Annotated in this window: 58 protein-coding genes; 38 read left to right on the top strand and 20 right to left on the bottom strand. The window is 39.9% G+C overall.

Annotated features, from left to right (window positions below):
- Positions 1-527 (top strand): transposase (locus BA70_RS14870; protein ID WP_034323823.1); only part of this gene is annotated, 527 nt, incomplete at its 5' end.
- A 344-nt stretch (positions 528-871) separates the two neighbouring features.
- Complete coding sequence (locus BA70_RS14865) at positions 872-1,984, top strand: response regulator aspartate phosphatase (RefSeq protein ID WP_034323811.1); 1,113 nt, start codon at positions 872-874, stop codon at positions 1,982-1,984.
- 715 nt (positions 1,985-2,699) lie between these two features.
- Here BA70_RS14865 and BA70_RS14855 read toward each other — a convergent pair.
- Positions 2,700-3,395 carry a YoaK family protein gene (locus tag BA70_RS14855; protein WP_034323805.1) on the bottom strand — a complete coding sequence of 232 codons (696 nt, stop codon included), beginning with the start codon at positions 3,393-3,395 and terminating at the stop codon, positions 2,700-2,702.
- A 34-nt stretch (positions 3,396-3,429) separates the two neighbouring features.
- On the bottom strand, positions 3,430-5,295 hold the full coding sequence (locus BA70_RS14850) for a DNA ligase D (RefSeq protein ID WP_034323803.1): 1,866 nt from the start codon (positions 5,293-5,295) through the stop codon (positions 3,430-3,432).
- Between the two features lie 115 nt (positions 5,296-5,410).
- Here BA70_RS14850 and ku point away from each other — a divergent pair, with 115 nt between their 5' ends.
- Positions 5,411-6,259, top strand: a complete 849-nt coding sequence (gene ku / locus BA70_RS14845; RefSeq protein ID WP_034323800.1) for a non-homologous end joining protein Ku — start codon at positions 5,411-5,413, stop codon at positions 6,257-6,259.
- A 22-nt stretch (positions 6,260-6,281) separates the two neighbouring features.
- On the opposite strand, the gene BA70_RS14840 is transcribed toward ku, so the two are convergent.
- Positions 6,282-6,725, bottom strand: a complete 444-nt coding sequence (locus tag BA70_RS14840; RefSeq protein ID WP_034323797.1) for a DUF2188 domain-containing protein — start codon at positions 6,723-6,725, stop codon at positions 6,282-6,284.
- Between the two features lie 159 nt (positions 6,726-6,884).
- Here BA70_RS14840 and BA70_RS14835 point away from each other — a divergent pair, with 159 nt between their 5' ends.
- From BA70_RS14835 to BA70_RS14805, 7 genes are all read left to right on the top strand, one after another.
- Entirely contained in the window at positions 6,885-7,358 is a 474-nt protein-coding gene (locus tag BA70_RS14835; protein WP_051691163.1) for a VOC family protein, read from the top strand.
- A 48-nt stretch (positions 7,359-7,406) separates the two neighbouring features.
- Positions 7,407-7,820 (top strand): Rrf2 family transcriptional regulator, encoded by a 414-nt coding sequence (locus tag BA70_RS14830; protein WP_034323795.1) that lies wholly within the window; start codon positions 7,407-7,409, stop codon positions 7,818-7,820.
- A 139-nt stretch (positions 7,821-7,959) separates the two neighbouring features.
- Positions 7,960-8,811 (top strand): SDR family oxidoreductase, encoded by an 852-nt coding sequence (locus tag BA70_RS14825; RefSeq protein ID WP_034323793.1) that lies wholly within the window; start codon positions 7,960-7,962, stop codon positions 8,809-8,811.
- Positions 8,812-9,000: 189 nt separating this feature from the next.
- Positions 9,001-9,717 carry a (Fe-S)-binding protein gene (locus BA70_RS14820; RefSeq protein ID WP_034323818.1) on the top strand — a complete coding sequence of 239 codons (717 nt, stop codon included), beginning with the start codon at positions 9,001-9,003 and terminating at the stop codon, positions 9,715-9,717.
- Positions 9,718-9,738: 21 nt separating this feature from the next.
- Complete coding sequence (locus BA70_RS14815; RefSeq protein ID WP_034323791.1) at positions 9,739-11,160, top strand: LutB/LldF family L-lactate oxidation iron-sulfur protein; 1,422 nt, start codon at positions 9,739-9,741, stop codon at positions 11,158-11,160.
- Positions 11,160-11,882, top strand: a complete 723-nt coding sequence (locus BA70_RS14810) for a LutC/YkgG family protein (protein WP_034323788.1) — start codon at positions 11,160-11,162, stop codon at positions 11,880-11,882. The genes BA70_RS14815 and BA70_RS14810 overlap by 1 nt, the downstream gene beginning before the upstream one ends.
- 147 nt (positions 11,883-12,029) lie before the next feature.
- Entirely contained in the window at positions 12,030-12,938 is a 909-nt protein-coding gene (locus BA70_RS14805; protein ID WP_034323786.1) for a DMT family transporter, read from the top strand.
- A gap of 12 nt (positions 12,939-12,950) precedes the next feature.
- On the opposite strand, the gene BA70_RS20365 is transcribed toward BA70_RS14805, so the two are convergent.
- On the bottom strand, positions 12,951-13,118 hold the full coding sequence (locus BA70_RS20365; RefSeq protein ID WP_149865372.1) for a hypothetical protein: 168 nt from the start codon (positions 13,116-13,118) through the stop codon (positions 12,951-12,953).
- A gap of 110 nt (positions 13,119-13,228) precedes the next feature.
- Between BA70_RS20365 and BA70_RS14800 the strand changes: the two genes are divergently transcribed.
- From BA70_RS14800 to BA70_RS14770, 7 genes are all read left to right on the top strand, one after another.
- Positions 13,229-15,445, top strand: coding sequence for an RNA ligase (locus BA70_RS14800; protein WP_034323783.1), 2,217 nt, complete (start codon positions 13,229-13,231; stop codon positions 15,443-15,445).
- 63 nt (positions 15,446-15,508) lie between these two features.
- On the top strand, positions 15,509-16,219 hold the full coding sequence (locus BA70_RS14795) for a DUF421 domain-containing protein (RefSeq protein ID WP_034323781.1): 711 nt from the start codon (positions 15,509-15,511) through the stop codon (positions 16,217-16,219).
- Positions 16,220-16,477: 258 nt separating this feature from the next.
- Entirely contained in the window at positions 16,478-17,023 is a 546-nt protein-coding gene (locus tag BA70_RS14790) for a TetR/AcrR family transcriptional regulator (RefSeq protein WP_105926351.1), read from the top strand.
- 20 nt (positions 17,024-17,043) lie between these two features.
- On the top strand, positions 17,044-20,187 hold the full coding sequence (locus BA70_RS14785) for a bifunctional cytochrome P450/NADPH--P450 reductase (protein WP_034323776.1): 3,144 nt from the start codon (positions 17,044-17,046) through the stop codon (positions 20,185-20,187).
- Positions 20,188-20,381: 194 nt separating this feature from the next.
- Entirely contained in the window at positions 20,382-21,290 is a 909-nt protein-coding gene (locus BA70_RS14780) for a trypsin-like serine peptidase (protein ID WP_034323774.1), read from the top strand.
- A 273-nt stretch (positions 21,291-21,563) separates the two neighbouring features.
- On the top strand, positions 21,564-21,944 hold the full coding sequence (locus tag BA70_RS14775; RefSeq protein WP_051691164.1) for a NucA/NucB deoxyribonuclease domain-containing protein: 381 nt from the start codon (positions 21,564-21,566) through the stop codon (positions 21,942-21,944).
- A gap of 133 nt (positions 21,945-22,077) precedes the next feature.
- Entirely contained in the window at positions 22,078-22,926 is an 849-nt protein-coding gene (locus tag BA70_RS14770) for an STAS domain-containing protein (RefSeq protein ID WP_034323769.1), read from the top strand.
- A gap of 32 nt (positions 22,927-22,958) precedes the next feature.
- On the opposite strand, the gene BA70_RS14765 is transcribed toward BA70_RS14770, so the two are convergent.
- Positions 22,959-23,501, bottom strand: a complete 543-nt coding sequence (locus BA70_RS14765) for an IseA DL-endopeptidase inhibitor family protein (protein ID WP_034323767.1) — start codon at positions 23,499-23,501, stop codon at positions 22,959-22,961.
- Between the two features lie 294 nt (positions 23,502-23,795).
- Between BA70_RS14765 and BA70_RS14760 the strand changes: the two genes are divergently transcribed.
- Positions 23,796-24,245 carry a hypothetical protein gene (locus tag BA70_RS14760; RefSeq protein WP_034323765.1) on the top strand — a complete coding sequence of 150 codons (450 nt, stop codon included), beginning with the start codon at positions 23,796-23,798 and terminating at the stop codon, positions 24,243-24,245.
- Positions 24,246-24,293: 48 nt separating this feature from the next.
- On the opposite strand, the gene lexA is transcribed toward BA70_RS14760, so the two are convergent.
- Positions 24,294-24,914, bottom strand: a complete 621-nt coding sequence (gene lexA / locus BA70_RS14755; RefSeq protein WP_034323762.1) for a transcriptional repressor LexA — start codon at positions 24,912-24,914, stop codon at positions 24,294-24,296.
- A gap of 159 nt (positions 24,915-25,073) precedes the next feature.
- On the opposite strand from lexA, the gene yneA reads away from it, so the two are divergent.
- From yneA to BA70_RS14725, 6 genes are all read left to right on the top strand, one after another.
- Positions 25,074-25,385, top strand: coding sequence for a cell division suppressor protein YneA (gene yneA / locus BA70_RS14750; protein ID WP_034323757.1), 312 nt, complete (start codon positions 25,074-25,076; stop codon positions 25,383-25,385).
- Between the two features lie 17 nt (positions 25,386-25,402).
- Entirely contained in the window at positions 25,403-26,050 is a 648-nt protein-coding gene (locus BA70_RS14745; protein WP_034323754.1) for a YneB family resolvase-like protein, read from the top strand.
- A 68-nt stretch (positions 26,051-26,118) separates the two neighbouring features.
- Positions 26,119-26,349: a DUF896 domain-containing protein gene (locus tag BA70_RS14740; protein ID WP_034323751.1), complete on the top strand. Its 231-nt coding sequence runs from the start codon at positions 26,119-26,121 to the stop codon at positions 26,347-26,349.
- A 187-nt stretch (positions 26,350-26,536) separates the two neighbouring features.
- Positions 26,537-28,540 (top strand): transketolase, encoded by a 2,004-nt coding sequence (gene tkt / locus BA70_RS14735; protein WP_034323750.1) that lies wholly within the window; start codon positions 26,537-26,539, stop codon positions 28,538-28,540.
- Between the two features lie 198 nt (positions 28,541-28,738).
- Complete coding sequence (sirA, locus tag BA70_RS14730) at positions 28,739-29,185, top strand: sporulation inhibitor of replication protein SirA (RefSeq protein ID WP_034323749.1); 447 nt, start codon at positions 28,739-28,741, stop codon at positions 29,183-29,185.
- Between the two features lie 84 nt (positions 29,186-29,269).
- Positions 29,270-29,488 carry a YneF family protein gene (locus tag BA70_RS14725; protein ID WP_003212379.1) on the top strand — a complete coding sequence of 73 codons (219 nt, stop codon included), beginning with the start codon at positions 29,270-29,272 and terminating at the stop codon, positions 29,486-29,488.
- A gap of 268 nt (positions 29,489-29,756) precedes the next feature.
- Here the strand turns inward: BA70_RS14725 and BA70_RS14720 are convergent, their stop codons facing one another.
- Entirely contained in the window at positions 29,757-29,930 is a 174-nt protein-coding gene (locus BA70_RS14720) for an aspartyl-phosphate phosphatase Spo0E family protein (protein WP_369810454.1), read from the bottom strand.
- A gap of 209 nt (positions 29,931-30,139) precedes the next feature.
- On the opposite strand from BA70_RS14720, the gene BA70_RS14715 reads away from it, so the two are divergent.
- The gene (locus tag BA70_RS14715) at positions 30,140-30,847 is read left to right on the top strand and encodes a cytochrome c biogenesis CcdA family protein (protein ID WP_034323747.1); all 708 of its coding nucleotides are present in this window, start codon (positions 30,140-30,142) and stop codon (positions 30,845-30,847) included.
- A gap of 94 nt (positions 30,848-30,941) precedes the next feature.
- A complete protein-coding gene (locus BA70_RS14710) occupies positions 30,942-31,424 on the top strand; it encodes a CcdC family protein (protein WP_034323745.1) in 483 nt (160 codons plus the stop codon).
- Between the two features lie 21 nt (positions 31,425-31,445).
- On the opposite strand, the gene BA70_RS14705 is transcribed toward BA70_RS14710, so the two are convergent.
- From BA70_RS14705 to sspO, 4 genes are all read right to left on the bottom strand, one after another.
- The gene (locus BA70_RS14705; RefSeq protein ID WP_034323742.1) at positions 31,446-31,874 is read right to left on the bottom strand and encodes a DUF2621 domain-containing protein; all 429 of its coding nucleotides are present in this window, start codon (positions 31,872-31,874) and stop codon (positions 31,446-31,448) included.
- Between the two features lie 261 nt (positions 31,875-32,135).
- Positions 32,136-32,537 (bottom strand): Hsp20/alpha crystallin family protein, encoded by a 402-nt coding sequence (locus BA70_RS14700; protein ID WP_034323740.1) that lies wholly within the window; start codon positions 32,535-32,537, stop codon positions 32,136-32,138.
- A 102-nt stretch (positions 32,538-32,639) separates the two neighbouring features.
- Entirely contained in the window at positions 32,640-32,786 is a 147-nt protein-coding gene (locus tag BA70_RS14695) for a small acid-soluble spore protein P (RefSeq protein ID WP_003211331.1), read from the bottom strand.
- A gap of 16 nt (positions 32,787-32,802) precedes the next feature.
- Positions 32,803-32,949, bottom strand: a complete 147-nt coding sequence (gene sspO / locus BA70_RS14690) for a small acid-soluble spore protein O (RefSeq protein ID WP_034323737.1) — start codon at positions 32,947-32,949, stop codon at positions 32,803-32,805.
- A gap of 220 nt (positions 32,950-33,169) precedes the next feature.
- Here sspO and acnA point away from each other — a divergent pair, with 220 nt between their 5' ends.
- From acnA to BA70_RS14655, 7 genes are all read left to right on the top strand, one after another.
- Positions 33,170-35,899, top strand: coding sequence for an aconitate hydratase AcnA (gene acnA / locus BA70_RS14685; protein ID WP_034323734.1), 2,730 nt, complete (start codon positions 33,170-33,172; stop codon positions 35,897-35,899).
- 65 nt (positions 35,900-35,964) lie between these two features.
- Positions 35,965-36,468: a TlpA family protein disulfide reductase gene (locus tag BA70_RS14680; protein WP_034323729.1), complete on the top strand. Its 504-nt coding sequence runs from the start codon at positions 35,965-35,967 to the stop codon at positions 36,466-36,468.
- Positions 36,468-36,665: an FbpB family small basic protein gene (locus tag BA70_RS20985; RefSeq protein WP_034323726.1), complete on the top strand. Its 198-nt coding sequence runs from the start codon at positions 36,468-36,470 to the stop codon at positions 36,663-36,665. Before BA70_RS14680 ends, BA70_RS20985 begins: the two co-directional genes overlap by 1 nt.
- A gap of 51 nt (positions 36,666-36,716) precedes the next feature.
- Positions 36,717-36,860 carry an acid-soluble spore protein N gene (locus BA70_RS14670; RefSeq protein ID WP_034323724.1) on the top strand — a complete coding sequence of 48 codons (144 nt, stop codon included), beginning with the start codon at positions 36,717-36,719 and terminating at the stop codon, positions 36,858-36,860.
- A gap of 15 nt (positions 36,861-36,875) precedes the next feature.
- The gene (tlp, locus tag BA70_RS14665) at positions 36,876-37,130 is read left to right on the top strand and encodes a small acid-soluble spore protein Tlp (protein ID WP_078061736.1); all 255 of its coding nucleotides are present in this window, start codon (positions 36,876-36,878) and stop codon (positions 37,128-37,130) included.
- A 351-nt stretch (positions 37,131-37,481) separates the two neighbouring features.
- Positions 37,482-37,904, top strand: coding sequence for an acyl-CoA thioesterase (locus BA70_RS14660; RefSeq protein WP_034323719.1), 423 nt, complete (start codon positions 37,482-37,484; stop codon positions 37,902-37,904).
- A 3-nt stretch (positions 37,905-37,907) separates the two neighbouring features.
- Entirely contained in the window at positions 37,908-38,219 is a 312-nt protein-coding gene (locus BA70_RS14655; RefSeq protein ID WP_034323717.1) for a hypothetical protein, read from the top strand.
- 39 nt (positions 38,220-38,258) lie between these two features.
- On the opposite strand, the gene BA70_RS14650 is transcribed toward BA70_RS14655, so the two are convergent.
- Both BA70_RS14650 and plsY read right to left on the bottom strand, forming a co-directional pair.
- A complete protein-coding gene (locus tag BA70_RS14650; protein ID WP_373465705.1) occupies positions 38,259-38,534 on the bottom strand; it encodes a HesB/YadR/YfhF family protein in 276 nt (91 codons plus the stop codon).
- 110 nt (positions 38,535-38,644) lie between these two features.
- Positions 38,645-39,226 (bottom strand): glycerol-3-phosphate 1-O-acyltransferase PlsY, encoded by a 582-nt coding sequence (gene plsY, locus BA70_RS14645; protein WP_034323712.1) that lies wholly within the window; start codon positions 39,224-39,226, stop codon positions 38,645-38,647.
- Positions 39,227-39,380: 154 nt separating this feature from the next.
- Between plsY and BA70_RS14640 the strand changes: the two genes are divergently transcribed.
- From BA70_RS14640 to parC, 3 genes are all read left to right on the top strand, one after another.
- Positions 39,381-39,794, top strand: a complete 414-nt coding sequence (locus BA70_RS14640) for a CoA-binding protein (protein ID WP_034323709.1) — start codon at positions 39,381-39,383, stop codon at positions 39,792-39,794.
- 416 nt (positions 39,795-40,210) lie between these two features.
- Positions 40,211-42,178, top strand: a complete 1,968-nt coding sequence (gene parE / locus BA70_RS14630) for a DNA topoisomerase IV subunit B (RefSeq protein ID WP_034323703.1) — start codon at positions 40,211-40,213, stop codon at positions 42,176-42,178.
- Positions 42,179-42,180: 2 nt separating this feature from the next.
- The gene (gene parC, locus BA70_RS14625; protein ID WP_034323701.1) at positions 42,181-44,619 is read left to right on the top strand and encodes a DNA topoisomerase IV subunit A; all 2,439 of its coding nucleotides are present in this window, start codon (positions 42,181-42,183) and stop codon (positions 44,617-44,619) included.
- Positions 44,620-44,671: 52 nt separating this feature from the next.
- Here the strand turns inward: parC and BA70_RS20850 are convergent, their stop codons facing one another.
- From BA70_RS20850 to BA70_RS14615, 3 genes are all read right to left on the bottom strand, one after another.
- Positions 44,672-44,797, bottom strand: a complete 126-nt coding sequence (locus BA70_RS20850; protein WP_262982628.1) for a hypothetical protein — start codon at positions 44,795-44,797, stop codon at positions 44,672-44,674.
- Positions 44,798-44,840: 43 nt separating this feature from the next.
- Positions 44,841-45,170 carry a hypothetical protein gene (locus tag BA70_RS14620; RefSeq protein ID WP_034323697.1) on the bottom strand — a complete coding sequence of 110 codons (330 nt, stop codon included), beginning with the start codon at positions 45,168-45,170 and terminating at the stop codon, positions 44,841-44,843.
- Positions 45,171-45,363: 193 nt separating this feature from the next.
- Positions 45,364-46,536, bottom strand: coding sequence for an MFS transporter (locus BA70_RS14615; protein ID WP_034323695.1), 1,173 nt, complete (start codon positions 46,534-46,536; stop codon positions 45,364-45,366).
- A 169-nt stretch (positions 46,537-46,705) separates the two neighbouring features.
- On the opposite strand from BA70_RS14615, the gene BA70_RS14610 reads away from it, so the two are divergent.
- Positions 46,706-47,785 (top strand): isocitrate/isopropylmalate dehydrogenase family protein, encoded by a 1,080-nt coding sequence (locus BA70_RS14610; RefSeq protein ID WP_034323692.1) that lies wholly within the window; start codon positions 46,706-46,708, stop codon positions 47,783-47,785.
- Positions 47,786-47,800: 15 nt separating this feature from the next.
- Positions 47,801-47,998, top strand: a complete 198-nt coding sequence (locus BA70_RS20625) for an LbetaH domain-containing protein (protein WP_051691162.1) — start codon at positions 47,801-47,803, stop codon at positions 47,996-47,998.
- Positions 47,999-48,363: 365 nt separating this feature from the next.
- Here BA70_RS20625 and BA70_RS20425 read toward each other — a convergent pair whose 3' ends face one another.
- The 4 genes from BA70_RS20425 to BA70_RS14585 all read right to left on the bottom strand — a co-directional run bounded on the left by BA70_RS20425 (position 48,364) and on the right by BA70_RS14585 (position 52,596).
- The gene (locus BA70_RS20425) at positions 48,364-48,567 is read right to left on the bottom strand and encodes a hypothetical protein (protein WP_051691161.1); all 204 of its coding nucleotides are present in this window, start codon (positions 48,565-48,567) and stop codon (positions 48,364-48,366) included.
- A gap of 675 nt (positions 48,568-49,242) precedes the next feature.
- Positions 49,243-50,610 (bottom strand): MFS transporter, encoded by a 1,368-nt coding sequence (locus BA70_RS14595; RefSeq protein WP_034323690.1) that lies wholly within the window; start codon positions 50,608-50,610, stop codon positions 49,243-49,245.
- 272 nt (positions 50,611-50,882) lie between these two features.
- Positions 50,883-52,052, bottom strand: a complete 1,170-nt coding sequence (locus tag BA70_RS14590) for an NADH-dependent flavin oxidoreductase (RefSeq protein WP_149865369.1) — start codon at positions 52,050-52,052, stop codon at positions 50,883-50,885.
- A 106-nt stretch (positions 52,053-52,158) separates the two neighbouring features.
- Positions 52,159-52,596: a MarR family winged helix-turn-helix transcriptional regulator gene (locus BA70_RS14585; RefSeq protein ID WP_034323686.1), complete on the bottom strand. Its 438-nt coding sequence runs from the start codon at positions 52,594-52,596 to the stop codon at positions 52,159-52,161.
- Positions 52,597-52,685: the final 89 nt, after the last annotated feature.

Raw genomic sequence — 52,685 nt, 5'->3', positions numbered from 1 at the left:
ATTATTTTGATATGACAACTCGAATCTGTAAAGTTTTATCCGATCGCCGTATTTTTGGTGTCATTGCACATAGACGTTTTCATCCAACAAGAGGACTTTTTGAGAAGTGGAAATTTCAGTATAATTCTGAACATGATTATTACATATGTCCAAGTGGTGAGAAGCTTTTATATACGACAACTGATCGAAAAGGTTATAGGTTCTACAAATCAGATGCTAAAAAATGTGCGTCATGTCCTTTCCTTGAGAGCTGTACAAGATCGAAAAATCATCAAAAAGTCATCTCAAGACACGTATGGGAAGAACATAAAGAAAAGATCAGACAAAATCGTCTATCTATCTCTGGAAAAGAGCTATATAAAAAAAGAAAAGAAAAAATAGAGCGAAGCTTTGCAGATTCAAAACAACTGCATGGGCTTCGCTACTGCCGGTTGAGGGGGAAACAAAATGTGAGTGAGCAAGTGCTTCTCACAGCTGCCTGTCAGAACATGAAGAAGATTGCCACACACCTAGCGAAGCTAGGCTAGGTGTGTGGGAGGCCTTTTTCATTAAATCTCATCCATCATCATTACGATGAAAATAAAGAAGATTGTAGAAAAACATGAGTTTCTCTACAATCTGAAAGCCCAACAAGGGCTTTTTTTCATTTCATAACGAGATGATCCTTTGCCTTTTTGCAGAAAAAAGGGCGGAATTTTCACACAAACAGTATTGAAAAGGAGAAAGAAACGCATTTTCAAAGGAAACGGTTATTGAAGATTCAAGTGATTCATATTAAAATGATGTCAAATGGACTAATTAGCAATTGCTAATAGAAGTTCCATATTTAGTGAAATCATGTCATGTAGCTGAAGGTGATTGGGGGTGTAGAATGAGCAAAGTTCCTGTTGCGGAATTGGCATCACTATTAAATGACTGGAACATGGAAATCAAAAAAGATCATGCAGATGAGGCAGAACGATTATTTGCTAAAGCGAAACAAGCAGTAGAGGAAATTGACGATGCTGATATCCTCATGTATTATTCTCTTCTTGAGAAGAGGCATCACATTCTCATGTACAATTTGAGAGGGCAAAAGGGGAATGTATCAACGAAAAGTATAGAAGGTCATTATGGGAAAAAAGATGATGATCTGTCTCATCGCCTTGCCTATTATTTCGATTTTTATGAGGGTGTGTATGAGCAGCACCAAGGAAATTATGAGGTAGCATTGCAAATGTATCAAAGTGCTGAAAAGCTCTTAGATAAAATTCCAAGTGAGATAGAACGAGCTGATTTTGATTTTAAGGTGGCTTGGCTTTACTATCGTCTTAGTCATATTATGCTCTCATTAAGCTATATTCGCAGAGCCCTCCATGTCTATAAACGTCACAAGCATTATGAAAGAAGAGCGGCACTTTCATACTCTCTCGTTGCAGCAAATCTAACAGAGATCGGCCGGTACGAAGAGGCACTTGAGAATTATCGTCTGGCGGAAGAGGTTTTGACAAGCGAGCAGGATGACTTTATGCTGGCTCAGCATCACCACAATGTGGCTATTTTATATTCATTTTGGAACAAACCGAAAGAATCAATACGTCATCTTGAAAAAGCGCTGTCCCATCAAGAGTATTATGATTCAGATTTCTTTTTCCATTCTACGTATCTGATCAGCCGGGAACTCTGTGTGATTGGTGAAAAGCAGCGTGCAAGCCAATATATAGAGGCTGCATATGCCAAAATAAAAGATGCTTCTCATGAAGTGTTTCAGCTCAAAATAGGCATCGTACATGATCTTTACTTAACGAATGCGCCACAAAGATTTCAGCAAATTGATGAGAAATTAAGAAAGTTAGAAGAGAAGAATGAATATCATGAAGTAAAAGAGCTTTCACATTTTGCGGCAAAATATTGTGAAAAGCAAGCACTTTTTGAGAAGTCTGTTTTTTACTTGAACAAAAGTTTAGAAGCGGATTTACATATGAAAAGAATGGGGTTGATTTAAGATGAAAACAGGATTAAAAGTATTATTCGTTGTGGGTTTAGCTATCGCTGCGTCTGTTCTAACTCAAAACGTTGCGGGTTCATTCGAAGTAGCAGAAAAAATCATTGGTGGTTAATCACTAATCCATATCTCGCCCTTGTTGATGATCATCAGCAAGGGTTTTTTGTTTAAATAGGCTCTTCTTATTAAACGCTGCAAGAGCGTTTAATAAGAAGAATTCGCAACAAAGGGGGTGTGCAAATTTGTTACCTGCCCCATTATTCTAAATAAACATAGGGCAGAGCAACAAGTTAAAAAGGTCACCTTTCTTTGCTTAATTTAATTTTTTGCAGGACTTTTCATTCAAATTTTATCAGATTGGTCTTTTGTACATAGAATTGAAAGAAAAAGTGTGAACACCGCTCCATTTGTCATGCATATGATGAGATGAAGTGTAACTAGAAGGTAGGTGATTGTATGTATCCACGAGTATATGGAGGCTTTCACGGAGGCGGTTTTAGCGGAGGGGCAGTGGGCCCCCATATTGGCTTTGGCGGATATTATGTGAGCCCTGGTGTGTTCTCTGGCTTAGGGGGTTTCCCTGGATATGGTGGATTTGGGACATTTTCTGGATATCCGTATGGCTCCACGTTCATCATGGGGCGTCCTCCTGGTTTTTATGTGAGAGGTTATTAGTGATTCAACACAATGATTGAAATAGCCATCTAGAGATTGGCTATTTCAATTGGTGAAAGTGTTTGAATGTAGCAGTAATCACAATGACCCCAAGGATGCAGATAGGCAGCCAAATGATGATAAACGGATCGTAAGCATCAGTGTATGCAGCTAAAGCGGCACCTAGGCAGTAAAAGACAATAGAACCGATTCGCATCAAGCTCACATGCTGAATAGGGGCTTTTCTTTTTTCGCTGTGTGATAAGCGCTGAGCCAAATCTTCAAACAGGTTAGCGAGTGTGCTCGTTAAAACAGTTGTTGAAATGCCAGCAACATTTAATTTTCGTGCGGCCGTCGTCTGCATGCCCATGGCCATACTTAAAAGAATAATCAGCAGAAAATAAGCACCCTGTGTATAAGGCAAAATGATCATAAGAGCAAATAGAAGCAAGATCATCACTTCAATAATAAAGATACGTGTAACGGCTTTTGGCCAAAACGTTTTTTCATGCTTCCCGCCCATCACAACGGCAAGTAAAACTCCTAGAACGAACCCACTCAGTGCAATGATGGAATGAAGGGCTGTTAACTGCAATGAACTTCCTGCTGCAATGCCAAGCAGCACAATATTACCCGTCATATTTGCTGTAAACACATGTCCTAGGCTCAAATAGCCAATCACATCCACAATTCCTGCGGAAAGACATAAGAAGATCAGTGCTATGTTTCGAAATGAATGTGCGGTCAAAATGGTCATCCCTTTCTTACTCTCTAATAAATAAGTGTAACGCTTAATGACCGCGAAAGTCCATCTTATGAGCTGGTAAAATGTCTTGAAGCTGATGTAAGACTTGTCTAAAAGCATCATCATTCACAAAGTGCCTTATGCGGCGAAACGGATCGCCTTTTTCCTTTAGCCGCTCAATGACAGCCGGCATGGTAAACAGAGAAGGATGAAGTTCGTCGAGATTCAATTCGTCCCATTCAAGCGGTGTCGCAACGAGTCCAAGCTCGTTTCCTCTTGGGGAATATGGGGCGATGATTGTTTTTCCAGCATCATGCTGAAGGTAATCTAAATATAAACGATTGCCGCGATTTTTCTTTAAACGTTCCAGAGTAAAGAGGTCAGGTGCTTGTTCGCATAAAAATCGGCATATAAAAGCTGTGAATTGTCTCGTTTCATCGTATGTGAAGGCATTTTTCTTTAATGGAATATAAATTTGGAGTCCTTTTCCACCGCTTGTTTTGATAAAAGCTGTGAGAAAGAGTCCATCTAAAAGCGCTTTTATTCGCTTGGCTGCTTCTATGGCTAGGTGAAATTCTTTGACAGATGGCGGGTCTAAATCAAAGACGATTTCTGCCGGTCGATCGGTATCTCTTGTTTCAAAAGGAATATGAAATTCCATCGCCAGCTGGTTACCGAGCCAAAGTAGCGTGTTAGGATCATTACAGATCGTGTAAGGAATATCTTCAACTTGATCTGTCACAACAAAATCAGGCGCATAATCAGGCGTCGCCTTTTGATAAAAACATTCGCCTCCAGTGCCATGAGGGAACCGAATTAAAGTGAGACGTCTTTCACGTAAAAAGGGCAATAGATAGGGAGCTACTTGTCTCAAATAAAGTAAGTAATCTGCCTTGTTGAGATGTAGGGCCGGCACAATTGGTTTCTCAGGGTGAGTGACGTCAATGACGGCAGGAAGCGGATACAGCTGCTTGAGCATTTGCTGAAATGTACACGCTGCTGGATCAGTTTCTAGTAAAAATGAAGAAAACCGAGGCTCTCTTAACGCTGACCCATCAAAGGATATACACGCAATATTTGCGACAATAGATGGTGGGATTTCATATTCTGATCCCCCTGTCAAATGGCCTTTGGTTTGAAATAACGCACGCAGGGTTTGTTCTTCTTCTTTAGAGAAACCATGCTTGAATTGGACAACCTCTATAAGAACCGTATCTTGATAAATACAGCCTTGGAAATAGCCATTGTCTTTATCAAAACGGGTCACAATGACAGATACATGCCGCCAGTTTTTGATTTTCAGCCATTCTTTAGAGCGGGTATTATTCTGCCATTTACTCGTCTTTTTTTTAGCAACTATTCCTTCCGCTAAATACGTCGTCATCAGCTCTTTCATATACTCAGGGCTTCGATCTGTATGGATGATTTGAAGAAGGGAAGGGTGATCAAGCTGAACGGATGATGGAAGTTTTACCTCTTGAAACACTTTCTGTAACCAGTCTTTTCTTTCCATCAACGGGAAATCAACAAGGGATTTCCCTTTGCATCTCAATAGATCAAACGCAATCAAATGACATGGAAACCGCTCAGCCTGCAAGCGAATGGCTTCTTTGTTTTTCAGCCTGCCTCTTTGCTGAACCTTCGCAAAATCGCTTTGCTGTTCACTCAGTAAAAAGACCAATTCTCCGTCAAGCGTCAGTGGTAAAAAAGGTGCAAATCGGTCCTTTAATTGTATACACTGATCAATCACCTCTGGAAATTGTTCGTTTAACCGTTTTCCAGCCCTGCTCTCTAAATGAATCTCGTCTTCTTCCCACAAAAGAATGGTCCGAAAGCCATCATATTTTAATTCATACAGCCAGTCTGCACCGGCAGGAACATCATGTGCAGACGTTAATCGCATAGGTTTCATTGAGCTATTCACTTCCTTACATCATGTGTTCTTAGATTGGGATGAAATTTTCATAAACATACATAAGTCTGATGAAAACATTACATAGTAAGGAGAAAAGAACGGAGGCGTTACGATGCATACAGTTTGGAAGGGCGGCATTAGCTTCGGATTGGTCAATATTCCAGTCAAGCTATTTACCGCTACAGAGAACAAAGATATTAAATTAAGACAGTTGCATAAAGAATGCCATACGCCCATTAACTACAAAAAGGTTTGTGCCAATTGCGGGGAAGAGATAGCTCCAGAACAAATAGTGAAAGCATACGAATATGCTAAAAATAAATTTATTGAATTGGACGATGAAGAGCTAGAAAGGCTGCGAAAAGAAAATGAAGAAAAAGCCGTCGACATTATTGATTTTGTGAAGATAGAAGAAATTGATCCGATCTATTATGAAAGAAGTTATTTTTTATCACCAGATACCGGCGGTGCGAAGGCTTATTCATTACTCAGAAAAGCCTTGGAGGAATCGGGGAAAATTGGCGTGGCTAAGATTATGATCCGCTCGAAGGAGCAATTAGCAATCGTCAGGTGCTATGAACATATCTTGCTGATGGAAACCATTCATTTCCCTGACGAGATTAGACAAGTAACAGACGTACCAAATATCCCGCAAGAGGAAAATATCGTGAAGAAGGAGTTAGATACAGCGCTCCTTTTAATCGAGCAGCTGACCACAACATTCGACCCAGCCGCCTATCAGGATGAATACAGAGAACAGCTGATGAATTTAATTGGGGATAAAATATCTGGAGAACATACAGTACAGCCAGAAACGACAGGCAAAAAAGATCCGTCTTCCAATGTGACCGATCTGATGGCAGCTCTACAGGCTTCTATCGATCGATCAAAACCAGCAAAAACGAAAAAAGCAGCTCCTAAGAAAAGAAAAGCACCAGCGAAAAAAGAAAAGAATGCATAAAATAAGACCGCCGCGAGCGGTCTTATTTTGGCTTGACCACGTCCTGAATCGTCCCGTCTTTTCGGTGAATGACAGTGGGCGTTCCTTTTTTTGATGAAATCTCTTTTGCCCGGTCAATTGCTTCTTGTTTCGTTTCTTTGACCGCGCTCGCACGTTTCGCTTTTTCTGTTTGAACCGCCCAGCCATCTTCGTGTTTGACGACATGCTGCGCATGATCCATGAGCTCTGGCCTTGAAGAACTGCTTTTTTTAGATGGAGTGACAGAACCATTAGATGAAAAATCCTGTATTTCTTTCTCCGTAGCGTTCTTTTTCCACTCTTTCGCTTGATTGATTGCGATTGGGATGGCTCTATTTTCTTCATAGCCTTCCTGTATCATTTTGCCCGCAATCTCAAGCGCTTTTTTTCGGATGACTTTTTCTAACGATTGAAATGAAGCAGGATAATCTTCCATTGTCCAAGGCATATTGAACGCTCCTTTCTTTTAGTTGAACACCTTCCCCCATATGCAATTGATCAAACATACAAGAATCTCAAACCAAAGGAAGGGATGGAATACACCTTTTTGCTGAGGCATTTTCACGTCAACTCCTGCAAAATAGAAGGTAGTAAAGGAGTGATTTGAATGATGATGAAAGGCTTGTATGAAGCACATTTACCTGTGAGTGATTTGAAGGTATCCATTTCTTTTTTTGAAAAATTGGAATTAACGCTTGCTCATGAAAATGAAAGAGTGGCATTTTTATGGATTGAGAAAGGAAAGAGCTGGCTTGGCTTATGGAAGGCTGATATGTCCACTATTCCATATCATCCAGCGACGCGACATGTGGCCTTCCAAATTAAAACATCTAGCATCGAACAGATCAAAGCCTGGCTGATAGAAAAAGGGATCACCATTCATCCGATGTTTGGTTTTTCGGAAGAGCAGCAGCCTTTAGTTCTTGATAATCCACCGCAATTTCATGCAGCGATTTACTTTCTTGACCCAGATGGGAATCTGCTTGAATGTATCGCACCGCTAGAAATCGATGCAGCAGAACATCATGACATGATGACATATGAAGATTGGGATAGAAAGAAAAATCCGTTTATTGATTGACAAAATCACTCATTGTAACTATATTGGTTACAACGGTGGTGAAAGATTGTGAAACAAATTAGCAGCAGGTATTCGATCGCTGTTCATATTTTGTCATTTATTGCAGGTGTTCCAAAAGAGTGTACAGGTGATTTTATAGCAGAGAGTGTGAATTCAAATCCTGTCATTGTTCGAAAAATGATGGCAATGCTCAAACGAGCGGATCTCATTGAGATTCGCCGCGGAGTAGGCGGTGCTTATTTAAAAAGACCGGCAGAGGAGATCACGCTGTTAGATGTGTACCGTGCTGTAGATGTAAGCGCTGATGAAGAGTTATTTAACTTCCATCAACCAGTCATCGCATGCCCGATTGGTCAAGTGATGGATACGAGACTGCGGCATGAACTAAAAGAAGCACAGTCTGCACTTGAGAATCACCTAAAGCAAGTGACGATTAAGCAATTATTGACAGAGGCAGAATAGAAGAAGCTCATACCCTTTGAGCTTTTTTTACACCTTTTGTTGTAACCGATATGATGATAACAAATGAACGGATGTGTACCTAAAGCGATTCCATTCATAAAACATCACCGTCGAATGATAAAACGAGGAGGTCAAACAAATGAAATTATTAGTTACAGGTGCAACAGGACAACTTGGATCGCTCGTCGTCAAGCATTTGCTGACAAAAGTACCGGCTGAACAAATTGCGGTCAGTGTTCGAAATCCGCAAAAAGCAGTGTATTTAAAGGAAGCTGGGGTAGATGTACGTCATGGAGACTTCACTCAGCCAGATACCCTTGCATCAGCGTTTCAAGGGATTGACCGTCTTTTGATCATTTCGACTGCGGATGGAGACCGAGTGCAGCAGCATACAGCTGCCATCCAAGCGGCAAAAGCAGCAAATGTGGCATTTATCGCTTATACAAGTGTTGTCAATGCAAGAGAGAGTCAGCTTGTCCTTGCACATGACCATGCAAAAACAGAAGAAGCCATTTTGGCCTCTGGCATCCCCCATGTGTTTTTAAGAAACAATTGGTATGTAGAAAACGAAAAAGACACGATTCTGGCGTCAGTCAGCGGCGCACCATTTTTAAGCCCTATTGGTGAAGGGAAAGTTGGCTGGGCGACAAGAAATGACTACGCTGAAGCCGCAGCAATTGCGCTAACACTTCCGGCACATGACAAGGAAATATATGAATTGTCAGGACCGCTTCGGACGCACACCGAACTTGCACAAATTGTCAGTAAGGTGAGCGGAAAAGAGATGAAAGTAGAGCAAATCGATGTAGACACATTTGGAGAATTTTTAGCTTCAAATGGTGTACCAAAAGAAGCTGTTCCATTTGTAAAAGCCATTCAAAGTGGAATTCGTGATGGTGCCTTAGCGGTCGAAAGCAGTGATTTCGAAACATTATTAGGCCGACCTTTAACACCTATCGAAGAAGGAATTCATGAATTGATTTCAAAATAAATATCAAAAAACGCCCTATAAAAAGGGTGTTTTTTTTATTCAGCCACACGAGCAATATGTACAAATTTACACAAATCACTTCGTTGAAATTTCAGAAATTTGGGATTAAAATGAAATCAAGGTCTAATATTTAGTCATCAGATGACCAGAATGATGATGAAAGTGAAGCGAAAGAAGGGAAGTTCGCCGATGAAAGTCAGTTTATTCGTTACCTGTTTAATTGACACAATGCAGCCAAATGTAGGAAAGGCGACAGTCGAAGTGCTAGAAAGGCTCGGTGTTGAAGTGGAATTTCCAGAAGCGCAAGTGTGCTGCGGACAGCCAGCCTTTAACAGCGGCTATATAAAAGAAACAATCAAAGCTGCGAAAAACATGATCAAGGCCTTTGAATCAGCTGAATATGTTGTGACACCATCAGGTTCTTGTAAAGCGATGTTTTTAGAATATCCTCATCTTTTGAAAGAAGATCCAGAGTGGTCAGCTCGGGCTGAGGCACTTGCTGCGAAAACATATGAATTAACAGAGTTTATTGTTGATATATTACACGTAACAGATGTAGGTGCGAGTCTGAAAGGAGAAGCAACCTATCACACATCCTGCCATATGACGAGACTGCTAAGAATTAAGGAAGCGCCTTTCACACTGTTGTCAAATGTCAAAGATTTGACGATGAAACCATTACCCCGCGCAGAAAATTGCTGCGGATTTGGAGGAACCTTTTCAGTAAAAATGACTCCCATATCAGAGCAGATGGTCGACGAAAAAGTACAAAGCATAGAGGAAACAGGCGCTGAATATATCATTGGTGCTGACTGCGGATGCCTGCTGAATATTGGTGGAAGATTGAACCGCCTTGAAAAACCAATCCAGGTGATGCATATCGCAGAAGTATTAAATCGCCGCTGACGCGAAGAGGGGGAACGGCACATGAGTATGAAAATTGGAGAGAAAGCTTTTAAAGAGCGAGTCGGGGAAGGCTTAGAAGACGCTGTCATGAGAGGAGCTGTTTCCTCGGCACAGGAGCGCCTGTATCAAAGACGGATGACTGCAAGCGAAGAGCTTGGCAATTGGGAAAAGTGGCGTGAACTTGGCGAGGAAATCAGACAGCATACGCTGACGCACCTTGATGACTACTTATATCAATTAAGCGAAAGCGTGAGTGCGCGCGGAGGTCATGTCTTTTTTGCGAAAACAAAGGAAGAGGCATCAGCGTATATTCAAGATGTGGCACAAAAAAAAGCGGCCAAAAAGATCGTCAAATCAAAATCAATGGTCACAGAAGAAATTGAAATGAATCAGCCGCTTGAAGAGGTCGGCTGTGAGGTGATTGAAAGTGATCTTGGCGAATATATTCTGCAAGTAGATGATCATGAACCGCCTTCACATATCGTGGCACCAGCTCTTCATATGACGAAAGAACAAATACGGGACGTGTTTCACGAAAAGCTCGGATATGACATGTCAGAGACCCCTGAAGATATGACGAGCTTTGTGAGAGCAATATTACGAGAAAAATTCCTCGAAGCAGATATAGGCGTGACCGGCTGTAATTTTGCTGTGGCCAACACAGGTTCCATTTGTCTTGTGACAAATGAAGGGAATGCGGATCTTGTCACGGCCATACCAAAGACGCATATAGCCGTCATGGGGATGGAGCGGCTTGTTCCAACGATGGAGGAGCTGGATGTCCTTGTTGGTCTTTTGTGCAGAAGCGCAGTCGGTCAAAAATTAACAAGTTATATTTCTATCGTGGGGCCAAAAGGAGAAGAAGAGGTTGATGGGCCAGAAGAATTTCATTTGGTCATTGTTGATAACGGGAGGTCAAATATATTAGGTACAGCCTTTCAGCCTGTTCTGCAATGTATCCGGTGCGCTGCGTGTATCAATGTGTGCCCGGTTTACCGGCATGTTGGCGGACATTCGTACGGATCGATTTATCCGGGGCCGATTGGTGCTGTTCTCTCACCACTTCTGGGCGGCTACGATGACTACCAAGAACTTCCCTTTGCGTCAAGTCTGTGCGCAGCATGTACCGATGCTTGTCCAGTGAAGATTCCACTTCATGAGCTATTAATTAAACATAGACAAGTCATTGTTGAAAAAGAGGGGAGAGCGCCTAAAGCTGAAATGATGGCGATGAAAATGTTCGGAATGGGGGCATCGACTCCCGGGATGTATCAATTTGGAACAAAAGTAGCACCTGTTTTGATGAATCATATGGCTTCAAACGGACGGATTTCTAAAGGAATGGGTCCTTTAAAGAATTGGACAGATGTTCGAGACCTGCCAGCTCCTAGTAAAGAAAGATTTCGGGATTGGTTTAAAAAGAAACAAAAGGAGGAGTTGTGATGAAGGGAACCATTTCTCATCGAGATTCGTTTTTAGCTCATATCCAGCAGCAATTAGGCAAAGCCTCCTCTCCATCTACATCTATTCAGCGTCCGGTAGGGAAGTATCAAGTACAGTGGGAAACAAACGGACTTCTGTCTAAAGAGGAACTGGTGGAGCAATTGAAAAAGCAATGTCAACAGATCCACACAAGAGTGGTCGAAACAACACCTGAGAAAGCGCCTTCTGCACTACGATTATTAATGACAGAGTATGGAGAGGGTCCCGTGATGACCTCGCGCGATAGACGTTTTGAACAATATGGATTCGATCCTATGTTTGATTGCTTGCAAAAAGAAGGAATCTCAGTCACTAGCTGGAATGCAGATGCATCAAGAGATGAAAATATAAGGCAGGCAGAACAAGCGAAATATGCGGTTGTGTTCAGTGATTACACACTTGCTGAATCTGGCACAGTTGTTCTTTCATCTCATCAAGGTCAAGGAAGAGCGCTTCATTTTTTACCGATGATGTATATCGTGTGTATAGAAAAAAGCTCAATTGTTCCGCGGATGATTCAGGCCGTCTCGGCTCTCAATCGCTTGGTAGAGGAGGGAGAGCGGGCGAAAGGAGCCATTCATTTCATATCAGGCCCGAGTAATTCTGCCGATATTGAAATGAATTTAGTGGTTGGCGTTCATGGTCCGGTTCGGGCTGTTTATGTATTAATAGATGATGAATGAGGGCTGTCGTGATGAGAGCCTTTTTTTATATGAAAACAGCTTTCACAAATTTTAAAAAATCATCTTGCCTCTAGGTGAATGGACATAGTAAGATGACGACATATAAGATGAGAAGCTCATCTATTGCTGATGTAAAGGAAGCTGCTGATGGAAATAAATACAACTGCTCCAAAGAAGTCAATCGCAGTACCGCTTGTGATTTCAATTATTGCCATTTCATTTTCTGCAATTATTGTGAAGTGGTCAAGTGCTCCTGCTGCTATTTTAAGTATGTATCGAATGATCTTTGCGGCGGTTTTGATGCTTCCGTTTATCCTGCCGCGTAAAAAAGAGTTTCTCTCAATTAAACGTAGAGACTGGTTTTTCTTATGTATGTCAGGCTTTTTTTTAGGACTTCATTTTGTGTTGTGGTTTGGCTCACTGAAGTTGACCACAGTGGCAAGCTCTACGATTATCATCGCCCTTCAGCCGATGGTATCCTTGTTAGGCGGATTTCTCTTTTTCCGTGAACGAACAACGATGTCTGCTATATTCACGATGTGTGCGGCGATTGTTGGTGCACTGATGATTGGGTGGGGAGATATAGGTCATAGCCAGGAGGCGATTGTAGGAGATATTTTATCCTTTTTAAGTGTGATCGCAGTTGTTTGTTATTTATTAATAGGTCAACAGGCTGTGAGAAAAATATCTCATTGGATTTATAGTTTTTGTGTATTTGGTTTTGCCGGCCTTTTTTTAATTCTTTTTAACCTGCTTCAGCACACGCCTTTCACAGGCTACCCGGGAAAAGAATGGGGAATCTTTTTATTGCTCGCCATTATTCCCACCATGTCACATGTCATTAACAATTGGCTATTAACCTATGTCAATGCGACAACCATTTCAATGAGTATTCTCGGTGAACCCGTTGGGGCAACGATACTTGCTGTCTGGCTGCTTGGAGAGAAAATCACACTGTTTCAAATGTTAGGCGGTCTACTTGTCCTTTTAGGTGTCTTTTTCTTTTTGATGCAGCAGCGTCAAGGGATCGTGATGAAAACAAAAAAATCCGGTTAATCTCCGGATTTTTTACTCTTTTAAATGATTCTTTTCAATTTTTTTTAATTCCATTCGTTTCTTTCTAATCATTCGAAATGCGATGACAATGCTTGTTACGATAAATGCGATGAATAAAAGAGAAAATACTTGAAATACGATATCTCCAATGTTGAATGCAACATTCTCTCCATTAGACATGTGTAAAACCTCCTTCTCTATCTATATATTACCATAATCAATAAAAGATTGAGATTTATCCATAATTTATCTATAATAGGTAAAATATCACTCATTAAAGGAGAACCAATATGAGAACTTTAGTCCTTTTACGAGGTCTCCCAGGTGTAGGTAAATCAACATGGATCAAAGAGCAAGGCTTAGAGCCATATACTTTATCAGCTGATCAGATCCGTTTGTTGACCCAGCCGCCGCAGCTATCAGTCAATGGGAAACCGGAAATTACGAGCAAGCATGATCATAAAGTCTGGTCTTTATTATTTGATTTACTCACAGCCCGAATGGAACGCGGAGACTTTACTGTGATTGATGCGACACATGTCACAAGCAAGTCGATTTCTCAATATAAGTCGTTAGCTACTACGTATCGTTACAGGGTGTATGTCGTTGATTTCACGCAAGTGCCACTTGAAACAGCCCTCCTGCAAAATCGCTCTCGAGAACCGCACAAAGTTGTAAGGGAGTCTGTTTTGTACCAAATGAACGAACGGTTAAAAACAGAAAAGGTACCGTCATGGGTGACCGTTTTGCAGCCAGAGGAATATCCGCACGTGATGACCTATCAGCCTCGATCCTTTGATCAATATGAGGCCATTCATGTCTTCGGTGATATTCACGGGTGTCATACAGCCCTTAACACCTATTTACAAGGGGACATCAAAGAAAACGAACTTTACATCTTTGCAGGTGATTTGCTTGATAGAGGAATAGAAAACAAAGAAGTTTTAGAATGGATGCTCGCACATAGAGAATGCCGGAATGTCATCGTGATCGAAGGCAATCATGATCAGCATTTATACCGGTTTGCACATGGCGAAAAAGTAAGAAGTAACATGTTTAACCGTCATACTGCGCCTGAAATCGAAGCAGCAGACTTTGATTTAAAAGAAGTAAGAAAGTTTGTCAGAACATTTCATCAGCTTACCTATTTTACGTACCATGGCCAGACATATCTTGTCACCCATGGCGGGCTTGCTCATTTACCAGAAGAGCTTCTGCATGTTTCGACCCAGCAGCTCATTCACGGAGTAGGGGAATATTCAGATGACATAGACCACTTATTCGTTCAAAACACAGCTGGATTAGATATCATTCAAATTCACGGGCATCGCAATTTATACAGGCTGCCTATTCAAGCAGCAGATAGGTCTTATAACCTCGAAGGTCAGGTTGAATTTGGCGGACAGCTGCGGGTGTTGAAAATCACAGCTGACGGGATTGAGACACATGAAATTGACAATCCTGTATATAGAGCCTCTGAGAAAAAACAATCGGTCTCTGTTCAACCAGATATTTCGCTGGATGATTTTTTAGCTCATTTAGATCAGCATGAATATGTACAGGAATTAAAGCTTCCGCACCACATTTCATCTTTTAATTTTACAAAAAAGGCTTTTAGTGAACGGCAATGGGACGACGTGAATGTGAAGGCAAGAGGTTTGTTTGTCAATATGGCTTCAAAGCAGATTGTGTCTAGAAGCTATAATAAATTTTTTAACATTGATGAGCGTCCTGAGACAAGAATGCAGCATTTAGTGAATCACCTTCAATTCCCTGTCACTGTATATGATAAAGCAAATGGATACTTAGGAACTGTTGGGTATAACGAAATGGGGGATGAATTGGTGTTTACGTCCAAATCGTATACATCACATGTAAAGCAGAATCCGCATGCTTTCTGGGTCGAAGAGCTATTTTATGCAACCTTTAACGATGTGCAGGTCGACTACATCAAATCATACGTACGTGACAATCATGTATCTCTTGTGTTTGAAGTCATTTTGCCAGAGAAAGATCCACATATTATCACATATGATCAAGATCAACTTATTTTACTTGATATTGTGAAGCGGCAGCTGAGCTATGAAAAAGCGCCATTCGCTGAAGTAAAAAGATTAAGTGAACAGCTTGGAATGTCATGCAAGCAGGAAGTGGTTGCGTTTCAAGATTGGACGTCTTTTTATAAATGGTATCAGGCAGTCTCTCATGACGACTCAATTAAAGAAGAAGGATATGTCATAGAGGATAACAGAGGCTTTATGACCAAGCTCAAGCTTCCTTATTATCAATTCTGGAAGCAGATGCGTGCGATTAAGCAGCGCGTTGCAGACAAACGTTCCGCGCAAAAATATATGCAGGCTTTGCAAACAGCAGAGCAAGCCAGATTTTATACGTGGCTACTTGAGCAAGATCCTAAAAATGTGAGAAATAGCTCAATTATTGAGCTGCGATCACAATTTGAGCAAAGCGATGCTGCCCTATTGAATAATGACGGAATAAATGCATAGTCTAAAGAAGAGTCTTTTCTAAAGAAAAGGCTTTTTTTCATGGATTGAAAGGTGGACGCTTATATGCCTGATCATATTGAAGTGATTCTTCGGACATTATTTGCTTTTGCTATTTTATTTGGCGGGGCACGTCTTCTTGGAAAGCAAACCATTGCGCAAATGAATATTTTTGATTTTATTGCGGCCATCAGCTTAGGTTCAATTGCAGCGAATCTGGCGTTTAATACAACGCTCCCACTTCATCACACGACGATATCGTTTGTGGCACTTGTCATGATTATTTATGTGATTTCCTTGCTTGCTTTAAGAAGCAGGAAGGTGAGAGGATTTATGGCCGGTAAACCAACACTTGTCATACAAAATGGCAAAATTCTTGAAGAGAATATGAAGGGGATGAGATATACACTTGATTATTTAAACCAGCAGCTTAGAGAAAAAGACGTGTTTGATATCAGTGAGGTTGAATTTGCGATGATTGAAACAGATGGACATATGTCAGTGAAAAGATATCCTTCATTTGAAAATGTAACGCGAAAGGATCTTAATTTGTTAATGAAGGCAGAGCGTTACATGCCTATTGAGCTCATCATGGATGGAAAGCTCATTTTGAAAAACATTCATGAAAATCAATTAACAGAGCAATGGGTCCATGAAGAGCTTCAAAAAAGGCAGCTTTCGTTAAAGGACATTGTATACGCCGTACGTGCAAGTAATGGAAGCTTATATATTGATACATATAATGATCACATTCATTCTCCAATTGATCAGGAATGAAAGTGTAGTGCTGAGGACACCCGCATGTCACAAACCTGCCAATGTTTATAAGTCCTTTGGATGCCATATGACTAGGTATCACTTCTCAATTATTATTATTTTCAGAAAATGTGATGACGGAGTAAAATAAGTGTGTTTAAGTATAAATAGAAGAAATTAAAATATTAATATAATATACCCTATGCGGAATGAACGTTCATTCCTAAAGCGAGAGGAGGGGGTAAAGTGCCAGTAGTTACTGATAAACAAGAGCAGATCATGAAGGCTTCACTTGACTTATTTATTGAACGAGGCTTTGATGGCACCACGATGCCGATGATTTCAAAAAGAGCCAATGTCGGAGCAGGAACCATTTATCGGTATTTCGATAGCAAAGAAGCACTCGTCAATATTTTGTACCAGCGCAGCCTTACTGCATTTATCGAAAAAATGAACAAAAACAGTCCAGATCCAAAGGTAAGTATTAGGGCTTACTTCAAGCATGTATTTTATTGCTTGGTTTTGTTTACAAAGGAGAATCCAAGCGGTCTTTATTTTTTAGAAATTGATAAACGGTCGCATTACTTAGATGAGACGAGCAAAGAGAAGATGCAGCATTTATTAAATGAACTATTTCTCATCTTTGAAGAAGGGAAGAAGGATGGGATTCACCCAAATCTCTCTGGTAGAACCATTTTATCGATTGTATTTGGCGCCTTTGTACAGCTGCATAAACAGATCCTTGCAGAAGAAATAGAGCCAACGATTGAATTTTTAGAGGAAATCGAACAATGTTTATGGCGTGCCATTAGCGTTGCATCATAATGAATAAAGGGAGTGGGAACATGCAACAAACATCAATCATTCCAAAACCGAAAACATACGGACCTTTTAAAAATATTCCACATATAAAAAAGGGGGAGCTTTCTCAAACCTTTTGGCGGCTGGCAGATGAATTAGGACCGATCTTTCAATTTGAATTTTCAAAAGCAACAAGTATTTTTGTTTCCAGCCATGAACTTGTCCAAGAAGTATTTGATGAGAGCCGTTTTGATAAATTTATTGGGAGCAGTCTCAATAAAGTAAGAGCATTTTCAGGGGATGGACTATTTACAAGCTGGACAGAAGAACCGAACTGGAGAAAGGCTCATCAAATTTTGATGCCTGCATTTAGCCAGCAGGCCATGAAGGGTTATCATGAGATGATGCTCGATATTGCCACACAGCTCGTGCAAAAATGGCAAAGAACAGGCCGTGATGAAGAAATTGAAGTAGCTGAGGATATGACAAAGCTGACTTTAGATACGATCGGACTTTGCGGCTTTGATTTTCGGTTTAACAGCTTTTATAAGGAAAATCAGCACCCATTCATTGAAAGCATGCTGAATGGATTAACCGAAGCGATGGAACAAGCGAGCAGATTGCCGGTCGCAGATAAACTAATGATCAAAAGAAGAAAAGAATTTGACGAAAATGTCGATTTTATGAAGCAATTAGTAGATGACATAATTAAGGAACGGAAAAAACAAGATAAAGCGGGCAATGATTTACTATCCCTCATGCTGCATGCAACGGATCCTGAAACAGGTGAACGTTTATCCGATGAAAATATTCGTTATCAAATCATCACTTTCTTAATTGCAGGGCACGAAACAACAAGTGGACTGCTATCCTTTGCGGTTTATTTCTTACTAAAGAATCCAGAGAAATTAAAGAAAGCCGTCCAAGAAGCAGATGAGGTGCTGCAAGGCGGATTGCCGACATATAAACAGGTCCAAAAGCTAAGCTACACTCGTATGGTGTTAAATGAAGCCCTTCGCCTCTGGCCAACAGCGCCTACGTTCTCTCTTTATGCGAAAGAGGACACAGTAATCGGAGGGAAATATCCAATTCAAAAGAATCAAAGTGTCTCTGTTCTGCTCCCTAAATTACACCGTGATCAAGCGGTATGGGGCGATGATGCTGAAGAATTTAAACCAGAGCGGTTTACGCATCCTGAGAAGATCCCGCAGCATGCCTACAAGCCTTTTGGGAATGGACAGCGTGCATGTATCGGGATGCAATTTGCCCTGCATGAAGCCACGATGGTTCTCGCGATGGTTCTGCACAATCTAGAATTAATTGATCACACAGCATATGAGCTTAATTTAAAAGAATCTCTCACAATTAAGCCAAACGATTTTAAAATCAAAGTGCGGTCAAGGAAGCAGCAATTCTTTATGGCACCTCCGAAAGAGGAAGCGAAAAAAAGCACTGCATCTAATGAGTCAAAAGTGGCCAGTCACGGTACACCTCTGCTTGTCTTGTATGGATCAAATCTTGGCACAGCGCAGCAAATGGCCAACGAATTTGCTGAAGACGGAAAAGCGAAAGGGTTTGACGTAACCACTGCACCACTTGATGACTATACACGCCAATTACCAGAGTCAGGCGCTGTATTGATTGTGACGGCTTCATACAACGGATATGCGCCTGATCATGCGAAACAATTTGTGGATTGGTTGACGCAGGATGAGGAGCAGGATTTATCAAACGTGACATTTGCAGTTTTTGGATGTGGAGATCGAAATTGGGCGAGTACGTATCAGCGTATTCCGCGTCTCATTGATGAGGCACTTGAAAGAAAAGGAGCGAAGCGTGTTGCTAATTTAGGCGAAGGCGATGCAGGCGGTGACATGGATGAAGATAAAGAAATATTCCAGAAGACTGTTTTCGAAGAGCTTGCAAAAGAATTTCATATCACTTTCCAAGAGAAAAATCAGGAAAAGCCAGATTTATCAGTTACTTATACGAATGAGCTAGTGGAACGTCCTGTGGCGAAAACATATGGTGCCTTTTCAGCTGTTGTATTAAAAAATACAGAATTGCAATCTGAAAAAAGCCCGCGGCAAACAAGGCATATTGAGCTAAAATTGCCTGAGGGGAAACAATACAAAGAAGGGGATCATATCGGGATTGTACCGAAAAATAGTGATGCACTCGTTCAGCGGGTGACCAATCGCTTTAAACTAGATCCTCAGCAGCACATTAAGCTTTCTTCTGAAAAAGAGGCAAGTCATTTACCATTAGATCAGCCGGTTCAAATCAGGGAACTACTTGCGTCACATGTTGAGCTTCAAGAGCCTGCGACACGTACGCAGCTAAGAGAGCTCGCAAAATATACAGTATGTCCGCCTCACCGCATTGAGCTTGAACAAATGGCTGGTGATTCCTATCAAGAAACCATATTAAAAAAGCGAGTGACCATGCTGGATTTATTAGATCAATATGAAGCGTGTGAGCTGCCCTTTGTACACTTTTTGGCGCTTTTACCAGGTTTGAAGCCGCGTTATTACTCGATTTCTAGCTCACCAAAGGTAGATGAAGAGCGGGTCAGTATCACAGTAGCAGTTGTGAAAGGCGAAGCGTGGAGTGGCCGCGGAGAATACGCAGGGGTCGCATCAAACTATTTATGTGGTCTGCAAGAAGGAGAAGAAGTGGCCTGCTTCCTGCATGAAGCGCAGGCAGGATTCCAGCTGCCGTCTTCACCTGAAGTACCGATGATCATGATCGGACCAGGAACAGGGATTGCCCCATTTAGAGGGTTTGTTCAGGCAAGAGAAGTGTGGCAGAATGAAGGAAAACAACTTGGTGAAGCCCATCTTTACTTTGGCTGCCGTCACCCTCATGAAGATGATCTGTATTTTGATGAAATGCAGCTGGCAGCACAAAAAGGAGTTGTCACCATCCACAGGGCTTATTCTCGTTATGATGAGCAAAAAGTGTATGTTCAGCACTTGATGAAAGAGGATGGCGACATGCTTATTGAATTACTTGATCAAGGTGCATATCTGTATATTTGCGGGGATGGAAAAGTCATGGCACCAGACGTAGAGGCTACACTTGTCGATCTGTATCAAGCCGTGAAACAGTGCTCGAAAGAAACAGCTGAAAATTGGCTGACATCAATTTCGAATGACAATAGATATGTAAAAGATGTATGGAGCTAACAAACAGCGAAAACCGCCAATTTGGCGGTTTTTTTCAGTTTACATAGAGAGAGATAGATAGAATGAAAGTTGGAAAGATACAAAACACCCAATTTAAAAATGAAATATTTTGTAAAAAATAAGAATATTCTCTCATTTACTCCAATATGAAACAATCGTATGATTTTTGGTATAGGACATTAAGGAGGAATATGATGAAAAAGGTGAAAATGTTAATCCCTTCTCTACTCGTTTTTGGTGCTTTAAGTGTGCCTAGTTTTGCCCATGCCGCATCGGATTCAGTACTAACGTCTGATTATGACATGGTGACTTCTGATGGAAAGGTCATCTCTTCAAGTGATTTCCACAATGATACGAAAGCCCCCTCATCCTTTGACAAAGTGGACGATTTATCTTCTACTGTTGGCGAAAAAGTAAAACCACTAACAAAATATTTAAAAGACTTTCAAACAAAAGTAGTCATCGGAGACGATGGTAGAACAAAAGTAGCGAACACAAGAGTTGCGCCATATAATTCGATTGCTTATATTACATTTGGCGGGTCCAGCTGTACTGGTACACTCATTGCCCCAAACAAAATTTTGACAAACGGACACTGCGTGTACAATACAGCATCGAGAAGTTATAGTGCAAAAGGGTCTGTGTATCCAGGCATGAATGATAGTACTGCTGTGAACGGCTCAGCAAACATGACCGAATTCTATGTGCCAAGCGGTTATATTAATACAGGTGGGAGCCAATATGATTTTGCCGTCATTAAAACAGATACGAATATCGGAAATACGGTCGGTTACCGCTCCATCCGTCAGGTGACAAATCTGACTGGAACAACGATTAAAATTTCTGGATATCCAGGAGATAAAATGAGGTCAACTGGCAAGGTGTCACAGTGGGAGATGTCAGGTCCTGTGACAAGAGAAGATACGAATCTAGCATACTATACGATTGATACGTTTAGCGGAAATTCAGGTTCTGCGATGCTGGATCAAAACCAACAAATCGTCGGGGTTCATAACGCAGGCTATTCAAATGGAACGATCAATGGTGGTCCAAAAGCTACAGCAGCCTTTGTTGAATTTGTAAACTATGCGAAAGCGCAATAAAAAATAGAGCATAAAGCTTGTTTCCTTCAAAGGGGACGAGCTTTTTTATTTTGAACAGAATTTGCTGGTTTTCCATATTGATAATCTTAGAGATTCATCAAGCGGCTCATACTCATCATTTTTTTCACATGGTAACCGCTAATCACTCATACATTAAAAATGATTCATTTCCTTAAAGTCAAGATCATACCTGAAGAAGTATGAGGAGGTCACAAGCTTTTGAAGATGAGGAGAGGCTGGTTCACTGCTGTCGTCCTATGCTTTGTGATATGGATGGGTGCGTTATTAAGTGGATTTGGAGAGGATCAGGCGGCAAAAGGGGCAGACCGTTATGATCATGTCATTCAATTTCCAAAGGAACGGTATCCTGAAACAGGCAGTCATATTCAAGAAGCCATTCGAAAAGGGCATTCAGATGTGTGTACCATTGACCGAAATGGAGCAGATGTCCGCAGGCAAGAATCGTTAAAAGGAATTCCCACAAAGCCTGGCTTTGACCGGGATGAATGGCCGATGGCGGTTTGTCTTGAGGGAGGAAAGGGTGCAAGTGTTCAATATGTCAGTCCATCAGATAATAGAGGAGCAGGCTCATGGGTCGGGCACCAAATAAGCGGCTATCCTGATGGGAAAAGAATTTTATTTATTGTGAAATAAAACTGGGGAAGAGGCTCCTTGTTGGGGCCTTTTTTGTTTACAATAAGAGCGTATTCAAGCTAGCAGCGATAAAAGATTCAGTGGTACAATCAATCTACAATGACAAGAAGAAAATGTGAAGGGACATATGCTTATGGATAAGAACCGTGCATTATACGATTTTTTCATGCAACATGCAGAGAAATTAACTGAAACATGGTATGAATCAATTGAGGATGATGACCCAGAATCTATTTATCGTTCAACTGATTCAGGCATCGTAGAAGAGCTTAAACGGCAAAATCAAGATTATTATCAGCATTTTATACGTGCTCTTATTGAAGATAAGACGTATTTACATACTGAATTTAAAAAGTGGTCGGAAGACTTAGCAAGTGATCCGAAGCATTTAAACACACCATTAGATTATGTTGTCAGAGAATATATGTCTAATCAAAGAGTGGTCCTTCATTACTTAAAAGAGTTTATTAAACAGCGTCAAGGTGATATTGATATCGACCGCATCTTTTATTGGTATGATTTAATATCAGAGGCGTTTAACATTTCAATCCATGTGTTCATTCAGCAATATGTGAAAAATACAACAAAAAAGCTCGTTGCTCAAAGAGATATGATTTATGAGCTGAGCTCTCCTGTGATCGTCTTAAAAAGCCATATTGCCTTATTGCCTTTAGTAGGTGACATTGACACAGCGAGAGCTAAGATTATATTAGAAAATACATTAAAACAGTGCTCACAAAAAGGTGTTCAGCATTTGTGCATTGATTTATCGGGTGTCGTCATTATTGATACAATGGTGGCTCATCAAATCTTTGATCTTGTGACATCACTACGGTTAATCGGTGTGGAGACAACCATTTCAGGGATCAGACCAGAAATTGCTCAAACAGCTGTGCAGCTCGGGCTTCCTTTTCATGAATTTCAAGCGGCATCATCACTTGCTCACGCGCTAGATCGCATGACTGAATTTTCTCCAATATAAAAACCAGGCCTAGTAATGGGCCTGGTTTTTAATTAGATCACAGCGTCAATTTTTGTTACTTTCCAATCCTTTTGTACTTTCTCATAAGTGACAGTTCGTTTTACTTTACGTCCATCAAGCGTAGGGACTGTGAATTCATATGTGCGGATTGTATTTTTCTTAGAGACAAGTTTAGGTGTTGCTTTCTCCCAATTGAGCATGTTGTCTCCGTCACCGACGGGAACAGCCATTTTACCTTTATGAACAATAAACTGATAGTCTTTTAAACCATGAGTGATGGCATCTTTTGTGAAAACTTGAGATAGGTAGCTGTCTAGTTTTTTCTTTGTATCAAATGTTTTAGAAAGATAGTTGTATGTCATGTCTTTATAGCTAAATGATTTTAATTTGTAATCTGAATGTTCATTAATTTTATAGCCTGACATCGCACTCCAAAAGTGTTCTCGTGCATCAAGGGCAATATGTAACGCTTCTTTATTTGTTAAAGCGGCTGGTTTTTTGGAAGCGGCCAGTGTTGTTGTTTGTAATGAGATCATCAGCATAATAGCAGTTAATAAAACAAATAGTTTTTTCAAGGCGATTGCCTCCTTTTTTAAATGAAAACTTCTTATGTTACAAATGTTACAATAATTACAGTGATATTACAAGTGTTAAATATAAATGTTTTTTTATTTCTTTTCTTTCTATCTATATAACGTTTGAGTGAGACAAAAAGTTTTCATTTTTTTATTTTTTCTTCTCAACTATTATTTAACCGTTCTAAAGAAGAATAAAACGTCTTTTGGAAAAATTTTATTTGGACGTTCAACACCCTTTTTCATTTATGACATATAATGTCGTGATGAATGTCTAAGAAAGTGGTGTTTAGTATGTATCATCCGTATGAAGTTATGTGGAATGGGTACTTATATGATAGGCAGGTACAAGGATGGCCATCGCTTCCTATTCCTCAAGTTGGAGGATTTCCTGGGCTTCCAATTGGAGGGGGAGGTACTGGGCCAGGGCAAGGTTCAGGCGGACAATCAGCCCCGCCAGCTCCGTCGCAGCAAATCATCTCTCAGTATCAGCAAGCAGTCTCTCAGCCTCAAAGTATGCAGTCACTTATTTCAGGGCAAAGTGTAAGTGGAGGCCAGCAAACTGTGCAATTTGCAGCGGGATGTAATAGAAGGTGGACGATTGTGTTCCTTAGAAATGGTCAAGTATTTTTAATGTATGTGCTTTCCTCACAGCCTTTTGGCCGTACAACAGGCTTTATATGGCCGAATTTTACATTTGGTTCGTTCCCAAGTTCGAGTATTCTTGCTTATTCTTGTTCATAAAAGAAAAAGCCGGTTTTCATCAGCAGCTGATGAAATTCCGGCTTTTCTTTAATGTATATTTCTAAATACGCCAATCACTTTACCTAGTATACTCACATTCTGTAAAATAATCGGTTCCATTGACGGGTTCTCTGGCTGTAATCTAAAGTGTGTATCTTCTTTATAAAAACGTTTCACTGTGGCTTCATCTTCCTCTGTCATGGCGACCACAATATCTCCATTGTTGGCTGTGCTTTGCTGACGTACAATGACATAGTCCTTGTCCAAAATACCAGCATCAATCATACTTTCTCCCATAATTTCAAGCATAAATACTTGTTCATCTGGCGCTGCAAAAGTTTCTGGAAGAGGGAAGTATTCTTCTACATTCTCAACAGCCGTGATAGGCAAGCCGGCTGTTACTTTTCCGATGACTGGTACATTCATTACAGCACTCTTTGGAATATTCATTTCCTCATCATCTAATACTTCGATCGCTCTAGGTTTTGTCGGGTCTCTTCTAATTAAGCCCTTTGTTTCTAGTCTAGCTAAATGTCCATGGACAGTTGAGCTGGATGCTAGACCGACGGCTTCTCCAATTTCACGAACGGATGGGGGATAGCCCTTGCTTTTTACTTCTTCTTTGATGAATTTCAGGATATCGAGTTGTCTTTTTGATAGCTTCGTCATCTTTTGCACCTCAAAACGTCAATTTTAAAGAAATTATAGCATGTTTTTCCTAACAGTACAAACATAGGTTCGAAAAAAACGTTTGACAGAAACGTTTGTTCGTATCTATAATGAATAACAGAAAGAGCGAACACACATTCTATTAGGAGAGATGACATTATGAGGTTAAAAGAATCTATTATTTTTATTGGGGTATTCTCATTCATCGTTGGCATATTTCTCTCACTTATCGCAGTCACTAGCCATAATGATCCAAATCAATATGTTAAAATAGAGATTCAATCAGGTGATACTCTTTGGGGGTTAGCTGATCAAGTAAACGATAGTAAATCAATCGACAAAAATGCGTTTATTGACTGGGTAACCGAACACAATGATCTTGCTTCAACTGAAATCCAGCCTGGAGACATTCTTGTGATACCAGTCAAAAAAGAGCATCCAGTCGTATATCAACTTGCAACGGTACAGTAGAAAGGTCGATTGAAGACATGAACGCAATCATTTATGCGAGAGTAAGTACTGTCAAAGAAGAGCAGGAAACCTCGCTGAAAAGACAAGAAGAAGAACTGCTGGCTTTAGCTGCTTTGCACAAGATGAATGTGGTCAAAGTCATTAAAGAAAAAGCAAGTGGATACGATCTAGATCGTGATGGAGTTTTTGATATGCTTGCTACGCTGAAAGAAGAGTCAATAGATGCTGTTCTCATTCAGGATGAGACGCGCCTTGGAAGAGGACAAGCAAAAATTGCACTTCTCCATTGTCTTTTTAAAGAGAAAGTAAAGGTGTATAGCGTTTTTCATGGAGGACAGCTTGAGCTTTCAGAAGCAGATGAGATGGTCATTGAGATTGTAGGAATCGTGGAAGAGTATCAACGAAAAATTCATAACCTGAAAATTAAGCGGGGAATGAAGAGGGCTGTTGAGCGCGGGTATCAGCCTGAACTCAATTTAAAACACCATGAGCAGGCGCCTGGCCGTGAGCGTATTGAAGTACCGATTTCAGAGATTGTTCGATTAAGAAAAAACAACATGACGTTTGCCGAAATTGCAGCAACACTTCAGGCACTGGGCTTTGACATTTCAAAGGCGACGGTGCATAGAAGGTATCAAGAGTACGAAAAAGGTCTTACCACGTAAGTATGAATTGTTGTAAAAATGAATGATATTTAGTAGTATGTAGAGAAAATGTTTTAAAGGAGTTTGTCATGATTTCTAAAGAACAGCTTGCAAGAATAAATGAGCTTTCAAAAAAGTCAAAAGAGACGGGATTGTCGGACACTGAAAAAACAGAACAAAAGCATTTAAGAGAAGAATATTTAAAAGCTTTTCGTTCTTCTATGAAAAATACACTTAAAACTGTGAAAATCGTCGATCCTGAAGGAAACGATGTCACACCAGAAAAATTAAAAAGAGAAAGAGATCAGAACCTTCATTAAGGCCATGATTTCTTGAATTTTGAAAAGATGGGAAGAATATTCTCATCTTTTTTCATATTTGCATAAGTTTTTAGGTGATCGATAAACTAAATGTGACAAAATCCTTCTTTTTCAGCGTGAAATAGTTGTGAAAAAAGGACAGTAGATTTATGATAATGGTGTACACAAGATACGGAAGGGGATTTATATGGAAACGATTGAATTGAAATCTATTGCAACAATACGTACTCTCTCCATAGACGCAATTGAAAAAGCGAATTCCGGTCACCCTGGAATGCCAATGGGTGCTGCACCAATGGCATACGCTTTATGGACGAATCACTTAAACGTAAGTCCGCAAAATCCAAATTGGTTTAACAGAGACCGCTTTGTTTTATCTGCGGGACATGGTTCTATGCTTCTTTATAGCATGCTTCATTTAAGCGGATACAACCTTAGCATCGAAGATCTAAAACAATTCCGCCAATGGGGAAGCAAAACACCTGGACATCCTGAATTTGGACACACTGAAGGCGTAGATGCCACAACAGGTCCTTTAGGACAAGGGATTGCCATGGCAGTTGGAATGGCACTTGCAGAAAGACATCTTGCGGAAACGTATAACAAAGACAACTTTAACGTTGTGGACCACTATACATACAGCATTTGTGGAGACGGAGACTTAATGGAGGGAATTTCCTCTGAAGCTTCTTCACTTGCTGGTCATTTAGGCTTAGGCCGTCTAATTGTTCTTTATGATTCAAATGATATTTCTTTAGATGGCGACCTAGATCGTTCCTTCTCTGAAAATGTGAAGAATCGTTTTGAAGCGATGAACTGGGAAGTTCTTTACGTCAAAGACGGCAACAACATCGAAGAAGTGACTGCAGCTATTGAAAAAGCCAAACAAAGTACGGACAAACCTACACTCATTGAAGTGAAAACAACGATCGGTTTCGGATCTCCAAACCGCGCGGGAACGTCTGGTGTGCATGGTGCACCGCTTGGCAGCGACGAAGCAAAGCTGACGAAGGAAGCTTATTCTTGGACGTTTGAAGAAGATTTCCATGTACCTTCTGAAGTGTACGATCATTTTAAAGAAGCTGTAAAAGACGCTGGTCAGAAAAAAGAAGCTGCGTGGAATGAGCTATTCGCGCAATATGAAAAAGAATATCCAGAGCTAGCAGCTCAGCTGAAGCTTGCGATTGAAGGAAAGCTTCCTGAGAATTGGGATCAAGAGGTTCCTGTTTATGAAGCAGGCTCAAGCCTTGCCTCTCGTGCTTCTTCTGGCGAAGTATTAAACGGCATTGCGAAGCAAGTACCTTTCTTTATTGGTGGTTCTGCTGACCTTGCTGGATCCAATAAAACAACAATTAAAAACACTGACGACTTTGGTAAAAATAATTATGCAGGCAAGAATATTTGGTTTGGTGTCAGAGAATTTGCAATGGGTGCTGCGTTAAACGGTATGGCACTTCACGGCGGTCTTCGTGTATTCGGCGGAACGTTCTTTGTTTTCTCAGATTACTTAAGACCAGCAATTCGTCTTGCTGCATTAATGGGACTGCCAGTCACTTATGTCTTTACGCATGATAGTATTGCCGTCGGTGAAGATGGTCCGACGCATGAGCCAGTTGAACAGCTTGCTTCATTACGTGCGATGCCTAACCTTTCTGTTATTCGCCCAGCTGATGGAAACGAAACAGCTGCAGCGTGGAAACTTGCTGTATCTTCAACGGATAAACCAACAGCACTAGTCCTTACTCGTCAAAACCTTCCAACGATTGACCAAGCACCAGAGAAGGCATATGAGGGAGTAGAAAAAGGTGGATACGTTGTCGTTGAAGCTGCTGATGCCCAGCCTGAAGCACTTTTACTTGCTTCAGGATCTGAAGTAGGTTTAGCAATTGAAGCGCAAAAGGCACTTGAAAAAGAAGGTATCCGCGCTTCTGTTGTGAGTCTTCCTGCATGGGATCGCTTTGATCAGCAATCAGACGAATACAAAGAGTCAGTCCTTCCTAAAGCAGTGAGAGCACGTGTTGCGATTGAAATGGGTGCTTCACTAGGCTGGGAGCGTTACACGGGTCTTGATGGTGACGTGATTGCGATTGATAAATTTGGCGCTTCTGCTCCAGGTGAAACCATTATTGAGAAATACGGATTTACTGTAAGCAACGTGGTTAGCCGTGTAAAAGCAAAACTTAATAAATAATCGATTTCCAATCATCATGCTTTTTTGCTACCTGTTTGCAGAGCATTTCCATCCGCTCTGCAAACTTTTTTCTTTTTTCTTGTTTTTTTGACAAAACTAGTTTCTTCTTGCTTCATATATAGACAATTCTTTCTTTCACATTTTTGTATAATACAAGCAATAAACGATATTGACGAAATGTGAAAGGAAGGGATAGACATGGAACGCCATTATTATATTTATTGGATTGAGGATGAATTTGCTCATCATTATTTTGGCAGAGAATCTATTTTGTTTCACTTGTTTGAGTCATTGCACTGGACGAACTGTACTGACGATGAGTTAGTCATGCTTGTTAAGCAAGTGGATTACGTGACGAAACGAATCCCTGCTTTTCATATGCACCAACGATTAATGAACAACTTAACGAACATTCACTATACACAAATAGGCTCGATTTACAGCGCCTCATTACCAGATGGAAAAGGAACAGCTGCATTCATTATCAAAGATCGTTATATCCAAATGTCTGCCAAAGGTAGTTATGAGGCAGAAGCGGTGTTTTTTGAAGTGCTGAGAAAAATTAGTCCTTGCTTCCTTGCCATGGACTTTGGATCAAAGAAGCACGGGTGGCTCAATCCGGTAAAAGTGAGGAATTTTGTTTAAAAAAATAAAATTGAACGTGAAATGTTGTATAATAGCCTTTTGTTTAGTACACTTTATACGAGACAACATGAAGGAGGAAGAATTATGGATTTATGGGTTGTCATCCTTGTAGGCGTTGTTGCACTGCTTGCAGGAGTTGCACTCGGATTCTTTATTGCTCGTAAGTATATGATGAGCTACTTGAAAAAGAATCCACCAATTAATGAACAAATGCTTCGAATGATGATGATGCAAATGGGCATGAAACCGTCCCAAAAGAAAATCAATCAAATGATGAAAGCCATGAACAACCAAGCGAAATAATACGTACGATATTATGATCATAGATGGAACATGGGCATAAAGAATGGACAAGCTATGTCCTTTCTTTATGAAGTCACCTTCATCAGACGCTAAAAACCACTGTACTTGCATGAATGAAGCAGGGAAGGTGGTTTTTATTATGTCGTCATGCATCATCTGAAAGACCAAAAACAAAAAACCCCTGTGATTAGAGGTTTTTGTTTCGTTTATTGTCACACATATCAACTTTTCTAAAATCGTGCGGCTTGGTTTATATCATGAGATATGATTAGTTGGCTGAATTTGAGTGTAAGTGTCGTTGATATTGTAAGAGGAGATGATCTAGCTGCTGGCTATGTTCGATGGTCACTGTAGATGTCATCCCATTATGCAAGACAACTTTCATCAACTCTTCTCTTTTTTCTTCAATTTGAGTTAATAATGATGTTTTTACCAAAGTCATGTTCCTTTCATGCAAATCTTGATAAAAAGAATCGATTCTATTATATCCATATTAAGGTTTATTTTCAAATTTAAAGGATTCGTTATCTCGATGTCAAATTAAATTATATAAGGTTTTAAGAGAATAGACCATCTTTATTGAGATGATGTAAAAAAAATGAAATGATTTTGTCATCTCTTATTGTATATTGTAAGAAGGGGGGTGTTCTTTTGTCAGATCTGAATTATTTTTTAGCTTTTGGAGCAGGATTTCTTTCTTTTATCTCACCGTGCTGTCTTCCGCTTTACCCAGCCTTTTTATCGTATATCACGGGTGTTAGTATAGATGAAGTGAAATCTGAGAAGGTGATGTTGAGAAGAAGAAGTCTCCTTCATACATTATTCTTTTTAATTGGGTTCTCTATCATTTTTATTGCGATTGGCTTTGGGACATCGTTCGTTGGTTCGTTCTTTATTGAATATCATCAAGCGATTCGTCAAATTGGGGCCATTCTCATTATTTTCTTTGGCTTTATGATTCTTGGTGTATTTCAGCCCTCTTTTCTGATGGGGGAAAAGAGAATGCAGTTCAAAAATCGTCCAGCTGGTTTTTTTGGATCGATACTCATCGGAATGGGTTTTGCTGCTGGATGGACACCTTGTACTGGCCCGATTTTATCAGCTGTCATCACACTTGCCAGCAATAAACCGGAGTCCGCTGTGACCTATATGATTGCGTATGTATTAGGCTTTGCTATTCCGTTTTTTGTTCTTTCTTTTTTCATCACGAAAATGGCGTGGATCAGAAAGCGTCAGCAGCTCATCATGAGAATTGGCGGGATCATTATGATTGTGGTAGGGATTTTATTGTTCTTTGATCTTCTCACATGGATTATCATTATGTTCTCATCATTGTTTGGTGGATTTACAGGCTTTTGAAATCGTTTTCTACAGTCGCGGCGAATGGTTTTTTTTCGTCAATTGGAGTATATTATACATAGACTGACCTTAAAGAATAAAGGAATGATTTGATATGATGATCATAATCTCTTCTATAATTGCGGTATGTATGGCGGTAGCCGTCATGTTTATTCGCATTAAATCATCTGCAAAACCTGCAACCGCGAAAAAAATTATTTTACCTCCTATATTCATGAGCACTGGCGCTCTAATGTTTTTGATCCCTATGTTTCAAGTAACTGGAGCCGAATTTCTTGAGGCGATCACAGTGGGGATGTTTTTCTCAATATTTTTAATTAAAACATCAAAATTTGAAATTAGAGGGAATGAAATTTATTTAAAGCGATCAAAAGCTTTTGTGTTTATTCTCATTGGTCTTCTTGTTATTCGTATTGGCATGAAGACCATCCTGAGTTCTTCCATTGATTACGGCGCGCTAAGCGGGATGTTTTGGATCCTTGCCTTTGGCATGATCGTGCCTTGGCGTGTCGCTATGTATTTGTCGTTTAGAAAACTGGCTAAACAATTAGATCCACAGCAGGCTCAAATGAATTAAACCTCCTTTTTAAAAAGGAGGTTATTTTAATAGTGATTCGTATGGCGTGTGATCAATGTTTTTTTCTTGCAGGCGCTTTAGTAAAAACTTATGGTCTCGCTTTGGCGTAGCGATGATATAGCCGCGAATGATTAAGTCTAAATTAATGCTGGCAGCTTGTTCTTTTAGTGCCAGTTCGCCAATTTTACCAGCAATTTTTTCTTTGGCGACATCTCGAAACAGCTCTGGAACTGGTAATACCAGCTCATTTAAAAGCTGTTTGTCCTCATCCCGCCATAGGTGCAGGCTCTTTTGAATATATTCATCCTGCCAATCAAGTTCTGATTTCCCGTCTTCCTTCGGCAATCGTTTTAAAAATTTGCGAAACATAAAAAAGCCACCGATTGCTAGTAATCCGATCATTACTGTACCCCAAAATAAAATGAACCACAAAAACCAGCCGCTTAACATGTTCTCACTCCTTATACCCCTTATCTCTCTACCTTATTTTACATGAAGAGATGATAGAAGAAAATAACAAAAATGTCTGTATCTTTTCTGTATAAACGCCCTTTTTTATAAATAGACGTCCAATTACTAGAAGGACCCAAACCATTTAGTAGAAAAAGAATATATTATCGTATAGCGACTCTACTATTTGGCCATGGTGGTTCGCAAAAGGGATTGACTTGAAACGAACGGAAGAGAGCCCACCTAAATAAAGGAGGGCTCTTAATGTTTGACATGTGGCATTTGAAAGGAAAATGCCCCGTCTTGATGATGGGAATATTTTTTAATCTTTATCGATATGATTCGGTTTTCGTAATCCGTGGCTATGTCTTTGTCATTCAAATAAAAAGGAAGCATAACGCTTTTTTCAATTTGCTGATCGCCTGCATCATTTGGCTTTTTTAACGTATAAGCTAAAGTGAGCTCATATCCCGCGAAGGTCAGCTTTACATCAGTGATCGATAGGGCGGAGACATCGATCTCAATAATATAATCACGGCTTGTTTCATAAAGATCAATTGGGAGGTGTTCATCATACCAGGCAAAAGGATCATCCATTAACACATTGAGCCAATCATCTATTTCAAGAAAATCAGAGGAATTCGCTTGCTTTTCATTCTCCATAAACACTCCTCCATCACATCTCATAATAAATCATATGTTGAAAACTGAAATGTGTGAAAGACCTAAAACATCCCGCTTGGTCACGGGATGAGAGAGGAATCTTTACATATCATGATGTGAATTGTGCTTTTGTCTTGTATGGTTGCGGTTTTTAACTTTTTTACTGCCTGATAATGGCTCAGGCTGTCCGCCTTGATGCTCCTTAGGAGAGTTTTGACGGATGTCTTTCCCTGTGTTTTTATTCGTCATGATTCATGCTCCTTTCTTATTGGTTCTTTTTGCGCTTTTTATTGTTTTGTCTTTGTTCTTCTGTTAAAACGAGCTGATCATTTTCAATATAGCCTGCACCTTTTCCTTGGCTTTTGGCTGCGTTCATGCCGTCAATCACATGATTTGCTTTGCGTTTTGTCATGTTCTATCACCTCAATATTAGTATGAACCCGCACCACTCGGTTTATGAAGAGTAATCATTTCCTAATGATAAGATAAACTTATCGAATTTAATAAAAGCATTGTTATTTACTTATGTATGAATTTGTTTTAAGATGAAATTGTGAGAAAATTGTGGTGAAATACGACGATTTTTCTGAGAATTGAAATTGATCTTGATCATCAAAAGGGGGATTTTGGACATGTCGAAACAGCAGCAAGTCGCTAAACAAGACGCTTTTCAATCTAGAAAAACGTTTTCGACAAATGGGAAAACGTATCACTATTATTCGTTAGAAGCACTAGAAAAACAAGGAATCGGAAATGTTTCTAAGCTGCCTTATTCCATTAAGGTACTGTTAGAATCAGTGCTTCGCCAAGTAGACGGTAGAGTGATCAAAAAGGAACACGTTGAAAACTTGGCAAAATGGGGAACTGCCGAGGTAAAAGAGATCGATGTTCCATTTAAACCATCTCGTGTTATTTTACAAGACTTCACGGGTGTACCAGCCGTCGTTGACCTTGCTTCTTTAAGAAAAGCAATGGCAGATGTCGGAGGAGACCCGGATAAAATCAACCCTGAAATTCCAGTTGACCTTGTCATTGACCACTCGGTACAAGTTGACAAAGCTGGAACTGAAGACGCATTAAACATTAACATGGATTTAGAATTCGAACGTAACGCAGAGCGTTATAACTTCCTTAGCTGGGCTAAGAAAGCGTTTAACAACTATCAAGCTGTTCCGCCTGCAACAGGAATTGTTCACCAAGTGAACTTAGAGTATCTTGCAAGTGTTGTTCATGCGATTGAAGAAGATGGCGAGATCATCACTTACCCAGATACACTAGTTGGGACTGACTCTCATACAACAATGATTAACGGAATTGGTGTTCTTGGATGGGGCGTTGGCGGTATCGAAGCGGAAGCTGGTATGCTTGGTCAGCCTTCTTACTTCCCAGTACCAGAAGTTATTGGCGCTAAATTAGTTGGGGAGCTTCCAAACGGAACAACTGCAACTGATTTAGCATTAAAAGTCACGCAAGTATTACGTGAAAAAGGCGTTGTGAACAAGTTTGTTGAATTCTTCGGACCAGGCGTTGCCCAGCTGCCACTAGCTGATCGTGCAACGATTGCGAACATGGCTCCTGAATACGGTGCTACTTGTGGATTCTTCCCAGTAGATGAGGAAGCTCTGGCTTACCTACGCCTCACTGGCCGTGAAGAAGAACAAATTAATATCGTTGAAGAATATTCTCGCGCAAATGGTTTATTCTATACGCCAGATGCTGAGGAACCAATATTTACTGATGTCGTGGAAATTGATCTTTCTAAAATTGAGTCAAACTTATCTGGTCCAAAACGTCCACAAGATTTGATTCCACTTTCTGAAATGAAAGAGACGTTCCATAAACATATTGAAAGCCCAGCAGGGAACCAAGGATTCGGCTTAGAAAAATCAGAGCTGGATAAACAAATCGAATTTGATCTTTCAAACGGCGAAAAAGCTGTCATGAAGACAGGTGCGATTGCGATTGCAGCGATTACGAGCTGTACGAATACATCTAACCCATACGTCTTGATCGGAGCAGGTCTTGTCGCGAAGAAAGCAAGTGAACTTGGTATGAAGGTACCAAACTACGTGAAAACGTCACTAGCACCAGGTTCAAAGGTTGTAACAGGATACCTTGTGAACTCAGGACTTCTTCCATACTTAAGAGACCTTGGATTTAACATTGTTGGGTATGGTTGTACAACATGTATCGGAAACTCTGGACCGCTTGAGAAAGAAATTGAAGATGCTGTCTCTGAAAATGATCTTTTGATCACTTCAGTTTTATCAGGTAACCGTAACTTCGAAGGTCGTATCCATCCGCTTGTCAAAGGAAACTACCTTGCATCACCACCACTAGTTGTGGCATATGCACTTGCGGGTACTGTAGATATCGACCTAACAAAGGATCCGATCGGTGTCGATAAGGATGGCAAAAACGTCTATTTCAATGACATTTGGCCAACGATGGACGAAATCAACAGTGTTGTTAAGAGCACAGTAACACCTGAATTATTCCGTTCAGAGTATGAAACTGTCTTTGATAACAACGATCGCTGGAATGAAATCAAAACAACCGATGATGCACTATACAAATGGGATGAGAATTCAACTTATATTGATAACCCACCATTCTTCGAAAACCTTTCAGTTGAACCTGGCAAAGTTGAGCCACTTAAAGGACTTCGCGTTGTTGCAAAATTCGGTGACTCTGTCACAACCGACCATATTTCTCCAGCTGGAGCAATTGGGAAGGACACACCTGCAGGTAAATACTTGCAAGAAAGAGGCGTGTCACCTAGAGACTTTAACTCATATGGATCTCGCCGTGGGAACCACCATGTCATGATGAGAGGTACTTTTGCAAACATCCGGATTAAGAACCAGATTGCACCAGGAACAGAAGGCGGATATACAACGTATTGGCCAACTGGTGAAGTGACATCCATTTATGATGCATGCATGCGTTATAAAGAGGATGGAACGGGTCTTGCGATCTTAGCAGGTAAAGACTACGGAATGGGTTCTTCACGTGACTGGGCTGCAAAAGGAACAAACCTTCTTGGAATTAAATTTGTTCTAGCTGAGAGCTTTGAGCGTATCCACAGAAGTAACCTTGTCTTCATGGGCGTACTTCCTTTACAGTTTAAAGACGGAGAAAGTGCAGAGACTCATGGACTAACAGGTACCGAAACATTTGAAGTTGATGTTGACGAAACAGTTCGTCCGCGTGATCTTGTCACTGTAAAAGCAATCGATGCAGATGGCAATGAGAAAACATTTGAAGTGCTTGTTCGCTTTGACAGTGAAGTCGAAATTGACTACTATCGTCATGGCGGTATCCTTCAAATGGTACTGCGCGAGAAATTGGCAAGCAACTAATAAAACGAAGAAGAGAAGGCACTCGAAAGCTTTCTCTTCTTTTTTAAAATGGTGGAGGATCAATCATGTGGAAAAAAGTAATGGCAAGTGCTGTTTTACTTGTGTTGATTGGTTTACTTGCGTGGAATTTATTTGGGCCGAAAGAGCCGGCCATCGGTCTTGAAAAAGGGGATCAGGCTCCTGATTTTGAGCTCAAAACACTTGATGGCAAAACCGTATCGTTAGCTGATTATCGAGGGAAAAAGGTGCTCGTCAATTTTTGGGCGACATGGTGTAAACCATGCAGAACGGAAATGCCGGATCTAGATGCGATCAGAAGCGAGAATGATCAAGTCGAAGTACTTGCGGTGAATTTGACGACGACTGAAAAGAGTGTAGATCATGTCGCAGCATTCAGAGATGAATTCAAACTGAGCTTTCCTGTTTTATTAGACCAAAAAGGCATTCAAGCGAGGTATCAGGTGCTTTCATATCCAACTACATACATATTAGATGAAAAAGGACGCATCATGTCTGTGAAGCATCAAATGCTGACAAAAAAAGAAATTGAAACAGAGCTGGATCTCTAATGATTCAGCTCTTTTGCTTATTTTCTAAATTTTTTGGCGAAAATGAAATACATACACTGGAGGTGAGTGGAATGAGAAGAAGAAAACGCCGTACATTTGAAGAGCTTGTGCTTGAAAATAAGAAAGAATTACTAAGTAATGAGGAATTTTTAAACCAGCTAGAAGAAAAGTTGGAAGAGCGATTTAGACAGAAATAAGTTATGATTTATCCGTTTTCGTTCATCCTAAAGAAGAGGGAGGGATGAATGATGGGTAAAGAGCATGATAAACAAGCACAGTTTACACCAGACCATTTAGGGACAAAACCTGTAGCGTACAAACGCAATAAAGGTAAAAAGATGCATAATAAATCAAATGAACAGCCTGATGTGATACAGACAAAGGGCGAATAATAGGAGGTAAGCATGATGTTTGGCAAGTCATATCAATCCAATCCAGATGATCGTTCTGATAACGTTGAAAAGCTGCAAGATATGATCGAGAACACCCTTGAAAATATTGATGAATCTGAAGCAGCGATGGCTCTTTCGACAGAGGAAGAAAAGCAGATGATCAAGCAAAAAAACGAAAACCGCAAAATGAGTATTGACGCCATGCGTACTGAGATAAAGGACGAAGAAGCAGCAAGAAAGAATGGCTATACCGACAAAGGGCTAAAATAAAGATCATTTTGCCCTTTGTCAACAATCTGGAATAAAATAAACCAGGGATACCTGGTTTATTTCAGCGTGAAGACAAACCCTCGCATTCGGTGTCAGTTCTGCGTGCTGGTGCTCACAAATATCAAATTCGCTCCGCGCCAGTACTCGACCTTCCTAGACTTCAAGGGTCTTCGTATCACGCTGAAAAGAAGACAAAGGGCTAAAATAAAGATCATTTTGCCCTTTTTCAACAATCTTGAATACAATAAACCAGGGATACCTGGTTTATTTTATTGTCTCTTTTTAGAAGAACCTTTTGGAATGTGGTAAAATGGCAGAGACCTTAGGTTTCGATAGGAGAGCGATGAAAACGTGTATGTATCCAAAAAAGAAATAGAAGTCCGTTATGCAGAAACAGATCAAATGGGCATCGTCTATCATGCCAATTACTTAATTTGGATGGAAGTCGGCAGAACAGCGTTGATTAAAGAACTGGGTTTTTCCTATGCTCAGCTAGAAGCAGACGGTGTCCTGGCACCTGTTGTAGATCTTCAGGTTCGATATAAAAAACCACTACTGTACGGTGAAACAGCCATCATCCATACGTGGATTGAAGAATATAATGGTGTCAAAACGGTATATGGCTATGAAATTCAAAAGCCTGATGGAAAAACAGCTCTTACAGGGACAACCTCACATATTTGTGTAGATAAAGACACCTTTAGACCTATTCAATTTAGAAAAGCCTTTCCTGCTTGGCACAAAGTATACGAACAGTCGAAAAAGCAGGGTTAATCTATGGCATTTGGCATTAAAAGAAGTGATTTGAATGCATGGAAATCAGCTGTTCAGCAAGGGAAAGTCGCCTTTTTGACACACTATTGGCTTGATGACCGTTTTCCAAATGCCAATACTGTCACAAAAGCAGCCTGTCAGGATATGAAGCAATTAATTGCTTGGGGAGAAAAGCATGGATTAAAAAAAGAATGGATTCATGTCCGTGAAGGCTTTCCTCACTTTGACCTGATCGGTGAATCGCAAAAAAGGATCTTGCAAAAGGAAAGGTCTTTAGGAAACATTCAGGAGTATGGACTATATATTGATGTGTAAAACAAAAAAGATACCCGAGGGATGAGGTATCTTTTTTGTTTATTCATAATGAAACTCTGGTTCTTTCACGGACTCGTTATAATCAATATGCAGATCATGGTTGTCAAAATACCAAATATCACTTTCCTCTATAAAGAAAGTAATACCTTCTAATTCAGCGGTTGCGCCGGCGTTTTGAGGTTTATCTTTTGCAACGCCGAGAGAAAAGCCTTTTTGTACATTACTGCACCCGCCATATCTTACAAAAAAGCGAACATGATCACCTTTTTCTAAATCCAGTTCATCCTTGTACCAATTGAGTGCATCATCTTTCATCGTTAATTTCAATGTGATCGCCCCTTTTTGAAGTCATGCTGTTTTTTAAAATGCAGGATGCAAAAACAGCTTTTCTGTACTTTTACCACATATTTAAACGTAATAAACGGCTAGAGCCATTTGATTTTCGGTTCAGTTTTGTTGAAGATTCGTTTGAGGTTGGCGATGTGTCTGTAGATCACAAAGCCAGCAAGAACGGCTACAACAATGATTAAGAATAGATCTTGGGTGAATATGCTGTAAATGAATGTATAGATCCCAGTCAGCATTGATGATAAAGACACATATTTACTAATGTATAAAAATAAGAAAAAAGCAGCGATCATCGTGATAAATAAGAACGGGGCATAAAATAGCAATACGCCACCTGATGTAGCGACTGCTTTTCCCCCTTTAAATTTTGCAAAGACAGGAAAGCTGTGACCGATAACAGCAGCAACTCCTGCTAGTAAGGGATGAATGTCCAGTTGCATGAAAAACGGTAAAGCTGAAGCGAGAGTCCCCTTTAAAATATCAGCTGTAATAACGATAGACCCTGCTTTTACCCCAAGCGTACGAAATGCATTCGTCGCACCTAGGTTCCCGCTACCATGTTCACGGATATCGATTCCCTGTGCAGCTTTCCCGACAATGAGACCGGACGGAATACTGCCGAGTAGATAAGCCAAAATAAACATCAAAGCAATTAACATCTGCATAACTCCTTTATATTCTCCCTCTTGTCTTACATTTTAACATGATCTTATGAAAAACATGGCGATCTTTTTTTGAAAAAATAGAAGGAGAATGAATTGAGCTTTGTTTTTCAGAAGAAATTCGCTAAAATAGAAGAAAAGGAGTGTCTGGATGAATCATCCTACTAAACAAGAAATTGGTCGTATATTAAAGAGCAGCAAACGAATTGCTGTTGTTGGGTTGTCAGATCAGCCGCACCGAACGTCTTATATGGTCTCAAAAGCGATGCAGGATGCCGGCTATGACATCATTCCGGTTAATCCAACGATTGATGAAGCACTTGGCGTAAAAGCGGTTGCGTCTTTAAAAGACATAAAAGAGCCTATTGATATTGTCAATGTCTTTAGACGTTCAGAATTTTTGCCTGAGGTGGCAAAAGAATTTCTTGAAATAGACGCACCTGTTTTTTGGGCACAGCAAGGCGTATATCACGAAGAAGCGAAAAGGTTGATTGAGGAAAAAGGTAAAGTGGCCATCATGGATTTATGCATTAAAGTGGCTCATGCTATGACAAAAACTCATTAAATCGTCAAAAATCCTTGGTTTTTCAAGGATTTTTGCTTTTTCATTGTAGAAATATATTTGCGATTCTAGAAGAAAGCGATAAAATAAGGCGACAGGGACATATCGATGACCTTGCATATCGAGAAAAAGAGCGATAAGATAAATACGGAACATTTGTTCTGTTTCGCTAAAACCATCATATAATTGCATTTGGCTTATGAAACAGTCTTGTTTATAATGGACTTCTAGTTCTGATTGCAGAATATGGGCCATACTCATAGTCATGCAAAAGAACATGTATAGCTGAATCACACATGCATGGTGATGATGCAGCTTATTAAAGTGGATAGTAATGAGCAGCATGATCATCATTAAAATCTAAAGAGATTATTTGATGATTAACCGGTTATGTTTGTTAGTGAAAGGGGATTAAGCATTTGGTTAAAAAGCAGCAAGTAGATTATAACGATGATTCTATTCAGGTGCTAGAGGGGCTTGAAGCGGTCCGTAAACGTCCAGGTATGTATATTGGATCTACGGATTCACGCGGTCTTCATCACCTTGTCTATGAGATTGTAGACAACTCTGTCGATGAAGTGCTCGCTGGTCATGGAGATCATATCATTGTCAAAATACATAAAGATAACAGCATTTCCGTCCAAGATAAAGGACGAGGAATGCCTACTGGTATGCATAAGCTTGGAAAACCGACACCTGAGATCATTTTAACTGTCCTGCACGCAGGCGGAAAATTTGGTCAAGGCGGATATAAAACAAGTGGTGGACTTCACGGGGTTGGGGCATCTGTTGTAAACGCATTGTCAGAATGGCTCACCGTAACAATTGAACGAGATGGCTTTATTTATCACCAGCGCTTTGAAAACGGCGGCAAGCCAGTGACATCACTTGAAAAAATCGGGAAAACGAAAAAGACAGGAACACTGATTCATTTTAAGCCAGATCGAACAATGTTCAGTGCCATCACCTATAATTTCGATACATTATCAGAACGTTTAAGAGAATCAGCCTTTTTATTAAAAGGGTTAAAAATAGAGCTGATCGATGAACGACACGATGTACAAGAAACCTTTTATTATGAGACGGGCATCGAAGCATTCGTAGCTTATTTAAATGAGGAAAAAGATGTACTTAGTGAAGTCGTCTCGTTTGAAGGGGAGCATCAGTCTATTGAAGTAGATTTTGCTTTTCAATTCAATGATGGCTACTCAGAGAATATCCTTTCCTTTGTGAATAACGTAAGAACAAAAGATGGTGGTACGCATGAGTCAGGTGCAAAAACAGCAATGACGAGAGCCTTTAATGAATACGCACGCAAAGTGACTCTTTTAAAAGAAAAAGACAAAAATTTAGAAGGCACTGATATTCGAGAAGGACTGTCTGCCATTATTTCCGTCAGAATTCCTGAAGAGCTGCTCCAATTTGAAGGACAAACAAAAGGAAAGCTTGGGACAAGTGAAGCTCGATCGGCTGTTGACACTGTTATTTCTGAAAAACTTGCTTATTTCCTTGAAGAAAACCGGGAAACGGCGACTCTTCTTGTGAAAAAAGCCATTAAAGCGCAGCAGGCAAGAGAAGCTGCTAGAAAAGCAAGAGAAGAAGCGAGGAGCGGCAAGAAACGTAAAAAGTCCGAAGCGACGTTAAGCGGGAAATTAACACCTGCTCAATCTAGAAACCCGGCAAGAAACGAACTGTACCTAGTAGAGGGCGACTCAGCGGGTGGATCAGCAAAGCAAGGACGTGACCGAAAATTCCAAGCGGTTCTTCCGCTTCGAGGGAAGGTCATTAACACTGAAAAGGCGAAGCTTGCTGATATTTTCAAAAACGAAGAAATCAACACGATTATCCATGCAATCGGTGGTGGCGTCGGTGTCGATTTTAATGTAGAAGACATCAATTATGACAAAATTGTTATCATGACAGATGCGGATACGGATGGCGCGCATATCCAAGTGCTTCTGCTTACATTCTTCTATCGATATATGAAGCCGTTGATTGAGCATGGGAAAGTATTTATTGCACTTCCGCCGCTATATAAAGTCAGCAAAGGCTCAGGGAAGAAAGAAGTCATTGAGTATGCATGGTCTGATGAAGAAATGGATGGCGTACTAAAGAAAGTTGGAAAAGGGTATACGATTCAGCGCTATAAAGGTTTAGGTGAAATGAATGCCGACCAGCTATGGGAAACGACAATGAATCCAGAGTCGAGAACACTTGTCAGGGTCAAAATCGATGATGCTGCACGAGTAGAACGCCGCGTCACGACACTTATGGGTGACAAAGTAGAACCGCGCCGTAAATGGATTGAAAAGAATGTCGCTTTTGGACTTGATGAGGAAAGCAACATTCTTGAAAATGAAAACTTGTCGCTAGCTGAGGAGGTTTAAACATGGCACAACAAGAACGATTTCATGATTTACCATTAGAAGAAGTGATCGGAGACCGGTTTGGTCGCTATAGTAAATATATTATCCAAGACCGTGCGCTTCCAGATGCACGCGATGGACTAAAACCTGTGCAACGAAGAATTTTATATGCGATGTACGCAGAAGGAAACACACAAGATAAAAACTTCCGTAAAGCCGCCAAAACAGTCGGTAACGTCATTGGTAACTACCATCCGCACGGTGACTCATCTGTTTATGAAGCCATGGTCAGAATGAGTCAGGATTGGAAAGTACGAAATGTGCTGATTGAAATGCATGGGAATAACGGAAGTATTGACGGAGATCCTCCTGCTGCCATGCGTTATACAGAAGCAAGACTTAGTGCGATTGCTTCAGAGCTTTTAAAGGATTTAGACAAGGAAACAGTCGAATTTGTCGCAAACTTTGATGATACGAGTAAAGAGCCGGTTGTATTACCAGCGATGTTTCCAAACCTTCTAGTAAACGGATCAACAGGAATTTCAGCTGGTTATGCGACTGATATTCCTCCGCATCACCTGGGAGAAGTGATTGACGGGGTCATTAAACGAATCGAACAGCCGCATTGTACGGTAGAGGAATTAATGACAGTCATCAAAGGACCAGATTTCCCAACAGGCGGTATTATTCAAGGTGTGGACGGCATTAAGAAGGCATATGAAACGGGAAAAGGGAAGATTATGATTCGCGGAAAAGCGGAGATTGAAACCATTCGCGGTGGACGTCAGCAAATCGTGATCACTGAAATTCCTTATGAAGTCAATAAAGCCAACCTTGTGAAAAAGATGGACGAGTTCCGCATTGAAAGAAAAGTAGAAGGGATTTCAGAGGTTCGAGATGAGACAGACCGTACTGGGCTTCGAATCGTTGTAGAGCTGAAAAAAGAAGCTGACGCAAATGGTGTCTTGAATTTCTTATATAAAAATTCAGATTTGCAAATCCCGTATAATTTTAATATGGTTGCGATACATAATCGAAGACCGACCTTAATGACGCTCACAACAATACTTGATGCATATATTGCCCATCAAAAAGAAGTGGTGACGAACCGCTCATCATATGAGCTTCGAAAAGCGAAGGAACGTCATCATATTGTAGATGGATTAATTAAGGCCCTTTCCATCTTAGATGAAGTGATTGCGACCATCCGCTCGTCTAATGATAAGCGTGATGCAAAAAATAACCTAATGGACAAATATGACTTTACAGAAGCCCAATCAGAAGCGATTGTTTCTCTCCAATTATATCGTTTAACGAATACAGATATTACGCAATTAAGAGACGAAGCAAGTGAGCTTGACGTGCGTATAGCAGAACTTGAAGACATTTTAGGAAACGAGAAAAAGCTGCTAAAGGTCATTACGAACAGTTTGAAAAAGCTCAAAAAGACTTATGCTGATGAGAGACGATCTGTCATTGAAGAAAAAATCGAGGAAATTAAGATTAACCTTGAAGTGATGATCGCATCAGAGGATGTATACGTTACGGTCACGAAGGATGGGTACATCAAACGGACAAGCCAGCGCTCCTATGCTGCATCTAACGGGAAGGACTTTGGCATGAAGGATACAGACCGGCTGATTCATCAGTTTGAAATGAATACAACGGATGTTCTTCTTTTGTTTACGAATAAAGGGAGCTATATTTATTGTCCGGTTCATCAGCTACCAGATATACGCTGGAAAGATATGGGCCAGCATATTACGAATATTATTTCGATTGATCGTGATGAATCTATTCAAAAAGCGATTCCAATTAAAGAATTTGATGAATCGTCATATCTTTTGTTCTTTACAAAAGGCGGTATGGTGAAGAAAACAGAGCTTCTGCAATATAAAGCACAGCGATATTCAAAACCGCTCGTCGCCTTGAATCTAAAAGGTGATGATGAACTCGTAGATGTTCACGTCACAACAGGCCAGCAAGAATTGTTTATTGCAACGAAAAATGGTTATGGATTGTGGTTTGATGAAGAAGAAGTGAGCGTTGTAGGTCCGAGAGCGGCTGGTGTCAAAGGAATCAACTTGAAGGAAGGGGACGAGGTGGTCTCTGGACAAATCATTGATCCGAAGAACGATGTCCTAGTTTTGGCGACACAAAGAGGTGCCGTGAAGCGAATGAACCTCACTGAATTTGATAAGACATCAAGAGCCAAACGCGGAGTGCTCATGCTAAGAGAATTAAAGAAAAACCCGCACCGTATTGTGGCTGTTATCGCTGCATCTTTGCACGATACACTTGAGATTGATACGGAAAAGGGTGCCATGATCCCGCTTGATATCTCTACTTTAAGAGCGAATGATCGATATAGCAATGGATCATTTATTTTAGATGAGGAGGAGCAGGGAGAAGTAATTCATGTCCTTCTGTCACCGGAACCTACTCCAGATGATCATAAATAAGCAAACGAAAACCCCCTGAGATAGTCAGGGGGTTTTTTTATATTTGGGTCATTTAGCTCTCATGGTTGCCAAACATGCTTGTAAGGGCGTGAACTACTTCAATTCCTTGGTAGACGAAAAGAGAAAGTGAAGTGACAGAGAACAGACCTACAATGAATAATCTTAAGAAAAATAACATCGTGTAAAACCTCCCAATTGTTGTTTTGATTTAAATGGTTGGGTTAAACACGAACTGCTCGGAAATAAGAAGATTGATAGAACACTGCAAGTAAATGCTTCTTTTTCCGGTCAAATCGATCAGTATAAGTGATGCGTGCAAATCCAGCTGTCATACTGCCAATGATCAGCAGTGCTGTAAATGCGGCAAATACTGCGTTCACATGTTTATTTTCATCGCCTGTTGTCTGAACGATTTTTATTTCATGTGATTCTTGATCGGCAACCACCTTCGCATGATGGTATACCTGAACGGAATGAGGCATTGAGAACAAATGAAAACTTGCCAGTGCTATGAATAAGACGGCTAATTTTAACAGCATATTTTTTTTCATTTATCTCACCCCTCCCTGTTTATTTTCATGATCTTACCACGTTTTAAGTTATTTGAAAAGTCTTATTTTTTTACTTTCCCTCATTAAAAATGCTGTAAACATCAAGACATCTATAGGACTGTTTCACTTCATGAAAGGTTTCGATTTTATTTTTAAAATTTTAAAAAGTGCCATGATGAGAATCTGGCACTTTTCAGTGAGAATGTAATGAATGTGGTTTTGCTACAGCTTTTGTAAAGATTCCCGCCATACAAATAGCGAATAGAACAAATATAAAGGCATGAAGCAGTCCCACCTCATTGGCGAGCAGTCCTAAAATAGGGGGACCTGAAAGGGAGGCTGTGTAACCCGATAAGGTCACAATGCTGACGCGTTTGACGGCGTAGCGGCTATCATCACCAGCTGCCGAAATGGTCAGTGGGAAGCCTAAAGAAGCGCCAAGTCCCCATAAAAAGATGGATATCATACACACTACGAGTGAAATCTTTAAAATGACTAACAATAGTCCGGCAGCTGCTGAAAAAATAGCGACTCTTAGCAATAACACCCTGCCAAAGCGATCAATTAAACGTCCACTGATCAGTCGTCCACTAATCATTCCGCACAAAAATAAAGCATAGATGACGGTACTCATGGAATGTGAAACCTGGTAACCATCCACCATCGCAAGGGGAATCCAATCATTTGCAGAGCCTTCTACAAATGCAAGACATAAGGCGATCATCGCAAGAGATATCGTCCGTTTGTTCAGCCATGCCGCATGAGAACCATCAGTTGTATCTATTTGCTTCTCAATCTGATCCTTTCCTGTCCCGTGCGGAATAAACCGTGTACAAATCAAAATGCTGAGAAAGAAAAGAATGGCAATGATCAGAAGGTGAATCAACACAGATACCCCTAGATGAATAAAGAGAATGCCAGCACCTGCACCGATTAACGTGCCAATGCTGAAGGAAGCGTGCAATATAGGCAGGATGGTTTTCCTGATGTTGTACTCAATTTCCGTCCCTTCTAAGTTCATGGCCACATTGCACATGCCTGAGCCCGCTCCAAAAAGAAAAAGACCGGCAGTGACAACAAGGATAGAAGAGAGCGTTGAACCAATAGCGAGAGTCGTGAATCCAGTGAACATCAAAAAAGCGCTGATCACAATGGCCACTCGTCCGCCTTTTTTTCGAACGAATATATTGGAAAGGACAAGTCCAACAATAGAACCAACAGATAAGCCAAGTAAAATAAGTCCCATTGTCCCTGTATTCGCTTGTAATAAATCTCTGACTTCCGGTGTCCGTGAAAACCATGTAGAGATGGATATCCCAGACATCGTAAAAATAACAATAATCGCTTTATACCACTTTAATTCCATCTAATCCCTCACATTTAAAGATATATACAAATCTACTCGATTATAAATGAGACTTCCTGATTCGTAAATAACATGAGGAAGGGTCATGCTGAAATTTTAGTAAGAAGAAATGACGCCTTCACAATTCATTTGATGAGAAGGTAAAATAAAGACAAAGGGGGCGGATTTTATGCAGTCATATCGAATCGGTGTATTGAAAGGTGATGGAATTGGACCAGAAATTGTACAAGCAAGTATGTGCATCTTAGAGGCAGCGCTGTCTCAGTTTCATGAGTCGTTTGTGGAATTTGTAGAATGTCCAATCGGTTTTGAAGCCATCCAATCTCTTCACCAAGATCCTGTGCCGACATCTACTAAAGACGAATTGAAAAAATGCCATGGGTGGATTTTAGGGCCTCATGATTCTGCATCATACCCAGACATATTTAAAGAGAGGAGGAATCCAAGCGGAGAGCTCCGTCATACGTTTGATCTATTTGCGAACATTCGTCCGTCTCAATCGTTACCAGGGGTACAAAGCCTTGCACGAGACGTCAATCTCGTCATTTTTCGAGAAAATACAGAAGGCTTCTATCCAGATCGGAACATGTATCATGGGGTAGGCGAGTGGATGATTACACCAGATGTTGCTATATCTACAGGTGTATTTACAAAAAAAGCGATAACACGTATTGCTCATGCAGCCTTTCAAAGTGCGATGGAGCGCAGGCAAAAGGTTACTATTGTTCATAAGGCAAATGTTATCAAATTAGGATCTGGTTTGTTTTTGCGAACATGCCAAGAGGTAGCAAAAGCGTATCCGCAAGTGACGGTAGAGGATGTACATATTGACGCAATGGCGGCTCACTTAGTGAGGCGTGCAAGTGATTTTGATGTGATTGTGACAGAGAATATGTTTGGTGATATTTTATCTGATCTAACAGGGGAGCTAGTCGGAAGTTTAGGAATAGCGCCTTCATTAAATTGTAACGAAGACCAAGCCATGGCACAGGCGGCACATGGATCAGCACCGGATATCGCTGGGCAAAATATTGCCAACCCAATTGGTATGATTCTTTCTACAGTGATGCTTTGTGACTGGTTACATGCGAAATATCATGATGAAAGGTTAAAAAAGACGGCTGCTCTTATCGAACGTACACTTCATGAGATCATGAAAATGAATGTTAAAACGAAGGATTTAGGAGGAAACGAGACGACGACACAATTCACAGAGGCATTCCTTCAAACCATGAATCGATATAAATAGAAGGAAGGATCAACGATGACAGATCGAAAAAGCGAGACAATTGACAGCAAACAGGTCATCAGAAAAAGACGATCCATTTTAAATGAATTGTTGGGCGCTTGCGGTGACAATGTAGTTTTTGAAGGTAGGTTGCAATGTGATTATGAATACAATATCGAGGTCGGTGAGCATTTTTTTACGAATTTTGATCCGGACATCCGCTTGATCCAGTAGAATTGAATTGGGCAAACCAGTCACAATCGAAAAATCATAAAGTATTTACAAGAATCAAAATCTGATAAACGTTGGATTTTGATTTTTTCTTTTTTTGTCTCAATAAGATAAGTATACTTAGTTTTGAGACAGTGAAAATTCATTTATGATTTAACTTCCTAGAATATATATTATGTAAACTAATAAAAAGTTCTATGAAAAGTCATATTAATTTCTTTAATTACTGTACAGCGAAGTAAACATGGATCCATTAATGAACTAAAAGTGGATCCATTGTTTTTTATGCCCTTCTTCTCTATGGGTCCTACAAGAAGTTTATTACCTAAATCAGATAATTTAGACGCGTGTGTCACAGCGTCTCCGATCTATACTAAATTATTCATCCCCGAAGACTTTCTTCCTGATTTTACAGCCAAAGTTTCTTTTGCAGCTGATCCTATTCCAGCCTTAATATTAGGTAACTTTCTTTCTTCTAATTTATTTAACATTTTCATATAAGTATTAATGTAAAAAAAACCTGTGAGCAATATCGAGAATATCTTCCCTAAAGGGTACTGAATAAATTGCATAAACGCAGTCACCTCTTATTCCTATTACAATCATGTTGTCATCAGTGTCTTTTTTTAGAATTTCTATAATTTCAGATGTAAACCACGTGTAACTTTTGAAACACCCACTTTTTCTTTTGAAAATAATTTTGTAGAGTCTCTCAGATCTACAATATTGCTCCGGCCCATGCTTTATATCCATTTGTATAAGTGAAATCATCATCATTTAACCCCTCTAAATAACTTAAAAGCACTCCTATTAAGTAAATAGAAACGGTACTGGCAATCCCTATAAAAGTAAATTTAATTCCTCTACTGAGTATTTATACTTTAATGTACAGATTTGTGCATTTACATATATTTACCTAGTATATCCCCTAGCTCTTCCTCTTCATTTTGTTTAAATTCATTAAAACTGTTTAAGGTGTACTTTTTATACGTTCTCGTTTCTTTCAACTATCAAAGAATATAGTCATACAAACGATGCATAAAAAGTTGCACAATTCGGGTGAAAAATCCTTAGTGGGAACCTAACGCCTCAAGGGTTCTTTTGCTTTCTTATTTCAAGAAAGAGTGATTATGGTAACTAAATTTACATACAACTTATATTTAAAATGTGAAAAAGACTGCTAAATTTAACAGTCTTTTTCACAAAAGTAATTCAGTCTTAAACAAGAATGAAAATCATTTTATTTTTTATGGTTTTCTAGTCGTTTTTAATACTATTGTGTACAAAATAGCAATAATAACGACAATTATAGTTAATATCACGTATATGTTACTGTACTCGATTCCATCTGTTGCGAGGTGGAAAGGATTTAAGCTTGTATTTGCACTACTGCTAAGTGCTTTCCCCATAAATGTACCAGCGATTGAACTTGCAATGAAATTCACTAACATGAATAATCCCATTCCAATACCCGTTTGTTCTTTTGACAACGTATTGGATAATGTATTTGCCATAGCAATTTGGAATTGGGTTTGGGCAACGTAACCAAATACTAATACAATCATCACAAGATACGGTGAACCGCCTGCAATGAATGAAAGCGTGCCAAAAGCAATCAAAAATAAAACAATGGTAATATACGCAAGCGTAGAATTCCCTTTAGTATCTGCAAGTTTACCACCTGTTTTAGCAAGCAATGCAGCAATCATGGCACCTGGAAACATGAATAAACCACTTGCGAATGGTGAAAGATGGTTAACCCCTTGAAACATAAGTGGAGAGAGATAAGGCAATGCAAATGCTACTCCTGCTCCTAAAGCGAATGTTAGAAGTGTTAGCGTGTAAGCTTTATTTTTAAATAGGTCTGGGTATATAAATGGATTCGTTGCTGATTTCATTCTCCATATAAATAGAGTCAGAAAAATAAGGAAAGCTATAAGAAATAGCAAACTTGACTGTGAAACAGCTAGCATAAAAGATACGATTGTTGCTACGAGTAAAAAAGCACCTATAAAATCAATTTTAGTCTGTTTTCCTATTTTTTCATCACCAAGGTATGTTCTAAAGGCCGGAATACATAAAAACTGCAATAGTGGAATGATAAATAAATAATTCCAGTTAAATGCTGTTGTAACTAGGCCTGCAATAATAGGGCCTATCGCTATTCCAAATGTTAAACCAGCTGATGTCATTCCAAGTGCACGACCACGCGTTTCAGGAGTGAAATAGCGTGTTGGAATAATCATGGCTGATGCAGGTAACACTGATGCACCTGCTGCTTGCATTACCCTTGCAATAATTAAAGAAGGATAGTTAAATGCAAAAAAACCAACAAGTGACCCTAAAGACATTAAAGTAATACCAATTGTTATAAGATTTTTTAGCTTATACTGGTCTGCTAGCTTTCCATAGATGACTGAGCCAACTGCATAGATAATCAAATAACTGGTTACAATCCAACCTGTTTGAGATGGTGATAAAGAAAATTGTTTACCAATTGCTGGCAGTGCAACGTTAAACATGGTTGTATTCATTGTTGAAATAACTAATACAAAGGTTAAAATTATCATAAGTTTGCTTCGTTGGCTTTGAGATAATTGTGCGGGTAGTTCCATTATATATTCCTCCATTGTAATTTAGTTGTATATGCACATATTTATCGGAACAATCAACTTTTATCTTCCTTTAATGGGATGTTTCTTAAGTTTCTGTAATTCTTTACATTTAGAAATGTAACCCTTCATCCATTAATTTTTATCAAATAATTATGTGCATATGCACATATATAAAGTACCACAATTTATGTGCATATGCAACTATCTTTTCGTTTTTTATTTTAGTTCATTTTAATAGGCCTACAGGTTATATAGCCAATTCTTTTCTAGAATTAATTTTTTGATTTTAGCCAAGGCTCGTTATTACCTTGTTCTTTATTTTCTTCAATAGGGAGCCATCCAGGAATAGAAGTAATGTTCTCCCACATTGGATCAGGAATAACCAGTTTTTCTTGATCCTTAAGCGACATACTCTGACGAATGACATCAACTTCTTCATTTTTTACTTTTTGAACCCATTCAGGTTCTATAAGAAGTTGACGCCCCAATGCTACTAAAGGAATTTCTTTGTTTAAAGCTTCTATGGCATCATTTGGATGATGGATGGAACCCACTCCAATCAAGGGAATTTTGTGTCCAATTCTTTCTTTTATACGCTCAAGAAGAGGAGTGGTTTGTTCGCTATTTCTAATGGAACCTCTCCAAATTGTACCGATAGAAAGATGAACATAATCAAGTTGTTTTTCAGTCAATTGGTCAAGTAATTGTAATGTATCTTCAATTGCAATACCTGGTTCCTCAATCTCTTCTGGTGAAATACGATAACCTATAAGAAAGGGCTTTTTCGCATGCTCCTTTACCACTTGGGAAACAGAATCTACAATCGCTAATGGAAATCTCATTCTTTTTTCTAAATTTCCGCCCCATTTATCTGTACGACGGTTTGAATGCGGAGAAAAGAATTGTTGGATAAGGTACGTATTTGCTCCGTGTATTTCAATTCCATCAAATTCAGATTCAATAGCTCGGCGTGTCGCTTCACCAAATCCTTGAATTACATGTTGAATTTCTTCTTCTGTCATTTCTCTAGGTGTTACAGCTTCGTCTCGTAAAGCGCGGACAGCACTTGCGCTCACTGGGGTTTGACCTTCGATATTTTGCGGTGAAACCATTCGACCACCATGAAAAATTTGCAGAATAGCTTTAGACCCTTTGTCTTGAATCGTTTTTGCAAGTTTTGTAAGGCTTGGAATCATTTTGTCTGAATCTGCGCTGAAACCTCCGGAAAATGCTTTTCCTTCTCTCGTAACATAGGCGCACGCAGTAATTACTGCTCCAACTCCACCTGAACGTTTTTCGTAATATGAAAGCTCATCATTTGTCACCATTCCATTTTTAAATGATGAGGCGGTTGTCATAGGAGCCATAAGAATACGGTTATTAACCGTAACTCCAGAAGGGAAGATAAATGGTTCAAAAAGTTTTTGGTACTTGGTTTTCATCATATGAATCCTCCTTTAATTTGAATTGCATGCATATCATTAATGAATAAACACATTGGTTGCATATGCACATATTTACATGAACTTATTGAACCGTACAAAAAAATCATTGGGTTTTTTTGATAATACGATCCAATACAGAAGAGAAGATTTCTACTTCATGTTCAGGTATATCCTCAACGATACTGTCTAAAAAAACTTGTACCTGCTCAGTTGCAAGGTTTTGTAGAATTTCCTTACCTTCTTGAGTGAGAAAGACACGGTTTGTTCTTTTGTCATTCGGATCAGGAATTCGTAGAAGCATCTTTCTCTTGATTAAGCTACTAACTAACTTCGAGACCAACGTATGATCTTTATCTACAATAACGGCTAATTCATTTTGTGAAATTCCTTCTCTAGGGCGCAAACAAGTCATAATTTTCCACTGTTCAAATGTGAGTGGGCAATTGAGATCCTTAAATTTTTTATTTAATCCATTGCCAATTAAACGAGAGCATGTTGCTATTTTACGTCCTATTGAATCATTATAATTGTAGGTCTTCATTAATCCTCTTCGCCTCCTTGTAAATAAATGTGCATATGCACTTATATAAATTATCATAAAATGTATTCATACACAACAATGGGATGACT

The sequence above is a fragment of the Bacillus zhangzhouensis genome (assembly GCF_000715205.1).
GTDB classification, from domain to species: domain Bacteria; phylum Bacillota; class Bacilli; order Bacillales; family Bacillaceae; genus Bacillus; species Bacillus zhangzhouensis.
The sequence above is the reverse complement of the archived record's forward strand: the minus strand, read 5'-3'. Positions and strand labels throughout refer to the sequence as shown.

Excerpts from the sequence above, each read along its gene's own strand:
- BA70_RS14670 (WP_034323724.1), top strand. The coding sequence starts at position 36,717 with ATGGGTAAAGAGCATGATAAACAAGCACAGTTTACACCAGACCATTTA.
- BA70_RS20985 (WP_034323726.1), top strand. The coding sequence starts at position 36,468 with ATGATTCAGCTCTTTTGCTTATTTTCTAAATTTTTTGGCGAAAATGAA.
- BA70_RS14615 (WP_034323695.1), bottom strand. The coding sequence starts at position 46,536 with ATGGAATTAAAGTGGTATAAAGCGATTATTGTTATTTTTACGATGTCT.
- BA70_RS14745 (WP_034323754.1), top strand. The coding sequence starts at position 25,403 with ATGAACGCAATCATTTATGCGAGAGTAAGTACTGTCAAAGAAGAGCAG.
- BA70_RS14590 (WP_149865369.1), bottom strand. The coding sequence starts at position 52,052 with ATGAAAACCAAGTACCAAAAACTTTTTGAACCATTTATCTTCCCTTCT.
- sirA (WP_034323749.1), top strand. The coding sequence starts at position 28,739 with ATGGAACGCCATTATTATATTTATTGGATTGAGGATGAATTTGCTCAT.
- BA70_RS14825 (WP_034323793.1), top strand. The coding sequence starts at position 7,960 with ATGAAATTATTAGTTACAGGTGCAACAGGACAACTTGGATCGCTCGTC.
- BA70_RS14705 (WP_034323742.1), bottom strand. The coding sequence starts at position 31,874 with ATGTTAAGCGGCTGGTTTTTGTGGTTCATTTTATTTTGGGGTACAGTA.
- BA70_RS14760 (WP_034323765.1), top strand. The coding sequence starts at position 23,796 with ATGTATCATCCGTATGAAGTTATGTGGAATGGGTACTTATATGATAGG.
- BA70_RS14800 (WP_034323783.1), top strand. The coding sequence starts at position 13,229 with ATGAGAACTTTAGTCCTTTTACGAGGTCTCCCAGGTGTAGGTAAATCA.
- BA70_RS14680 (WP_034323729.1), top strand. The coding sequence starts at position 35,965 with ATGTGGAAAAAAGTAATGGCAAGTGCTGTTTTACTTGTGTTGATTGGT.
- parC (WP_034323701.1), top strand. The coding sequence starts at position 42,181 with ATGGCACAACAAGAACGATTTCATGATTTACCATTAGAAGAAGTGATC.
- BA70_RS20850 (WP_262982628.1), bottom strand. The coding sequence starts at position 44,797 with ATGTTATTTTTCTTAAGATTATTCATTGTAGGTCTGTTCTCTGTCACT.
- acnA (WP_034323734.1), top strand. The coding sequence starts at position 33,170 with ATGTCGAAACAGCAGCAAGTCGCTAAACAAGACGCTTTTCAATCTAGA.
- yneA (WP_034323757.1), top strand. The coding sequence starts at position 25,074 with ATGAGGTTAAAAGAATCTATTATTTTTATTGGGGTATTCTCATTCATC.
- BA70_RS14700 (WP_034323740.1), bottom strand. The coding sequence starts at position 32,537 with ATGGAGAATGAAAAGCAAGCGAATTCCTCTGATTTTCTTGAAATAGAT.
- BA70_RS14595 (WP_034323690.1), bottom strand. The coding sequence starts at position 50,610 with ATGGAACTACCCGCACAATTATCTCAAAGCCAACGAAGCAAACTTATG.
- BA70_RS14620 (WP_034323697.1), bottom strand. The coding sequence starts at position 45,170 with ATGAAAAAAAATATGCTGTTAAAATTAGCCGTCTTATTCATAGCACTG.
- ku (WP_034323800.1), top strand. The coding sequence starts at position 5,411 with ATGCATACAGTTTGGAAGGGCGGCATTAGCTTCGGATTGGTCAATATT.
- BA70_RS14695 (WP_003211331.1), bottom strand. The coding sequence starts at position 32,786 with ATGACGAATAAAAACACAGGGAAAGACATCCGTCAAAACTCTCCTAAG.
- tlp (WP_078061736.1), top strand. The coding sequence starts at position 36,876 with ATGTTTGGCAAGTCATATCAATCCAATCCAGATGATCGTTCTGATAAC.
- BA70_RS14770 (WP_034323769.1), top strand. The coding sequence starts at position 22,078 with ATGGATAAGAACCGTGCATTATACGATTTTTTCATGCAACATGCAGAG.
- BA70_RS14815 (WP_034323791.1), top strand. The coding sequence starts at position 9,739 with ATGAGTATGAAAATTGGAGAGAAAGCTTTTAAAGAGCGAGTCGGGGAA.
- BA70_RS14790 (WP_105926351.1), top strand. The coding sequence starts at position 16,478 with ATGAAGGCTTCACTTGACTTATTTATTGAACGAGGCTTTGATGGCACC.
- sspO (WP_034323737.1), bottom strand. The coding sequence starts at position 32,949 with ATGACAAAACGCAAAGCAAATCATGTGATTGACGGCATGAACGCAGCC.
- BA70_RS14865 (WP_034323811.1), top strand. The coding sequence starts at position 872 with ATGAGCAAAGTTCCTGTTGCGGAATTGGCATCACTATTAAATGACTGG.
- BA70_RS14840 (WP_034323797.1), bottom strand. The coding sequence starts at position 6,725 with ATGCCTTGGACAATGGAAGATTATCCTGCTTCATTTCAATCGTTAGAA.
- lexA (WP_034323762.1), bottom strand. The coding sequence starts at position 24,914 with ATGACGAAGCTATCAAAAAGACAACTCGATATCCTGAAATTCATCAAA.
- BA70_RS14855 (WP_034323805.1), bottom strand. The coding sequence starts at position 3,395 with ATGACCATTTTGACCGCACATTCATTTCGAAACATAGCACTGATCTTC.
- BA70_RS14805 (WP_034323786.1), top strand. The coding sequence starts at position 12,030 with ATGGAAATAAATACAACTGCTCCAAAGAAGTCAATCGCAGTACCGCTT.
- BA70_RS14850 (WP_034323803.1), bottom strand. The coding sequence starts at position 5,295 with ATGAAACCTATGCGATTAACGTCTGCACATGATGTTCCTGCCGGTGCA.
- BA70_RS20625 (WP_051691162.1), top strand. The coding sequence starts at position 47,801 with ATGACAGATCGAAAAAGCGAGACAATTGACAGCAAACAGGTCATCAGA.
- BA70_RS14820 (WP_034323818.1), top strand. The coding sequence starts at position 9,001 with ATGAAAGTCAGTTTATTCGTTACCTGTTTAATTGACACAATGCAGCCA.
- BA70_RS14835 (WP_051691163.1), top strand. The coding sequence starts at position 6,885 with ATGATGATGAAAGGCTTGTATGAAGCACATTTACCTGTGAGTGATTTG.
- BA70_RS14640 (WP_034323709.1), top strand. The coding sequence starts at position 39,381 with ATGAATCATCCTACTAAACAAGAAATTGGTCGTATATTAAAGAGCAGC.
- BA70_RS14810 (WP_034323788.1), top strand. The coding sequence starts at position 11,160 with ATGAAGGGAACCATTTCTCATCGAGATTCGTTTTTAGCTCATATCCAG.
- BA70_RS14655 (WP_034323717.1), top strand. The coding sequence starts at position 37,908 with ATGGCATTTGGCATTAAAAGAAGTGATTTGAATGCATGGAAATCAGCT.
- BA70_RS14775 (WP_051691164.1), top strand. The coding sequence starts at position 21,564 with ATGGGTGCGTTATTAAGTGGATTTGGAGAGGATCAGGCGGCAAAAGGG.
- BA70_RS20365 (WP_149865372.1), bottom strand. The coding sequence starts at position 13,118 with ATGTCTAATGGAGAGAATGTTGCATTCAACATTGGAGATATCGTATTT.
- BA70_RS14780 (WP_034323774.1), top strand. The coding sequence starts at position 20,382 with ATGAAAAAGGTGAAAATGTTAATCCCTTCTCTACTCGTTTTTGGTGCT.
- BA70_RS14720 (WP_369810454.1), bottom strand. The coding sequence starts at position 29,930 with ATGACTTTGGTAAAAACATCATTATTAACTCAAATTGAAGAAAAAAGA.
- plsY (WP_034323712.1), bottom strand. The coding sequence starts at position 39,226 with ATGTTAATTGCTTTGATGTTTATTTTGGCTTATCTACTCGGCAGTATT.
- BA70_RS14785 (WP_034323776.1), top strand. The coding sequence starts at position 17,044 with ATGCAACAAACATCAATCATTCCAAAACCGAAAACATACGGACCTTTT.
- BA70_RS14585 (WP_034323686.1), bottom strand. The coding sequence starts at position 52,596 with ATGAAGACCTACAATTATAATGATTCAATAGGACGTAAAATAGCAACA.
- BA70_RS14740 (WP_034323751.1), top strand. The coding sequence starts at position 26,119 with ATGATTTCTAAAGAACAGCTTGCAAGAATAAATGAGCTTTCAAAAAAG.
- BA70_RS14725 (WP_003212379.1), top strand. The coding sequence starts at position 29,270 with ATGGATTTATGGGTTGTCATCCTTGTAGGCGTTGTTGCACTGCTTGCA.
- tkt (WP_034323750.1), top strand. The coding sequence starts at position 26,537 with ATGGAAACGATTGAATTGAAATCTATTGCAACAATACGTACTCTCTCC.
- BA70_RS20425 (WP_051691161.1), bottom strand. The coding sequence starts at position 48,567 with ATGCAATTTATTCAGTACCCTTTAGGGAAGATATTCTCGATATTGCTC.
- BA70_RS14610 (WP_034323692.1), top strand. The coding sequence starts at position 46,706 with ATGCAGTCATATCGAATCGGTGTATTGAAAGGTGATGGAATTGGACCA.
- BA70_RS14710 (WP_034323745.1), top strand. The coding sequence starts at position 30,942 with ATGATGATCATAATCTCTTCTATAATTGCGGTATGTATGGCGGTAGCC.
- BA70_RS14650 (WP_373465705.1), bottom strand. The coding sequence starts at position 38,534 with ATGAAAGATGATGCACTCAATTGGTACAAGGATGAACTGGATTTAGAA.
- BA70_RS14795 (WP_034323781.1), top strand. The coding sequence starts at position 15,509 with ATGCCTGATCATATTGAAGTGATTCTTCGGACATTATTTGCTTTTGCT.